This is a genomic window from Kitasatospora sp. NPDC022856, assembly GCF_055561235.1.
The window spans coordinates 1-56,774 of record NZ_JBVHHE010000024.1 but is presented as its reverse complement, the minus strand read 5'-3'; the positions used below and the strand labels follow the sequence as shown (position 1 = coordinate 56,774).

General features: G+C 74.5%; 45 protein-coding genes and 3 pseudogenes (1 of these 48 running past the window's edge). 28 read left to right on the top strand and 20 right to left on the bottom strand.

Annotated features, from left to right (window positions below; all coding sequences use genetic code 11):
* Nucleotides 1-1,252, top strand: partial view of a hypothetical protein gene (locus tag ACZ34W_RS27095; protein ID WP_465607766.1) — the 3' portion only. It extends 293 nt beyond the left edge of the window; 1,252 of the gene's 1,545 nt are visible here — the last part of the coding sequence; the start codon falls outside the window, past its left edge; it ends in the stop codon at nt 1,250-1,252.
* 184 nt (nt 1,253-1,436) lie between these two features.
* Here ACZ34W_RS27095 and ACZ34W_RS27090 read toward each other — a convergent pair whose 3' ends face one another.
* On the bottom strand, nt 1,437-1,823 hold the full coding sequence (locus ACZ34W_RS27090) for a VOC family protein (protein ID WP_465607764.1): 387 nt from the start codon (nt 1,821-1,823) through the stop codon (nt 1,437-1,439).
* Between the two features lie 477 nt (nt 1,824-2,300).
* Here ACZ34W_RS27090 and ACZ34W_RS27085 point away from each other — a divergent pair, with 477 nt between their 5' ends.
* From ACZ34W_RS27085 to ACZ34W_RS27075, 3 genes are all read left to right on the top strand, one after another.
* Entirely contained in the window at nt 2,301-3,521 is a 1,221-nt protein-coding gene (locus ACZ34W_RS27085) for an MFS transporter (RefSeq protein WP_465607762.1), read from the top strand.
* A 293-nt stretch (nt 3,522-3,814) separates the two neighbouring features.
* Entirely contained in the window at nt 3,815-4,918 is a 1,104-nt protein-coding gene (locus tag ACZ34W_RS27080) for an AI-2E family transporter (protein ID WP_465607760.1), read from the top strand.
* Nucleotides 4,919-5,307: 389 nt separating this feature from the next.
* Entirely contained in the window at nt 5,308-6,468 is a 1,161-nt protein-coding gene (locus tag ACZ34W_RS27075; protein ID WP_329491567.1) for a hypothetical protein, read from the top strand.
* 96 nt (nt 6,469-6,564) lie between these two features.
* Here the strand turns inward: ACZ34W_RS27075 and ACZ34W_RS27070 are convergent, their stop codons facing one another.
* Nucleotides 6,565-7,122, bottom strand: a complete 558-nt coding sequence (locus tag ACZ34W_RS27070; protein ID WP_329491568.1) for a pyridoxamine 5'-phosphate oxidase family protein — start codon at nt 7,120-7,122, stop codon at nt 6,565-6,567.
* Between the two features lie 105 nt (nt 7,123-7,227).
* On the opposite strand from ACZ34W_RS27070, the pseudogene ACZ34W_RS27065 reads away from it, so the two are divergent.
* Nucleotides 7,228-7,731 (top strand): annotated as a pseudogene (locus ACZ34W_RS27065) (zinc-binding dehydrogenase); the annotation flags it as partial.
* 300 nt (nt 7,732-8,031) lie between these two features.
* The gene (locus ACZ34W_RS27060) at nt 8,032-9,213 is read left to right on the top strand and encodes a macrolide family glycosyltransferase (protein ID WP_465607757.1); all 1,182 of its coding nucleotides are present in this window, start codon (nt 8,032-8,034) and stop codon (nt 9,211-9,213) included.
* A gap of 57 nt (nt 9,214-9,270) precedes the next feature.
* Here ACZ34W_RS27060 and ACZ34W_RS27055 read toward each other — a convergent pair whose 3' ends face one another.
* Both ACZ34W_RS27055 and ACZ34W_RS27050 read right to left on the bottom strand, forming a co-directional pair.
* Entirely contained in the window at nt 9,271-10,002 is a 732-nt protein-coding gene (locus tag ACZ34W_RS27055) for a hypothetical protein (protein WP_465607756.1), read from the bottom strand.
* A 16-nt stretch (nt 10,003-10,018) separates the two neighbouring features.
* Complete coding sequence (locus tag ACZ34W_RS27050; protein WP_465607754.1) at nt 10,019-12,169, bottom strand: bifunctional lysylphosphatidylglycerol flippase/synthetase MprF; 2,151 nt, start codon at nt 12,167-12,169, stop codon at nt 10,019-10,021.
* 242 nt (nt 12,170-12,411) lie between these two features.
* Between ACZ34W_RS27050 and ACZ34W_RS27045 the strand changes: the two genes are divergently transcribed.
* The gene (locus ACZ34W_RS27045; protein WP_329491572.1) at nt 12,412-13,233 is read left to right on the top strand and encodes a class I SAM-dependent methyltransferase; all 822 of its coding nucleotides are present in this window, start codon (nt 12,412-12,414) and stop codon (nt 13,231-13,233) included.
* On the opposite strand, the gene ACZ34W_RS27040 is transcribed toward ACZ34W_RS27045, so the two are convergent.
* Nucleotides 13,208-13,387 carry a hypothetical protein gene (locus ACZ34W_RS27040; protein WP_465607751.1) on the bottom strand — a complete coding sequence of 60 codons (180 nt, stop codon included), beginning with the start codon at nt 13,385-13,387 and terminating at the stop codon, nt 13,208-13,210. The two genes, ACZ34W_RS27045 and ACZ34W_RS27040, sit on opposite strands and share 26 nt — an antisense overlap.
* Nucleotides 13,388-13,942: 555 nt before the next feature.
* On the opposite strand from ACZ34W_RS27040, the gene ACZ34W_RS27035 reads away from it, so the two are divergent.
* Nucleotides 13,943-15,319 carry an MFS transporter gene (locus tag ACZ34W_RS27035; RefSeq protein ID WP_329491574.1) on the top strand — a complete coding sequence of 459 codons (1,377 nt, stop codon included), beginning with the start codon at nt 13,943-13,945 and terminating at the stop codon, nt 15,317-15,319.
* 62 nt (nt 15,320-15,381) lie between these two features.
* Here the strand turns inward: ACZ34W_RS27035 and ACZ34W_RS27030 are convergent, their stop codons facing one another.
* Nucleotides 15,382-16,326 carry an MBL fold metallo-hydrolase gene (locus ACZ34W_RS27030; protein ID WP_465607748.1) on the bottom strand — a complete coding sequence of 315 codons (945 nt, stop codon included), beginning with the start codon at nt 16,324-16,326 and terminating at the stop codon, nt 15,382-15,384.
* A 143-nt stretch (nt 16,327-16,469) separates the two neighbouring features.
* Nucleotides 16,470-17,948, bottom strand: a complete 1,479-nt coding sequence (locus ACZ34W_RS27025) for an FAD-dependent monooxygenase (RefSeq protein ID WP_465607746.1) — start codon at nt 17,946-17,948, stop codon at nt 16,470-16,472.
* 102 nt (nt 17,949-18,050) lie between these two features.
* Between ACZ34W_RS27025 and ACZ34W_RS27020 the strand changes: the two genes are divergently transcribed.
* On the top strand, nt 18,051-18,680 hold the full coding sequence (locus ACZ34W_RS27020) for a TetR/AcrR family transcriptional regulator (protein WP_465607744.1): 630 nt from the start codon (nt 18,051-18,053) through the stop codon (nt 18,678-18,680).
* A gap of 176 nt (nt 18,681-18,856) precedes the next feature.
* Here ACZ34W_RS27020 and ACZ34W_RS27015 read toward each other — a convergent pair whose 3' ends face one another.
* Nucleotides 18,857-19,300: an SRPBCC family protein gene (locus tag ACZ34W_RS27015; RefSeq protein WP_329491578.1), complete on the bottom strand. Its 444-nt coding sequence runs from the start codon at nt 19,298-19,300 to the stop codon at nt 18,857-18,859.
* Between the two features lie 361 nt (nt 19,301-19,661).
* On the bottom strand, nt 19,662-20,471 hold the full coding sequence (locus tag ACZ34W_RS27010; protein ID WP_465607742.1) for an alpha/beta fold hydrolase: 810 nt from the start codon (nt 20,469-20,471) through the stop codon (nt 19,662-19,664).
* A 419-nt stretch (nt 20,472-20,890) separates the two neighbouring features.
* Here ACZ34W_RS27010 and ACZ34W_RS27005 point away from each other — a divergent pair, with 419 nt between their 5' ends.
* Together ACZ34W_RS27005 and ACZ34W_RS27000 are read left to right on the top strand one after the other, a co-directional pair.
* Nucleotides 20,891-21,934 (top strand): serine protein kinase RIO, encoded by a 1,044-nt coding sequence (locus tag ACZ34W_RS27005; RefSeq protein WP_465607740.1) that lies wholly within the window; start codon nt 20,891-20,893, stop codon nt 21,932-21,934.
* 251 nt (nt 21,935-22,185) lie between these two features.
* Nucleotides 22,186-23,022, top strand: coding sequence for an NPP1 family protein (locus tag ACZ34W_RS27000; RefSeq protein WP_329491581.1), 837 nt, complete (start codon nt 22,186-22,188; stop codon nt 23,020-23,022).
* Between the two features lie 44 nt (nt 23,023-23,066).
* On the opposite strand, the pseudogene ACZ34W_RS26995 reads toward ACZ34W_RS27000, so the two are convergent.
* Nucleotides 23,067-23,273 (bottom strand): annotated as a pseudogene (locus ACZ34W_RS26995) (LLM class flavin-dependent oxidoreductase); the annotation flags it as partial.
* A gap of 175 nt (nt 23,274-23,448) precedes the next feature.
* On the opposite strand from ACZ34W_RS26995, the gene ACZ34W_RS26990 reads away from it, so the two are divergent.
* Genes ACZ34W_RS26990 through ACZ34W_RS26980 form a run of 3 tightly spaced genes read left to right on the top strand, consistent with a single transcriptional unit; the run spans nt 23,449 to nt 25,641 of the window.
* Nucleotides 23,449-23,658, top strand: coding sequence for a hypothetical protein (locus tag ACZ34W_RS26990; protein ID WP_465607737.1), 210 nt, complete (start codon nt 23,449-23,451; stop codon nt 23,656-23,658).
* The gene (locus ACZ34W_RS26985) at nt 23,645-25,054 is read left to right on the top strand and encodes an amidase (protein ID WP_465607735.1); all 1,410 of its coding nucleotides are present in this window, start codon (nt 23,645-23,647) and stop codon (nt 25,052-25,054) included. The genes ACZ34W_RS26990 and ACZ34W_RS26985 overlap by 14 nt, the downstream gene beginning before the upstream one ends.
* Before the next feature lie 29 nt (nt 25,055-25,083).
* On the top strand, nt 25,084-25,641 hold the full coding sequence (locus ACZ34W_RS26980; protein WP_465607733.1) for a TetR/AcrR family transcriptional regulator: 558 nt from the start codon (nt 25,084-25,086) through the stop codon (nt 25,639-25,641).
* Nucleotides 25,642-25,698: 57 nt separating this feature from the next.
* Here ACZ34W_RS26980 and ACZ34W_RS26975 read toward each other — a convergent pair whose 3' ends face one another.
* Together ACZ34W_RS26975 and ACZ34W_RS26970 are read right to left on the bottom strand one after the other, a co-directional pair.
* Nucleotides 25,699-26,580 (bottom strand): NAD(P)H-binding protein, encoded by an 882-nt coding sequence (locus tag ACZ34W_RS26975; protein ID WP_465607731.1) that lies wholly within the window; start codon nt 26,578-26,580, stop codon nt 25,699-25,701.
* A 323-nt stretch (nt 26,581-26,903) separates the two neighbouring features.
* A complete protein-coding gene (locus ACZ34W_RS26970; protein WP_329491587.1) occupies nt 26,904-27,326 on the bottom strand; it encodes a carboxymuconolactone decarboxylase family protein in 423 nt (140 codons plus the stop codon).
* 179 nt (nt 27,327-27,505) lie between these two features.
* Here ACZ34W_RS26970 and ACZ34W_RS26965 point away from each other — a divergent pair, with 179 nt between their 5' ends.
* The 3 genes from ACZ34W_RS26965 to ACZ34W_RS26955 all read left to right on the top strand — a co-directional run bounded on the left by ACZ34W_RS26965 (nt 27,506) and on the right by ACZ34W_RS26955 (nt 32,087).
* Complete coding sequence (locus ACZ34W_RS26965; protein WP_465607729.1) at nt 27,506-28,375, top strand: metalloregulator ArsR/SmtB family transcription factor; 870 nt, start codon at nt 27,506-27,508, stop codon at nt 28,373-28,375.
* Nucleotides 28,376-28,399: 24 nt separating this feature from the next.
* On the top strand, nt 28,400-29,014 hold the full coding sequence (locus tag ACZ34W_RS26960; RefSeq protein WP_465607727.1) for a dihydrofolate reductase family protein: 615 nt from the start codon (nt 28,400-28,402) through the stop codon (nt 29,012-29,014).
* A 181-nt stretch (nt 29,015-29,195) separates the two neighbouring features.
* Complete coding sequence (locus ACZ34W_RS26955; RefSeq protein WP_465607725.1) at nt 29,196-32,087, top strand: hypothetical protein; 2,892 nt, start codon at nt 29,196-29,198, stop codon at nt 32,085-32,087.
* An 825-nt stretch (nt 32,088-32,912) separates the two neighbouring features.
* On the opposite strand, the gene ACZ34W_RS26950 is transcribed toward ACZ34W_RS26955, so the two are convergent.
* On the bottom strand, nt 32,913-33,323 hold the full coding sequence (locus ACZ34W_RS26950) for a hypothetical protein (RefSeq protein WP_465607723.1): 411 nt from the start codon (nt 33,321-33,323) through the stop codon (nt 32,913-32,915).
* Between the two features lie 66 nt (nt 33,324-33,389).
* Complete coding sequence (locus tag ACZ34W_RS26945) at nt 33,390-33,893, bottom strand: RrF2 family transcriptional regulator (RefSeq protein ID WP_465607721.1); 504 nt, start codon at nt 33,891-33,893, stop codon at nt 33,390-33,392.
* A 106-nt stretch (nt 33,894-33,999) separates the two neighbouring features.
* Here ACZ34W_RS26945 and ACZ34W_RS26940 point away from each other — a divergent pair, with 106 nt between their 5' ends.
* From ACZ34W_RS26940 to ACZ34W_RS26930, 3 genes are all read left to right on the top strand, one after another.
* Nucleotides 34,000-34,743: an SDR family oxidoreductase gene (locus ACZ34W_RS26940; RefSeq protein WP_465607719.1), complete on the top strand. Its 744-nt coding sequence runs from the start codon at nt 34,000-34,002 to the stop codon at nt 34,741-34,743.
* 131 nt (nt 34,744-34,874) lie between these two features.
* On the top strand, nt 34,875-35,084 hold the full coding sequence (locus ACZ34W_RS26935) for a DUF6479 family protein (RefSeq protein WP_329491594.1): 210 nt from the start codon (nt 34,875-34,877) through the stop codon (nt 35,082-35,084).
* Nucleotides 35,085-35,675: 591 nt separating this feature from the next.
* Nucleotides 35,676-38,075 carry a M4 family metallopeptidase gene (locus ACZ34W_RS26930; protein WP_465607716.1) on the top strand — a complete coding sequence of 800 codons (2,400 nt, stop codon included), beginning with the start codon at nt 35,676-35,678 and terminating at the stop codon, nt 38,073-38,075.
* A gap of 114 nt (nt 38,076-38,189) precedes the next feature.
* On the opposite strand, the gene ACZ34W_RS26925 is transcribed toward ACZ34W_RS26930, so the two are convergent.
* Both ACZ34W_RS26925 and ACZ34W_RS26920 read right to left on the bottom strand, forming a co-directional pair.
* A complete protein-coding gene (locus ACZ34W_RS26925; protein ID WP_465607714.1) occupies nt 38,190-39,329 on the bottom strand; it encodes an ABC transporter substrate-binding protein in 1,140 nt (379 codons plus the stop codon).
* Nucleotides 39,330-39,683: 354 nt separating this feature from the next.
* The gene (locus tag ACZ34W_RS26920) at nt 39,684-42,521 is read right to left on the bottom strand and encodes a SpoIIE family protein phosphatase (RefSeq protein ID WP_465607712.1); all 2,838 of its coding nucleotides are present in this window, start codon (nt 42,519-42,521) and stop codon (nt 39,684-39,686) included.
* Nucleotides 42,522-42,615: 94 nt separating this feature from the next.
* On the opposite strand from ACZ34W_RS26920, the pseudogene ACZ34W_RS26915 reads away from it, so the two are divergent.
* The 8 genes and pseudogenes from ACZ34W_RS26915 to ACZ34W_RS26880 form a co-directional block, all read left to right on the top strand.
* Nucleotides 42,616-43,317: pseudogene (locus ACZ34W_RS26915) on the top strand (sigma-70 family RNA polymerase sigma factor); the annotation flags it as partial.
* A gap of 427 nt (nt 43,318-43,744) precedes the next feature.
* Nucleotides 43,745-43,963 (top strand): DUF6480 family protein, encoded by a 219-nt coding sequence (locus ACZ34W_RS26910; protein WP_329492387.1) that lies wholly within the window; start codon nt 43,745-43,747, stop codon nt 43,961-43,963.
* Nucleotides 43,957-45,006, top strand: a complete 1,050-nt coding sequence (locus tag ACZ34W_RS26905; RefSeq protein ID WP_465607837.1) for a MerR family transcriptional regulator — start codon at nt 43,957-43,959, stop codon at nt 45,004-45,006. The genes ACZ34W_RS26910 and ACZ34W_RS26905 overlap by 7 nt, the downstream gene beginning before the upstream one ends.
* A gap of 269 nt (nt 45,007-45,275) precedes the next feature.
* Nucleotides 45,276-46,604: an NAD(P)/FAD-dependent oxidoreductase gene (locus ACZ34W_RS26900; RefSeq protein ID WP_329492389.1), complete on the top strand. Its 1,329-nt coding sequence runs from the start codon at nt 45,276-45,278 to the stop codon at nt 46,602-46,604.
* Nucleotides 46,601-47,401, top strand: a complete 801-nt coding sequence (locus tag ACZ34W_RS26895) for a DUF1365 domain-containing protein (RefSeq protein ID WP_465607710.1) — start codon at nt 46,601-46,603, stop codon at nt 47,399-47,401. Before ACZ34W_RS26900 ends, ACZ34W_RS26895 begins: the two co-directional genes overlap by 4 nt.
* Nucleotides 47,398-48,684, top strand: a complete 1,287-nt coding sequence (locus ACZ34W_RS26890; protein WP_465607708.1) for a class I SAM-dependent methyltransferase — start codon at nt 47,398-47,400, stop codon at nt 48,682-48,684. The genes ACZ34W_RS26895 and ACZ34W_RS26890 overlap by 4 nt, the downstream gene beginning before the upstream one ends.
* Nucleotides 48,681-49,541 (top strand): DUF1295 domain-containing protein, encoded by an 861-nt coding sequence (locus tag ACZ34W_RS26885; protein WP_329491599.1) that lies wholly within the window; start codon nt 48,681-48,683, stop codon nt 49,539-49,541. The genes ACZ34W_RS26890 and ACZ34W_RS26885 overlap by 4 nt, the downstream gene beginning before the upstream one ends.
* Nucleotides 49,538-50,851: a cryptochrome/photolyase family protein gene (locus ACZ34W_RS26880; protein ID WP_465607706.1), complete on the top strand. Its 1,314-nt coding sequence runs from the start codon at nt 49,538-49,540 to the stop codon at nt 50,849-50,851. The genes ACZ34W_RS26885 and ACZ34W_RS26880 overlap by 4 nt, the downstream gene beginning before the upstream one ends.
* An 85-nt stretch (nt 50,852-50,936) precedes the next feature.
* Here the strand turns inward: ACZ34W_RS26880 and ACZ34W_RS26875 are convergent, their stop codons facing one another.
* The 4 genes from ACZ34W_RS26875 to ACZ34W_RS26860 form a co-directional block, all read right to left on the bottom strand.
* A complete protein-coding gene (locus ACZ34W_RS26875; protein WP_465607835.1) occupies nt 50,937-52,688 on the bottom strand; it encodes a glycoside hydrolase family 35 protein in 1,752 nt (583 codons plus the stop codon).
* 136 nt (nt 52,689-52,824) lie between these two features.
* Nucleotides 52,825-54,165, bottom strand: coding sequence for an ABC transporter substrate-binding protein (locus tag ACZ34W_RS26870; RefSeq protein WP_465607704.1), 1,341 nt, complete (start codon nt 54,163-54,165; stop codon nt 52,825-52,827).
* 56 nt (nt 54,166-54,221) lie between these two features.
* Nucleotides 54,222-55,118, bottom strand: a complete 897-nt coding sequence (locus ACZ34W_RS26865; RefSeq protein WP_329491603.1) for a carbohydrate ABC transporter permease — start codon at nt 55,116-55,118, stop codon at nt 54,222-54,224.
* Entirely contained in the window at nt 55,115-56,068 is a 954-nt protein-coding gene (locus ACZ34W_RS26860) for a carbohydrate ABC transporter permease (protein WP_396487148.1), read from the bottom strand. The genes ACZ34W_RS26865 and ACZ34W_RS26860 overlap by 4 nt, the downstream gene beginning before the upstream one ends.
* Between the last annotated feature and the right edge of the window lie 706 nt (nt 56,069-56,774).

Genomic DNA, 56,774 nt, shown 5'->3' with positions numbered 1-56,774 from the left:
CGAACTCGCCTCGACCGTCTGGTCGTGGAGCGGCGTACCGAGCCGGATCCAGGGGGACCGGAGCGACCTGCTGGCCCTGCCGGCGCTGGGCGTCTCCTGGTGGCTGTGGAAGCGGTCGCGGGCGACGCGGCGGCCCCGGCGGGGGGCGGCCCTGCTGGGCGTGCCGCTGGCCGTGGTCGCCATGGTGGCCACCTCCAAGATCGGGGAGCCGCCGCGGCCCGTCCTCTGGCACGCCGGGGCGCGGGCGATCCTGGACACCGAAGCCGGCCGGTGGGCGTCGCAGGACGGCGGCGCGACCTGGACCGAGGAGAAGCGGTCCGGTGGCGTCGAGAAGTCCCGGCGGAACAGCCGGCCGCAGGACGGCCACTGCCTGGAGGGCGAGCCGGGGCCGTGCTTCCGACTGCTCGACTCCACCTCGCCGATCGAGATCAGCGAGGACGGCGGCCGGACCTGGCGGGCCGCGTTCGACCCCGGTCCGCCGTGGCGCGACGAGCCGCTCCCGCCCCCGACTCCGTCACCCACCGGCGTGGACGGGGAACCGGTCGACCCCGCCGTGCCGTCCCCTGCCGTGCCGTCCCCCGGCGCGGAACCGACCGGGGGCCGCGCCGGGTACCCCGCCGACCTGTTCATCGTCCCCGCGCCGGAGGGCTGGGCGGTGCTGGCCCACTACCCGGGCGGCGGACTGGTGCGCGGCACCCCCGACGGCACCTGGTCGCGCCGGAGTTACCCCGTCCACCAGACGATCGTCGTCCCCGAGCAGCCCCGCCGTCCGGTGCTGGGCCTGCCCGTGGCGCTGACCGCCGGTTTCGCCGGCGTGCTGGCGGCCACGGGCGCCCGGCTGCTGGTCGCCGCCGGACCGGCGGGACGGTCGCGCGAGCTGCTGCTCCTGCTGCTCCGTCAGGGAATCTGCCTCCTCTGGGTCCGCCTCGCGGCGTACCTCTGCGGCGGCGCGCTGTTCTGGAAGGTGCCCGGGGTGCTGCCGGCGAGTGTGCTGACGGTGGGCCTGCTGCCGATGCTGTGGTTCCTGCGGCGCGGCCCCGCGCCGACCGGCCGCGCGGTTCCCGCCCTGGCCGTCCTCGGTTCCGGGGCCGCCGCGGTGGCGCTGATCCCCTACGTCCACTGGGCGGCCCACCGGCTGGCGGCCTGGTCGGACGCCTCGGACCAGGCCTTCCTCTGGGCCCTCGCCGCCACGGCCGCCGGCGCGGCGGTGGGCGCCCTCGGCCGCCCTGCGGGGCGGACGAGGCGGGTGTGACGCGACCGCTCGGGGTACGAGCGGCCGGTACCGGAGCGCCTCGCCGGTGATCGCCTCGATCCCACGAGCTCGCTCCCACCGGCGGGGGAGCGGTTCCGGTCGGTTCGGCGGGGCTCGTCACCGTCCGACGCACGGGCCCACCCCGCGGGCGGCTCCCGGGGGCCGCCCGCCGCCGTGACCGCTCCTACCCGCCGTGCACGAGCTGGATCAGGTTGCCGCAGGTGTCGTCCAGCACCGCCGTGGTCACCGGGCCCATCTCCTGCGGCTCCTGGGTGAAGCGGACCCCGAGCGCGCGCAGTCGCTCGTACTCGGCGGGCACGTCGTCCACGGCGAAGGACGCTGCCGGGATGCCGTCCTCGACCAGCGCCGTCCGGTACGGCCGCACCGCGGGGTGGCCGCTGGGCTCCAGCAGGAGCTCCGTGCCGCCCGGATCCTCCGCCGAGACGACGGTCAGCCACCGGTCCTGGCCGAGCGGGACGTCGTGCTTCGTCACGAAGCCCAGTACCTCGGTGTAGAAGCGCAGGGCCTCGGCCTGGTCGTCGACGAAGACGCTGGTCAGGTGGATCCTCATGGACTACTGCTCCCCGGGTCACGATGCGTTCGGTGGGCACGTGGGTGACGGCGGCCGGAGCCGGCCGGTCCGGCCCGGCGTGCGGACGGCTCTGACGCCCCGGGCCGGCCGTCCCGTTCTACCAGGCCGTCCGGAGCGGAGGCAGCCTCGGCCCCGCCGTGTCGCGACCGGGAACGCCCCCTGGGGGGCGCGCCGGGAGCCGGGTGGTTTGTCCGGCCGGATCCGGGTGAGAAGAGGACCGGGTGGGAAGAGCGTGACCCGGGCGGCGGGTACCCCCACTCCTCGCCGTCCGGGCCCGTCCCGCCACGGCTCAGAGCCCGGCCACCGTGACGACCGCTACCGGCGGCCGGGCGGCACGCCGAATCCGTGCCGCGTCCCGCCGTGACGCCCTGAGCCCGCACCCTCCTCCTGGGAGGGCCACGGCCATTCGGCGCAGCCCGGCCCGCGCGTTCCCGACCCGGTGCCTAGCGTGGGCGGATGACCGATCGTCGGATCGCGCGGCCGGCCGCCGGACGGCTGGGCTACCTGGGGGCTGCCGCCGCCTTCGCCGTCTGCATGGCGGGCACCACGCTGCCCACCCCGCTGTACGGGCGCTACCAGGCGGAGCTCGGCTTCTCCGAGCTGATGGTGACGGTCGTCTTCGCTGTCTACGCGTTCGGCGTGATCGGTGTCCTGCTGCTCGTCGGCAACGTCTCCGACTCCGTCGGCCGCCGGCCCGTGCTGCTCGCCGGGCTGGCGCTCGCGGCCTGCAGCGCCGTCGCCTTCCTGGCGGAGGGCGGTCTGCCGCTGCTCTGCCTGGGGCGGCTGCTGTCCGGCCTGTCGGCGGGTCTGTTCACCGGGACGGCCACCGCGTACGTGCTGGAACTCGCCCCGCCGGGGCGCGAGGCCAGGGCGGGGTTCGTGGCGACCGCCGCCAACATGGGCGGCCTGGGCTGCGGCCCCCTGCTGTCGGGGCTGCTCGCCGAGTACGCGCCCGGGCCGCTGGTGCTGCCGTTCGTCGTGCACCTGGTGCTGCTCGCCGCTTCGTTCGCGGTCCTCTGGTTCCTCCCGGAGACGGTCGACGGGGCCCGGCCGCTGCGCACCGCCCGGCCGCACCGGCCGTCGCTGCCACCGGAGGTCCGGGGGGTGTTCGTGCCGGCCGGGATCGCCGCCTTCGCGGGCTTCGCCCTGCTGGGCGTCTTCACCTCGGTCAGCCCCGCCTTCCTCGCCGAGAGTCTGGACGTCCACAACTCCGCGGTCGTCGGCCTGATCGTCTTCACGGCCTTCTTCGCCTCCACCCTCGGCCAGCTCCTGGTGCCCCGCCTGGGTACGGCACGGGCGATCCCGCTCGGCTGTCTGGTGCTCATCGCCGGGCTGGCCCTGCTGGCCGCCTCGCTCGCCCGGACCACCCTCCCGCCGCTGGTGCTCAGCGCCCTGGTGGGCGGCGCCGGCCAGGGCATGGGCCTGCGCGGCGCGGTGGGCGAGATCGCCGCCGCCGCTCCCGCCGAGCACCGCGGTGGCGCGCTCTCGGCGCTCTTCGTGGTCGCCTACTTCGGCATCTCGATCCCGGTCATCGGGGTCGGCCTGCTCGCCGAACCGCTCGGCCTGGCCGACGCCGGCCTGGTCTTCGCCGCCTGCATGGCCGTCCTCGCCGCCGCCTCCGCGCTCTACCTGCTGCGCCGGGCCCGCACCGCCCACCGGCCGCGCGCCGGCCACTGACCCCGCACCGCCCACCGGCCGCGCGCCGGCCACTGACCCCGCACCGCCCACCGACCGCGCGCCGGCCACTGACCCCGCACCGCCCACCGACCGCGCGCCGGCCACCCGCTTGCCGCCCGGCCTCCCGCTCCGTCGGCGCGGGAACCGCCCGTGCGGCGTCCCACCCGCTATCCATGATCCATGTCGCCTGCGCACCCCCGTAGCCCCCGGTCCCACCGCTGGCCCCCGACGCCGGGCGGCCGCCCACCCGCGCGTGGTGCCGGGCCGGCGGGCGCGGCGGCCGACGGTGCGGCATGCGGGTGAGACGGCCCGGGCCGCGCCGGCCGGCTCCCGCGGCGGCCGCCCCCGGCGCGGGCCCGGGGCTGCGCCGGCTCTCCGACTACGCCTGGCGACTGCTGGTCGTCGCGGTGGCCGCGTACCTGGTGCTGACGGTGCTGGGGCAGTTCCACCTGATCACGCTGGCCGCCTTCCTCGCCCTGGTGATCACCTCGGTGATCCGCCCGCTGGTCGACCTGGCGGCCCGCGCGGTACCCCGCCCGCTCGCCGTCCTGATCGGCCTGGCGGTGGCGCTGCTGCTGCCGGCCGGCCTGCTCGCGCTGATCGGCGAGAACGTGGCGGACGACGTGTCACGCCTCGCCAGGGAGTTCCAGGGCGGCCTGGACCGGTTGGAGAAGCTGCTGAAGGGACCGCCCCTCCACCTGGAGCCGACGTCCTTCGACGACCTCAAGCAGAAGGTCTCCGACTTCGCCGCCAAGCACCGCGCGACGCTGATCAGCACGGTCGTCAACGGCGCCCACCGGGCGGTCGAGATCGGGACGGGCGCGGCGCTCGCGCTCTTCATGTCGGTGTTCTTCCTGCACTCCGGCGAGCGGATGTGGCGCTGGACCGCCGCCCAGCTGCCGCCGGCCGCCGCCGACCACCTCGACCGGGGCGGGCGGGTGGCCTGGCGGACCTTCGCCGGCTACACCCGGGGCATCTTCGTCGTCGCGGCGAGCAACGCGATCATGGTCGGCATCTCGCTGTTCCTCCTCGACGTGCCGCTCGCCCTGCCCCTGACGGTGCTGGAGTTCCTCGCCTCGTTCGTCCCGCTGGTCGGCTCCCCGATCGCGATGCTGGTCGCCGCCCTGGTGGCGCTGGCCGCCCGCGGCCCGGTGATCGCGATCGTGGTGCTGCTGCTGATCGTGGTGATCGGTCAGATCGAGGGCCATCTGCTCCACCCGCTGGTGATGAGCCGGGCGGTCAGCCTGCACCCGGTGGTGGTCGCGGTCTCGGTGCTCGCGGGCAGCATCGCGGCCGGGGTGATCGGCGCGGTGGTCGCCGTCCCCGCCGTCTCGGTGCTCTGGTCGGTCTACGCCGAGCTGCGCCGCCCGCGACCGGCGCCGCCGTCGACGCCCTGACGGCGAGGAAGGACCCGCCGGGTACGAACGGAGGGCGCGCTCCGGCGGTGCGGGGCGAGGTCTTTCGGACGCGCCGTCGTTGCGCGACCGGCGGTGGCACGCAAGGCCGTTCACGACCGGGTGTCGGACAGGTGTTCAAGAGATGCCAAAATAATGGCGCGCCCCCTTGCGGATTGTGTGATCAGATGTGACGTCGCTGTGGCGCTTCCTGCCACAGGGGAGGGATCGGCCTGCCCCCGCACCAGGCCCCGTCACACAGGAGACGTACCATCAACACCGCTATCCGCCGGGCCGCGCGCGGCGCAGTTCCCGTCGTCGTCAGTGCCTCCGTCCTCGCCGCGGGCCTGACCGCCTGTGGGACGGTCGAGCAGCTCACCGCCGCCCAGAAGGTGACCAAGGCCTTCGACAAGCTCGGCGACAGCAAGGCCGCCGGCCTCACCTTCTCCGTGGACGCCTCGCCGGAGCAGATCGTCGCCTTCGGCAACGCCACCGGTGACAAGATCGAGCAGAAGACCGCCGAGGCGCTGTCCGGCCTGAGCATCTCGGTCGCGATGGCCGCCGACAAGCCGCTCAAGGACCTCGACACCTTCAAGAACACCCGGGGCGCCGGCAAGGAGGTGACGCCGGACAAGTCGCTGCGCGTCTCCTACCTGCTCGCCGACAAGAAGGGCACCGCGCTCCTGGAGTTCCGTCAGGTCGACGCCAAGGCGTACGTGCGCGCCGACGCCAAGGGCCTGGTGAAGCTGGTCGGCGAGGACCCGGCGGAGGTGGACGCGGTCGCCGAGGACCTGCCCACCGAGCTGAACCCGGTCAAGGACGTGCTGGCCGGCAAGTGGGTCGCCTTCGACCTGCAGGAGCTCGCGGACACGGCCAAGAAGCCCGCCGACGCCGGCACCCCCGCCCCGTCCGGCCGGCCCACGCTGGACCCGGAGACCGCCGAGCAGCTGGCCGTCTCGCTGAAGGACGTCTTCTCCCGGACCGTCACCTTCGACGACAAGGGCAAGAAGGACGGCGCCGAGCACCTCCTGGTGAGCGCCCCGGCCCGACAGCTGACCGACGAGCTGCTGAAGGCGCTCAAGCCGCTCTCCGCGAAGCTCCCCGAGCAGTTCGGCAAGCTCCCCACCAAGGTCCCGGACGACCTGGCCGACACCAGGATCGGCGTCGACCTGTACCTGAAGGGCGGCACCTTCTCCTCGGCCACCTTCGACCTCGCGCAGCTGGAGCCCAAGGCCGGCCCGGGCAGCACCTTCCCGGTCAAGCTCGCGTTCAACAGTTCCGCCCCGGCGGTCCAGGCGCCCGCCGACGCGGTGAAGATCACCGACAAGGACATCCAGAACGCGACGCTCGCCCTCGTGAGCGCCGCCGCCGGTGAGGCCGGTGGCCCCGGTGCCCCCGCCGGCGCCGGCCGGCCCGGCACCCCGGGCAAGCCGCTGACCGACGCCCAGGTCAAGGAGCTGGTCGGCCTCGGCATGCCCGAGCAGCAGATCCAGGTCTTCAGCCGGCTCGGCATGGACTACGAGGAGATCAAGAGCCTCGCCCAGGAGGGCTGAGAGCAGTCCGGTGGCGCCGGGGCGTGGTGAGTCGGTTCGGCCGGCCCGCCACGCCCCGGCGCTCGTCGGGGCCCGTCCGGCCGCGGCCGTCGTCGCTCAGAACGTCCACCGGGTGTGGCTGTAGACCCCGTCGTCCCGGCCGAAGCCGTACGCGGTGACCGGCGCCACCGCGAACACCGTCACGCTCCCGTTCCGGAACGCGTCCCCGATCCCGTGGAAGGTGCCCTCGGGCGAGGTGATGTGCGAGCCGTACTGCGACTCGTACGCCGTGATCACCGCTTCCAGCACCGCCGGATCGGTCACCGGCTCGGCCGTGCCCTCGATCACCAGGTCGAGGCCCTCGGTGAGCGAGTTCCCCCCGGTCGTCAGCGCGCAGTGCCCGTCGTGGGCGAGGTTCCTGGCCTTCTGCTCGTCCGGGCCGGTGGAGAAGTACAGCACCCCGTCGTGCCAGGCGGCGATCACCGGAGTGACGTGCAGCCGGCCGTCGGGCCGCACCGTCGACACCCAGAAGATCTCGGCGGCCTCCAAGCGGCGCCGGGCCTCGGCCCACGGCGTGGCCGTGACCTCCTCGGCGCCCGGACGGGGGCGGAGCGCGGAGCTGTAGCGGGCGTCGAGCTCGGTGGTGGGCTGCTGCGCGGATCCGTGGGCCTGCATGGCGGTCCTCCTCACCTGTGGCCACCCTCCGGGTCATTCTCCCCGCCGCCCGCCGGCCCTGCCACGCGTCCGTCCCCCGCCGGCGACCCGGGCGACCGGGGCCGGGTGGTCGGCCTCGGCGGCCTCGGCCACGTGGCCGTCAAGCTCGCGCACGCGCTCGGCGCCGAGGTCACCGTCCTGTCGCAGTCCCTGGGCAAGAAGGAGGACGGCCTGCGGCTGGGCGCCGACCACTACTACGCCACCGGCGACCCGAAGACCTTCGAGGAGGCGGCGGGCCGGTACGACCTCGTCCTCAACACCGTCTCCGCGCCGCTCGACTTCGCCGCCTACCTGTCGCTGCTGCGCACGGACGGCACCATGGTGAACCTGGGCCTCCCGGAGGAGCCGGTGCGGCTGACCCTCCAGGCGCTGTCGGGCAACCGCCGCATCCTCAGCAGCTCGGGCATCGGGGGCATCGCCGAGACCCAGGAGATGCTGGACTTCTGCGCGGCGCACGGCGTCGGCGCCGAGATCGAGCTGATCGGCGCGGACGAGATCAACGAGGCCTACGAGCGGGTCCTCGGGAGCGACGTCCGCTACCGCTTCGTGATCGACACCGCCACCCTGTGAGGCCCCGCGCGCTCGGCCGAGCGGACGCGGGATCAGGTCGAAGCTCGGCCCGGCGCCGACAGCCCGGGGCCCGGCCGCCCGCGGCCCGGGGCCGCCGTAAATGCCGTGCGCGGCGGCCGGGTTGCGGGTTAGGGTCCTGAACATGTGCTTCCACCAGATCTACGGCTGACCGGACGGGGCAGGCCCCCGTCCCGTCTCGCAGACCCGAGTGACGCTCCGCCGGCGGGCTCTCCCGCGCCGGGCCGGGCGCACGGGTCTGCCGTGTCCTCCCCGCCGCAGACCTGAAACGAGTGATCGCCCATGTCCCGTCGCCGTGCCCACATCGCGATGGTCGGTGTCCCCGCCGTCAGCCACGTCCTGCCCAGCCTTGAGGTCATCCGCGAACTGGTGGCCCGCGGCCACCGGGTGACCTACGCCAACGACCCGGCGGCCGCCGCGCTGATCGAGGCCACCGGCGCCGAACTGGTCCCCTGCGCCTCCGTGCTGCCGGTCGGTGACCAGAGCTGGCCCGATGACCCGATCGCCGGGATGGACCTCTTCCTCGACAACGCCGTCCAGGCCCTCCCGCAGCTGCGCACCGCCTACGACGACGACCCCGCGGACCTCTACCTGTACGACATCGGCGGCTACGCCGCGCGTGCCCTCGCCGAGTCCCAGGGCCGCCCCGTCGTGCAGCTGTCCCCGACCTTCGTGGCCTGGCAGGGCTACCACCAGGAGGAGGCGGTCCAGCTGCGGGAGCTGCCGGGGGCCGCCGCCCACCGGGCGAGGTTCGCCCGCTGGTTGGCCGAGAGCGGCGCCACCACCACCGACGTGGACGCCTTCGCCGGTCTCCCCGTCCGGGTCCTGGCCCTGATCACGCGGGCGATGCAGCCGAACGCCGACCGGGTCGACGCGGACGCGGTGACCTTCGTCGGCCCCTGCTACGACCTGAGCGCGGGCGCGGGCGCGGACGCCTGGACCCGCCCCGCCGGTGCCGAGAAGGTCCTGCTGATCTCGCTGGGTTCGGCGTTCACCCGCCGCCCGGAGTTCTACCGGCAGTGCCTGGCGGCCTTCGGCGACCTGCCGGGCTGGCACGTCGTCCTGCAGATCGGGAAGTACACCGACCCGCGGGACCTCGGCACCGTCCCGTCCAACGTCGAGGTGCACCCGTGGGTCCCCCAGCGGGCGATCCTGGCGCAGGCGGACGCCTTCGTCACCCATGCGGGGATGGGCGGCTGCGGCGAGGGGCTGCTGGCCGGGGTGCCGATGATCGCCGTCCCGCAGGCCGTCGACCAGTTCATGAACGCGGACCGTCTGGTGGAGCTGGGGGTGGGCCGCCGGATCGACACCGAGGACGCCACGGCGCAGACCCTGCGGACGGCGCTGGCCGAGCTCGTCGGCGACCCGGAGGTGGCCCGCCGCTCCGCGCGGCTGCGGGCCGGCGCCCGGGCCGAGGGCGGCACCCGGCACGCCGCCGACCTCATCGAGCGCATGCTGGACTGATCGCCGGGGCGACCCGGCCGGGGCGGTGGGCCCGACCCGGCCGGGGGCCGCGCGGGATCAGCGGTGCGGTGTGCCGCCGACGAAGTCCTTCAGGGCGTCGAGGCGGGTCCGGCGGTCGGGCGGGTAGCGCCGCAGCGCGCGCTCGGCCTTGCGCGAGCCGGAGCGGTAGCGCCAACGGGCCCAGGGGGAGGTCGGCTTGGCCAGCCGCAGGATGCCGACCAGCCCGACCACCAGGGGCACCAGCAGGCCGATCACCCCGAGCGCCGTCTTGCCCTTGAGGATCGTGCCGACGCACAGCGCCAGGTTGACGAGCATCAGCGCGGCGAAGACCAGGTGGTTGGCCGTGCCCTGACCCACATCGGAGAACGGGTTGAAGCCGGCGACCAGCAGCAGGCCGACCGCCACCGCGAGGAACGCCGCGTCGACCGACTTGCGGCCCTCCTTCGCCCAGTAGACGTCCTCCAGGTGCAGCCAGAGCGCGAACTCGTCCACGGCCAGGGCGGCGCCGGCGCCGAACAGCACGGCAAGGACCTGCGCCCCGGGACTGTCCGGCCGGTAGGAGAACTCGATGGCGCCCGCCACCAGCATCGCGAGGATGCCGTACACCTGGTGGTGCACGTGGGTGCCGCCGACCGCGACGTCGCGGAACGGTCCGCGGCCCGCCCTGATCAGCCGGGTGACCACCCTGGTCCCGGCGAAGGTCAGCACGAACGCGCCGAGCATCCAGAGCCCGACGCCGTGGTTGGGGACGGTGATGACCACCTCGACCTGGACCGATGCGCTCCGCACGGCGGTTCCGTTCCCGTCAGCCGTGGTGCGCGGGGACCTTGAGCAGGTCGCGCATCGTGGCGGAGGGCAGGTAGCAGCGCAGCAGGGCCAGCCCGATCCGGGGCAGGTCGGCCTCGTCGCGGTAGAGCAGGAACATCGGCTCGTAGCGCGGCTGGAACTTCGCCTTGAAGGAGTGCAGCGAGCGGAAGCCGTAGTACGGCTCCATGGCCGCGCCCAACTGGTCGAGGATCCGGTCCAGCACGGTCGGTGCGTGGGCGGGGCCGGTGCGTGCCAGCGGCGCGCCGGAGAGCGAGAGGTAGTGTGCGCCGTCGTCGCGCAGGGCGAGGCAGCTGGAGGCGATCATGAACTCGACGACCGGCCGGAACCCCTCGCGGCGGCGGCGCATCATGTCCAGGGTCCAGCCCTGCGGCACCCCGTCCGGGCCGTACACCGGCATCCACGAGGTCACCCCGTGGAGGTGTTCGTCGCCCTCCAGCGCCAGGCCGACCCGCATCCGCGGATCCATCGCCTCCTCCACGCCGCCGAGCGTGAAGCCCATCTCCGGCAGCCCCATGTCACCGACCCACTCCTCGGAGATGCCGCGGACCTGGGACAGCACCGGTCGCGGCTGTTCGGCGAGGGCGCCGAGCCGGTACTCGACGCCGTCCTTCCTGGCGCGGTTCAGGGCGGTGCGCACGTCCTGCCAGGCCTTGCCGCGGAACTCCAGGTCCGGCAGGTCGATCACGGTGTCCTCGGCGACCTGGACGGACCGCCAGCCCAGCGCGTCGGTGGTCCCGGCGGCCCGGGCGGTGGCGGAGAACAGGCACGGGACCAGCCCCGCGCGGTCGCACATCTCGGCGAAGCGGGTGATCGTCCGGCCTCGGTCGTCCGGTGCTCCCACCGGATCGCCCAGCGCGACCGCGACGCCGGCGTGGGCCCGGTAGGCGATGTAGCTCCCGTCGTCGCCCTCGGGGAAGAAGTAGGAGTTGTCCGGCCAGGTGGTCATCCAGGAGAGGTTCGCCCCGCCGCGGTGGACCAGCAGGTCCGCGGCCCGGGTGCGCGGGTCCCCGTCGGACGCCGGCGCGGCTGCGGGCGCCGACTCGGCACCGGGCACCTGGGCCCGGCCGCGCGGCCGCCTGGCCCGGAACGCCTCCCGGCCGGCGATCAGCACCACCAGCTCGGCCGTCCACACCACCGAGGTGGGGACGAACACCGCCGCGCCGGTGACCGTGACCTGCTCGTCGAGCGCCTTGCCGATCACGTACGCGACCGCCACGAACAGGCCCAGCAGCGCGTTCAGCGCGCAGAGCAGCACCGTCCAGCGCCAGGCGGTGCGGCGCCCCCGGCGCAGCCCGTTGACCAGCAGGGCGATCAGCGCCACCGAGAGCAGCACCTGCCAGCCCGGTCCGCCCAGCCCTCTGGTCTCCCCGACCGGACCGCTGCCCGGTACCAGCCAGACGACCAGCAGGATCGCCGCGATCAGGACCAGGCCCGCCACCGCGAGCAGCCGCCACTCCCGGCGGCTGAGCCGGCCGGAGGTCCGGGCCGCGCCCGGGACCCGCAGCCAGTGGGTCGCCACGAGGCCGCCGGCGACCGCCAGCGCGTGCTCCAGGTCGTCGAGCCCTCCGACGTACAGCAGCGAGACGCCGGCGTAGGCGGCCAGGGCCAGCCGCAGCCGCTGCCGCCACGGCGAGGCGAGGGCCGCCGAGGCCACCGCGCCCGCGCAGAGCGCGCCCGCCGAGATGCCGACGTCGACGGTGCCGGCCAGGTCCTTCGCCCAGGTCCACGCGGTGTGCCGGAGGGCGAACAGCAGCAGGGCGGCCAGCAGGACGGCGCCGAGCTGGCCGGCCACCGTCACCGCGGCGGTCCAGCGCGTGCCGAGCCTCGCCTCGGCGAGGCCGCAGAGCAGCACGACGGCGACGAGCACCGGGAGGTAGTCGATCGGTGTCGAGCAGAACAGCGGACCGGTGGCCAGGGTCCACCAGCGGCCCTTCTCGAACGAGGGCAGGCCGTACGCGACGTTCGCGTACCACGACCGGTCGGACGTCGCGTCCCACAGGCCGCCCACGGCCAGCCCGACCACCAGCACCACCACGGCGGTGGCGACGGTGAAGGGGAAGCGCCGCAGCGCGGCGGTGACCGCGGGCAGGACGTCACGCCGCCACCGCGGCTCTGATTCTCCCGGCACCTCGCACCTCCGCACGGTGTGGCCGACACCCCCGCCTCGGGCCCGGAGCCTCCTTGCTCAGCGTAGCCGGATTCGGCGGACGGGGCCGGGCGGGGAGACCGGACCGGGGCGGGCCCGTCCGGGCGACGGGACGGCCGCCCTTCGCTAGGCTCGGCGGTATCCGCGGCCCCGGTCACGGCCGGTCGGCCGGCGGTGTGCCAGGGCGCCCCCGGCGCCGCGACGGCATGACGGGAGGACACCGGATGTCCACCGACCCGGTCGCGCCGGGCCCGGCCGGAGCCGACGGCGGGTACGGCGAATCCCTCTTCGAACCCTGGCAGCCCGGCGAGGGCGAACGCATCGATCTCGGCTCCCTCGCCTACGACCACGTCACCCGCGCCCGGCTGCGCGCCCTCGGGGTCGGCGCGGGAGTGCGTTGCTGCGAGGTGGGAGCCGGTACCGGCACGATCGCGCGCTGGCTGGCGACCGCGGGCGGGGCCGGCGAGGTCCTCGCCGTCGACCGGGACACCCGCTTCGTCGAACCGTTCGCGGGCGGGGCGCTGCGGACGCTCACGGCGGACGTCTCCTCGCCCGACTTCGACCCCGGCGGCCGGTTCGACCTGGTGCACGCGCGCTTCGTGCTGATGCACCTGCCGGAACGGCACCGCGTCCTGGCCCGCCTGCGGGACCTCCTCGTCCCGGGCGGGTACCTCGTCCTCGGGGACCCGGTCGACCTCACCACGGCCGCGCCGCCGGACACCCCGTACCGGCTCGCGATGCGGGCGATGTGGCGGGCGCTGCGGACGTCCATCGGCACGGACATCAGCTGGACCCCCGACTGTCCGCGGCTGCTGCGCGACCTCGGGCTGTCCGAGGTCGGCGCGGAGGTGTTCGTGCCCGCCCTGGTCGCGGACGCCCCGATCACCGCGTTCTGGCTGGACACCTGGGACCGCACCCGCGAGGCCATGCTCGCCACCGGCCTCGTCGACGCCGGGCTCCTCGACGAGGCGCGGGAGTCCCTCGCCACGGGCACCGTCGCGGACCTCTCGCCCGGCCTGGTCACCAGCTGGGGGCGGCTGCCCTGAGCGGCGCCCGCCCGGGGGCCGCCATCAGGAACGGCACGGCCAGCGCCGTCCGGTGACGGACCGCCGTGTGCGGCCGCCGCAGCGCGACGGCCAGGTCGTACCCGTGGCCGAGCATACGGGTGATCAGGTACGAGGCCGGCGTGGCCAGGTCCATCGGTCCGAGCGGGTTCAGCGCCTCGGTCGACGCGGGCCCCTCGTCGGACTGTCCGTCAGAGCGTTCGCCCCGAGGGCGTGGCGAATGCTCGCCCGAGGTCCGGTCGCCACCATCGGCCGACCGCTACCGGCGGGTTGGGTGCCCGGCGTGCGGTGGCGGGGGCCGGTCGGGCCGGACCCGCTGTCCGGGGCCCCGTTGACGATCCGTGGAAGCTGCCCGCCGCCATCACATATCAGGTAATTAAGACATTTGCCGTGTTGGGGTGAGAAGTGTCACCCGGTCCGCCCGGCCGGAGCGCGCGGAGCGGTGCTTCCCGGGCCTGGCAGGCCGAAGCCCCCGCCGCACGGGTCCCAGGGCCCGTCCGGTTCGGGACCAAGGGCCCGGAACCGGCGGACCTTCGTCCCCGTCGGGACCGGTTCGGAGCGGGCAACCGTGGACGGTCGCCCGGTGGGTCCGGGTGACGGGGTCGTCCGACCGGGCGGCCCCGACTTCTGCCGTCTACCAGGCGCACGGAGTGCGGGAGCACTGCCGTACGCCCCGGAGGACCCGAATTCCATGTCCCGAACCATCGACAACGCCCCGTATACCGCCTTCCACCGGAGACTGGCCCTGGCCTGTTCCGGTGGGCCCCTGCTGGACGGTTACATCCTGAGCATCGTCGGCGTGGCCCTGATCGGGATGCGTCCCGAGCTCGGCCTCTCCACCGCCGAGGTCAGCCTGATCGGCGCCGCCGCCCTGGTCGGCATGTTCGTCGGAGGCGCGCTGTTCGGCGTGCTGACCGACAAGATCGGCCGGGAGGTGATGTACACCGCCGACCTGCTGGTGATGGTCGTCTGCTCGGTGCTCTCCTTCTGGGTCGACCAGGTGTGGGCGATCGCCGTGCTGCGCTTCGTGCTCGGCCTGGCCGTGGCCGCCGACTACCCGATCGCGACCTCGCTGCTCGCCGAGTGGCTGCCGGCCCGCCACCGCGGGCGGCTGCTCGGCCAGCAGATCATCGCCTGGTACGCCGGTTCCGTCCTCGCCTACCTGACGGGCTACCTGTTCCTTCGGATCGGCGGGAACGGCAGCTGGCGCTGGATGCTGGCCAGCTCCGCGGTGCTCTGCGTGGTGTTCCTGGTGATCCGGCGCGGGTCTCCCGAGTCGCCGCGCTGGCTGGCCGCCCACGGGCGGGTAGGGGACGCGGTGCGCGTGGTCGAAAAGCACCTGGGCGTCCGGGTCGACGGGCGGGAACTGATGCCCGACCCGGCCGAGGCGGGCCGTCCCAGCGGCCTGCGGCTGCTGATGACCGAGCCCTACCGGCGCCGCACGCTCTTCTGCGGGCTGTTCTTCCTCTGCCAGGTCGGCCCGCTCTTCGCGATGCTGACCTTCGGCCCGCAGATCCTGGCCTCCTTCGGCATGCCGGGCGGCACCGTGCTGGACACCCTCGGTACGGCCCTGGTGAGCCTGGTCTTCCTGCTGGGCTGCTTCCCGGCGCTCCGGCTGATCGACACCTGGGGCCGTCGTCCGGTGATCATCTGGTCGTTCGCCCTGATGATCGTGCCGCTCGCCCTGCTGGGTGTCTGGCCGGCCGCCCCCGCGGCCGTCGCCGTCATCGCGCTGTGTGCCTACGCGTTCCTGTGCGGCGGCCCGAACGTGCTCGACTGGACCTACCCGAACGAACTCTTCCCGACCGAGATCCGGGCGACGGCGGTCGGCGTCGCGACCTCGGTGAGCCGGATCGGCGCGGCCGTGGGCACGTACCTGCTGCCGCTGTCGCTCAGCGGCCTCGGGACCGGGCCGACCATGCTGATCGCGGCCGGTACCACGGCGGTCGGCCTGCTGGTGTGCGTCCTGTGGGCCGAGGAGACGCGCGGCACCGGCCTGGGGGCGGCCTCGGCCGCCGGCCCCGCGTCGGCCGCGCCGGCCCGGCCGACCCCTGAGCCGGTCGGCTGACGGCCGGGCGTCGTGGTCCTGCCGGAGTGGGACGTCGGCCCGTCCGACGCCCCACTCCGGCGTCAGCGCGTCGTACGGGGGGTGCCGGGGACGGACTCCAGCCGGTAGGCGTCGCCGTGGGCGACCACCCGGCCGGCGGTGGGCGGGGGGAAGTGGGTGCCGAGGACCAGCGTGCCGGTGCCGGCGAGCGACTCCAGCAGGGACCGCCGGGTCGCCCGCGACCGGGCGGGGTCGATGTCGACGCAGCTGCCGATGGCCGGGTGGGCGAACTGGACCGGGTGGTGGACGCAGTCCCCGGTGACGAGGGCCGCGCCGCCGTCGCCGGACAGCTCGACGGCCAGGTGGCCCGGGGTGTGGCCGGGCGTGGGGAGCAGCCGCAGGCCGGGGGCGACCTCGGCGCCGCCCGCCGGGACGTTGACCAGGTCGAGCAGCCCGGCCTCCGCCACCGGGTCCACCGAGTCGCGGAACATCCGGCGGCGCGGCTCGTCCATCTCCCGGCCGGCCCAGAACTCGCGCTCGGTGCGCGAGGTGAGGTAGCGGGCGTGGGGGAAGGTGGGGACCCACGCCCCGTTCCCGTCGGCGCGGGTGTTCCAGCCGACGTGGTCGGTGTGCAGGTGGGTGAGGATCACGAGGTCGACGTCGGCGGGCGGGTACCCGGCGGCGGTCAGCCGGTCGAGGTAGTCGGTGTCGAGGTCGTGCCAGGCCGGGTTGGCGCGGTCCTTGCCGTTGCCGATCCCGGTGTCCACCAGGACCTTCAGACCGCCGACGGTGAACGCGAAGGTGTGGCTGTCGATCAGCAGCCGGCCGGCCGGGTCGGCGAAGTCGGGGCGCAGCCAGTCCTGCCCGCGCACGACCTCGGGCGTGGCGTCCGGCAGGAGCCACTGCCCGGTGTCGGGCGGCAGGGGGATCTCGTCGATCCGGTGCACGGTGAGGTCGCCGACGGTCCAGGCCGGGATGGTGCCGATGGCGGGTGAAGCACCGCGCGGGTCGTCGGACGTCGTGTGCATGGACCGGGGTTCCCTTCGTACGGGTGGCGTCGTCGCGGCGGCGGGAGCCGTTAAAGCTCCGCCTTTGCGTTAGTCGATCGTAGATCACGCCGGGTCGCTAACGCAACGTCTTCGCTTTTAGGGCCACGGCGCCGGCCGGGTGGCTACCGCAGGGCCGCCAGGTGGTCGAGCACCTCCTGGCGGGCCGTCGCGGGGGCGAGGAGGGCGAGGTGGTTGTCCGGTCGGACGAGGGCGAGGGTGTCGGTGGCGATCCCGTAGGTCCGGTGGGCGTCGCCGGAAGGGTCGTCGAGCAGGACGGGCCGGATGTGGGCCGGTAGTCCGGCGAGTGCGGGGCGGGTTCCGGGACCGAAACCGAGCAGGGTGTAGTGGTCGCCGGCGAAGTGCTCGAAGAGTCGGGCCGGCCTGCCGTCGGGGCCGGTGAAGACCGCGTCCGGGGCCCGGTCGCCGGCCCGGAGCGGGCCGTCGGGACCGGGGGCCGCGAGCCGGCTCCATCGGTAGCCGAGCGAGAGGCCGGTGAGGTCGCCCACCCGGCCGGCCTCGACGCCCACGCCCGGAGTGCCGATGCCCGCCATGACGTTGGTCATGCCGGCCGTGGTGACGTCGAGGGTCCAGGCGGCGACCGGCCGGCGTTCCTCCTGGTAGGTGTCCAGCAGGGCCGGTGCGGCGAGGCCGCGCAGGACGTGCCCGAGCTTCCAGGCGAGGTTCCAGGCGTCCTGGATGCCGGTGTTCATGCCGAGCCCGCCGGCGGCGGGGTGGACGTGCGCGCAGTCGCCGGCCAGCAGGACCCGCCCCCTGCGGTACTCCTCGGCGATCCGGACGTTGACCCGCCAGGTGGAGAGCCAGGTGGCGTTGGTCAGCACGAGGTCCGTCCGACCGGTGTGCAGGGCGGCCAGCCGCCGGAAGCTCTCCAGGGAGGGGGCGACCGCCCGGCCGTCGGCGTCCGTCTCCGGGCTCGCCTGGAGCTGCCAGCGGCGGGTGCCCTCGAAGGGGCAGAGCATGAACACGCCCTGCGGGCCGAACCACTGGTGCCAGGCGCCGCGGTGGAGGCCCTCGACCTCGACGTCGCCGCAGACCATGAGCGGCTCCGGGTCGCCCTCGCCGACGAACGGTATCCCCAGCAGCTTGCGCACGGTGGAGCGGCCGCCGTCGCAGGCGACCAGGTACTCGGCGGAGATCCGTCCGCCGTCCGCGAGGTGGACCTCCACGCCCTCGTCGTCCTGGGTGAAGTCCACGAGCTCGGTGGCGAGTTCGACCGTCACGCCGTACTCGGCCAGCTTCTCGCGCAGCAGTCGCTCGACCCGCGTCTGCGGCAGCCACAGGCTCGCCGGGTAGGGGGTGGCCGTGCTGCGGCGGGCGCCGGCGAACGGTTCGGTCTCGTTGACGAACTCGCCGCCGAAGTACTTGCGGAACGGGAGGTGCGTGCGGCCGGCGGCCGCCAGTCGCTCGCCGAGCCCCAGGTCGGCGAGGACCTCCAGGCTCCGCGGGTTGAGCGTCTTGCCGCGTGAGCCGGTGTGGAACGCGGCCGCCTTCTCGACGACCCGCACGGCGACCCCCTGCCGTGCCAGCCCGCAGGCCAGTGTCAGTCCGGTCGGTCCCGCCCCCACGATCACCACGGTTGTCATGGTGTGTCCGCCCTTCCGTCTCGTCGGTGATGCGCACCAGCAAACTGCAACTCGGTAAGAAAAAGAACCGAGTAACAAACATTTCCTGGTTATGATCGAGCCATGAGCGAGTCGGACACGGGTCTGCGGACCCTCAAGAAGCAGCGCACCCGGCAGGCCATCGCGGAGGCGGCGATCGCCCTGTTCCTGGCCCGCGGGTTCGACCAGGTCTCGGTGGCCGAGATCGCCGCCGCCGCCGAGGTCTCCAAGCCCACCCTCTTCCGCTACTTCGGCAGCAAGGAGGAGCTGGTCCTGCACCGTTTCGCCGACCACCTCGGCGAGGCCGGACGGGTGGTGCGCGCCCGCCCGACCGGGACCACCCCGCTGGACGCGCTGGAGCGCCACCACCTGCAGCGGCTGGCCGCGCGCGACCCCAGCAGCGGGCTGACGGACAGCCCCGAGGTGCTGGCCTTCCTCCGGCTGGTCTACGAGACCCCCAGCCTCTCCGCCCACCTCTTCGACTACCTCGACGCCGACACCCGCGCGCTCGCCGAGGCGCTGGGCCCGGACGGGAACGTCACCGCCCGGCTGCTCGCGGCCCAGTACACGGCGGTGCGCCAGGTCCTCGCCCACGCCACCTGGGCGAGGCTCGCCGAGGGGCAGGACGTCGGCGAGGTGGCCGTGCTGGCCGCCGCGGAGACGGCCGAGGCGTTCGCCCTGCTGCGCGACGGCGCCGCCGCCCGCGGATTCTGAGCCCGGCGTGCGGGCGGCGGCCCCACCCGGGGCCGGTCGGCCGCCCGGCTCGCGGCGGTGGTGAGGTCCGGGTCGTGCTCCTGGGCGTCGCGGTCGCTACCCCGCCTGCGCGCTGCTCACGGCCGCCGCGGAGTCGCCGGCCGGGCGTGGCCGGGGAATCCGGCCCCGCGCCGCGGTCAGGAGCCGGCGCTCCCGGGGGCGGCCCCGCGGTTCTCGACGAAGTGCTTGAAGCGCCGCAGGTCACCGCTGACCATCCGGTCGAGCACGCCCAGCTTGTCCGCGGCCTTCTCGGCGAATCCGGTGGGCTCGAAGTCCATGGTCATCCTGACCCGGGTGTGGGTCGCGTCGATCGGGTGCAGGGAGACCGTGCCGGTGTGCTTCACATTGCTGCTGCTGGTGCGCCAGGACACCCGTTCGTCGGGGACCCGTTCGACGATCTCGGTCTCGAACTCGCGGGACAGCCCGGCGATCCTGGTCTTCCAGTGGGCGTGCAGGTCGTCCAGCTGCCGGACCTCCTCCACCCCTTCCATGAACTCCGGGAAACGCTCGAAGCTCGTCCACTGGTCGTAGACGACGCGGACCGGCACGTCCACGTCGATCGACTCCTCCACCTTGCTCATCGCCACACCCACCTCGACCTCGTCGGGCGGCCTGCCGGTGGACGGACTCCCCGGGGCGGGTTCCCGCCGACAGCGCCACCACGAATGTCCGTCCTCCGGCGGTCGTCGGCAAGCCGCCCCGCCGGTCCGCCGCGTGTCGGTCGGACGCCCGGACCGTGCGCTGACCGGTGGCTCCCGGCGGCCGGGCGGAAGAGGCCCGCGGGCGTGGGGTTTGGCCCGGCGGAGGGGGGTGAGAAGAGGGCGCGGTGGGTGCGCCCGCCGCGCCCGGACGGTGGCCGTCCCCCCTCGCCCGCCGTCCGGGCCGGGCGGCCCCCGACCACGACCGGCGGGCCCGCGTCCCTGACGCCCGGCGGTGGCGGGCTCAGGAGGTGGGGCCGAGCACGGCGCCGGCGATCAGGCGGGCCACCGCGTCGGGCTGTTCGAGCAGCACCAGGTGCCCGCTGTCGGGGACCACTTCCAGGGTCACCGTGGGGCAGGCCGTCAGTGCGGCCCGTTCGGCGTCGGTGAGCCCCACCTCGTCCCGGTCGCCGCGGACCACCAGGGCCCGGGCGCCGGAGCGGCACAGCCGGGGTACCAGATGGCCGTGCCGGTCCAGGTACGCGAAGTACTCGATCATGGCCCGGCGGCAGAACGACGCGGAGTTCTTGCCGAGGTCGGCGAGCAGGGCCTCCCGCCGCGACTCCGGAATGCTGTCGGCCAGCGCCTTCGGCGTCAGCCACAGCATCGCCGGCCAGGCCAGCGAGCCGAGCCCGGGGACCCGGCCGATCGCGGCGGCGATCGCCAGCGCTCTGGACTCGTCCGGTCGTGAGAACGTCGGGGAGAGCAGCACCACCGGCCCGGAGAAGTGCCCGCCGGCGACCATCTCCAGCGCGATGTTGGCGCCGATGCTGTGGCCGACCACGGTGGTGCAGCCGTGGTCGGCCGCGAAGGCACCGGTGATCGCCGCGTAGTTCTCCATCGACACGTCCGCGGGTGCGACCGTCCCGGCGTGGCCCGGGACGGTCGCCGCCACCAGCCGGACCGGCGCGCCGGCGAGCGGCGGGGCGGCCATCACGTCCTCGTAGAACGCCGCGCCGCACAGCCCGCCGGGCAGCAGCAGGACCCGGTGCGGGGCGTCGGCCGGACCCGACTCGCGGACGTCCCAGGCGCCGAACTGCGCGGTGCTGTCCATGATTTGACCTCCAGTCTCGTACGACCTCCGGCATTGTTCCGCGCCGTCGGCCGCCCGTCGGCGACCTTGGGCCGTGCGCGGCATGTCGGGCGGCGAGGGGGTGCGTGGTGCGGCACCGGGATGAGGACCGTGACCGGGACCGGACCGGGCCGAAAGGAATTCGGTTGCGCCGATCTTGGAAGTCGCTAAGCTTTCACCGTTCCCGCCGCGGTGTCGCCCGTGGCGTCGCCGCGGCGCTCTCGTGCCGTGGCACTAGGACCGACGTGGAGAAACAGAGGAGGTGCGTACCCATGGTTGCCGCCGTGATGCGGCGCGCCCTCGTGTGCGCGCCAGACGCCTCTTCCCCTCGTCTTTCGCCCACCGGCTGACGACGCCTCACGACTGGCGCATCGGTGGGCCGTTCCTCAGGAGCCACCGCAGTGCGTGAGCGCTTTGCCGACAACGATCCCTTCTCCCGTATCCGCCCCAAGGGCGCACCCCGTCGCGGCCGCCGGTCCGAGCGGGACGGAGACTTCGAGCCCGAGGTGGCCTACCACTTCGAGGCCTTCGAGCCCGCGGGCCACCCGCACGACACCCACGGCGCGGACAGCGCCGACGACTTCGCCGACGCGTACGTCACCGACGATGACACCCCCGACGGCAGCTACGACGACGGCTCGACGCCGGTCGCCGACGGTCCCGCCGACGGCGATCGCTGGTCCACCTGGGACCAGTCCACCCCCACCGAGAAGGGCCCCGCGCCGCGCCCTGCCTGGGTGGTGACCGAACTCGCGGCCGTGGACACCGAACTCGGGCTGGTCAAGACCGGCAAGGAGGCCGACGTCTTCCTCCTGGAGCGCGGCGTGCCCGGGACCGACCGGCGCACGCTGATGGCGGCCAAGCGCTACCGCGACGCCCAGCACCGGATGTTCCACCGCGACTCCGGCTACCTGGAGGGCCGCCAGCACAAGGAGTCCCGGATCGCCCGGGCCATGGCCAAGCGCACCGCGTTCGGCAAGGAGGCCATCGCCGGCCAGTGGGCGGCCGCCGAGTTCACGGCGCTGTGCCGGCTCTGGTCGGCCGGCGTGGCCGTCCCGTACCCCGTGCAGATCCTGGGCACGGAGATCCTGATGGAGTTCGTCGGCGACGCCGGCGGCACCGCCGCGCCCCGGCTCGCGCAGCTGCGCGCCGAGGAGGTGGACGTCGAGGACCTGTGGGAGCAGCTCGGCCGCAACCTGTCGCTGCTCGCCGTCGACGGCTACGCGCACGGCGACCTCTCGGCGTACAACATCCTGGTCCACGACGGGCGGTTGGTGATCATCGATGTGCCGCAGATCGTGGACGTCGTCGCCAATCCGCGCGGCCGTTCGTTCCTGGAGCGCGACGTGCGCAACGTCGGCGCCTGGTTCGTCTCGCGGGGCCTGCCGGAGCGCCGGGTCGGCGAGCTCGTCGAGGCGCTGACCTTCGACGCGCGCCTGCGGTGAGCGGGCCCGCCCGCCCCTTCCCGGAGTGTCGGGCCGCGCGCCGGCACCCAGGGCGGGGGCCCTCCCGGGGTGCACCCGACTACGTCATTTGACCGAAGGTCAGGCCGCGCCCCGCGCGCACGGGGGCACCGGCTTCCGAATCCCGTCAGTCATTGGACGGATCCGCCCCGGGCGGATCACGGCCATGCTCGATGTGCGCCGCCCCGCAGCTGCCGGGCGGCCCCCATCAACTCCTGACGAAACAGGGAGACATGAACAGTTCCTCGCTGACCGGCCCGGCCACCACGGCCCAGGGCTCCGCGACCGGGCGCGCGACCCGCACCCGGGGCCGGATCGGGACGGTCCTCGGCGCCGGTGTCCTCCTGCTCACCTTCTCCGGGCCGGCCGCCCAGGCCGACTCGCTGCCCAATCTGCCGCAGCGCGCCGGCGGCTACGAGGCTTCGTTCTCGCCCGCCTACGACTACGACGTGGACGGCTGCTACGCCGTCTCGGCCATCGGCCCCGACGGCACCCTCAACCCGGGTCTGAAGACTTCCGGCGCCATCAACGGCAACTGCCACGACCAGTCCGACCTGGACCGGTCCCAGACCTACGCCCGGTCCAAGTGCAACAACGGCTGGTGCGCGATCGTGTACGCCAGCTACTTCGAGAAGGACCAGACGGTCAACGGCTCGGGCGGCCACCGCCACGACTGGGAGCACGTCATCTCCTGGGTCAAGCAGTCGTCCAACCAGGTCGAGTTCCTGACCGTGACCCAGCACGGCGGCCAGGCCACCTACCCGCGCTCGTCGGTGCGCTTCAGCGGCAGCCATCCCAAGGTCGTCTACCACAAGGACGGCCTGCCGGCGCTCACCCACCTGTTCCGGCTGGCCAACAGCAACGACGAGCCGCCGGAGAACCACTACCACAGCTGGCGCCAGCCGCCCATCGTCGACTGGAACGGCTGGCCGAGCACCTGGCTGCGCGACCGGCTCAACAACGCCGACTTCGGCTCGGCGACCATCAAGACCACCGACAAGGACGACCGCTTCCGCAACCTGCTCAACGCCTCCAAGCCCGGCGGCATCCCCTTCAACCCCTGGGCGTGACGCCACCGGTCCCGGGCACCGCACGGTGCCCGGGCCCGGCCGCGTCAGCCCCCGCGCTTCCAGAGCCCCCGGTCGGCGAGGAGCGGCGGGACGTTCTCGCCGACCCAGTACGCCTCCTCCAGGTGCGGCGCCCCGGAGAGGACGAACTCGTCGATGCCCAGCCGGTGGTACTCCTCGATCCGGGCGGCCACCTCGTGATGGCCGCCGACCAGGGCGGTGCCCGCGCCGCCGCGCACCAGGCCGATCCCGGCGGGGGAGGCGGGCGGGTGCGTCGGAGGGGGCGCCGGGCGTGGAAGGGGCCCCTTCGGTGTAAAAGCAATTGATTTGCTTTAGCTGGCCGTAGAACCTACGTTCGGCTAAAGCAAACTGTTAGCTTTTGGGTCGGGAGCGCTTCGCGGCTCCCGACCCGACGAGGAGAGGACACCCATGTCTGCCGCCGAACTGACGCCGCAGGAGGCGGCCCGCTGGGCCGCCCGGGCGGGCCTTCCGTTGCCCGACGACCGGCACCGGCCGGTCGCGGCCACCGCCGACCAGCTCCACGCCGTCGTCGCGGTCCTGCGGGAGCTGGACTTCGGGGACACCCCGCCCGCGATCGCCTACCGGGCGGGAACGGAGCTGTCCGATGCGGCCGTATGAGCTCACCGTCGCCGCCGCGGCCGACGAGATCCGGGCCCGGCGGCTGTCTCCCGTGGAGCTGGTCGGCTCGGTGCTCGGCCGCATCGAACAGGTGGAACCGCGGCTCAACGCCTATGTCTCGGTCCTCGCGGAGCAGGCGCGCGGTGCGGCGCGCGAGGCCGAGCACGAAGCGGCGCACGGCCGCTTCCGGGGGGCGCTGCACGGCATTCCGATGGGTCTCAAGGACCTGATCGACGTCGCGGGCACCGCGACCACGGCCAGCTCCCGGGTCCGCGAGGGCCACCGCGCGCAGGCCGACAGCACGGTCGCCGCGCGGCTGACGGCGGCCGGCGCGATCCTGCTCGGCAAGACGCACACCCACGAGTTCGCCTACGGCCTGACCACCCCGCAGACCCACAACGCCCGGGACCGCGGCCGGGTCGCCGGCGGGTCCAGCGGCGGCTCCGCGGTCGCCGTCGCCTCGGGTGCGGCGGCCTTCGCGCTGGGCACCGACACCGGCGGCTCGATCCGGGTGCCGGCCGCGCTCAACGGCGTCGTCGGCCTCAAGCCGACCTACGGCCTCGTCCCCCGGCACGGCGTCACCTCGCTGTCCTGGTCGCTGGACCACGTCGGTCCGATCACCCGCACCGTCGAGGACGCGGCCGTCGTCCTGACGGCGATGGCCGGTCACGACCCGCGCGACCCCGCCTCGCTGGCCGCCGCCGCCGTGGACCACCGGCCCGGCCCGGGCACCGACCTGACGGGGCTGCGGGTCGGCGTGCCGCGCGACTACTTCTTCGACCACCTCGACGCGGAGGTCGATACCGCCGTCCGGCGCGCCATCGGGCACCTGGCGGACCTCGGTGCGGAGCTCGTCGACGTCGGGATCCCGATGGCCCGCTACATCCGGGCGACCCTCTGGGGGCTGGTGGCACCGGAGGCCAGCGCGTACCACGAGCGCACCCTGCGGACGGTGCCCGAGCTGTACCAGGCGGACGTCCGGGTCCTCCTGGAGGCCGGCGAGCTGATGACCGCCGGGGACTACCTGCGGGCGCAGCGCTCCCGGACCCTGATGCGGGAGGAGTGGGCCCGCGTGCTGGCCGGGGTCGACGTGATCGCCGCCCCGACGGTCCCGACGACCGCGGTGCGGGCCGGTCAGACGACGGTGACCTGGTCGGACGGCACGTCCGAGGGTGTCGCCGACGCCCTGGTGCGCCTCAGTGCCCCCGCCAACATCACCGGGGTGCCGGCGCTGACCGTCCCGGTCGGCCACGACGCGTCGGGCCTGCCGATCGGGATGCAGCTGCTCGGCCGGCCCCTCGGGGAGCGCCTCCTCCTGCGGGTCGGTCACGCCTACGAGCGGTCGCGGCCGGCCCCCGTGCCGGCGCCGGTCGGTACCGGGGTGGGCGCCCCCTAAACGCAAGGACTGTGCTTTAAGCTGGTCCCATGAGTCGCAAGCAGATGGTGCGCCCCGGCGGTCGCAGCGCCCGGGTCCAGGCGTCGGTGCACACCGCTGTGCGTGAACTCCTCGCCGAGGTGGGCCGCGACGGGCTGACGGTTCCGCTGGTCGCCCAGCGGGCGGGCGTCACCCCGTCGACGGTGTACCGCCGCTGGGGCGATCTGCAGGAGCTGCTGTCGGACGTCGCGGTGGAGCGGCTGCGGCCCGACGCGGAGCCGGCGGACCACGGCGACCTGCGGTCCGACCTGACGGCCTGGGCCGAGCAGTTCCTCGACGAGATGGCGTCCCCGTCGGGGCGTGCCTACATCCGCGACGCCCTGCTCGGCGACCCGGACGGCAGCAACGCCGGCCAGTGCTCGGCCTACGCGGCCGAACAGGTCGACGTCGTGCTGGCCCGGGCGGGCGACCGCGGGGAGGCCGCCCCCGAGGTGGAGACGGTGATGGACCGCGTGGTGGCCCCGATGATGTACCGCATCCTCTTCCGCCCGGCCGGCCTCGATGCCGGGTACGCACGCCGGCTCGTCGGGGAGCTCCTCGCCGGGTGACGTGCCGGCTCCGGAGCGGCCCGCCGTTCCTCCGCCCGCTCCCCGCGCGGGCCGCGCTCAGGAGCCGTCGGCGAGCCGGTGCCGGAGGTGGTCGTAGGCCCAGGCGGCGAGCGTGGTCGGCGTGGTGGTCCGGACGCTGCGGCGCTGTTCGGGCGTGAAGTCCGCACGGAGGCCGGTCGACATGCCGAGCACGGCCTCCACCAGCCCCTCGGTCATCCCGGACCGCCTGAGCCCGGCGCGCATGGCGTCGTCGGTGATCCGCTCGACGCCGATCCGCCGGCCGGTCGCGGCGGTGAGGATTCCGGCCACCTGCCGCCAGGTCAGGTCCGCCGGTCCGTGCACCGCCCGCACGCACCGCCCGGACCAGGCGGGGGAGAGCAGACGGGTGGCGGCCACCTCGGCGATGTCGCGCGGTGCCACCCAGGCCATGGGCTGATCGAGGGGGAGGACCACCTGGAGCGTGCCCGCCCGGAGGGCGTCGAGCTGGAGTTCGAGATTGGTGAAGAAGTAGCCGCACCTCAGATGGGTGACGTCGACCCCGAGGCCGTCCAGGGCGGTCTCGGTCCCCGCCAGGCCGTCGATCTCGCCGGCGCCGTGCCGCTTCTCGGCGCCGACACTGCTCTGGAAGACCACCCGGCCGATCCGGTTGACGGTGACGGCACGGACCACGGCGGCGGTGGCGCGGGCGTAGTCGGCGAGCGGGTCCTCGCCGCCCGTGGTCGGGTCCACCCAGTACAGCGCGTCGACGCCCTCGGTGGCGGCCGCCACCGCCTCGGGGTCGAACTGGTCGACCCGCACGGCGTCCACCTCGCCCCTGACCTCGGGAGCCAGCCGGCCGGGTTCGCGCAGCAGGACGCGCGGCCGGACGCCGGCCCGGATCAGCGTGGCGACGACGTGGCGGCCGACGTTGCCGGTCGGGGTGGTGACGGCGATCTGCATGGGCTTCCTCTCGTCCGGGGGCGGCTCGGCCTCGGGCCGGGCACCTGGGGCGGCCCGAAGCTCCCATCCTTCCTCCGGTACGGCCGGGGACGCGTTCGACGGGCGCCGCGTGTCGCCGCCTTCCCCGGAGACCCCGGCCGACACCGGGCAGGCCGGGCACCGTCGGCGACCGTGTCACCAGCCCCGGACGAACGCACGGCCGGGTGCGGGTGGTGTTCCCGGCCCTCGCGCTCTGCTCATGGGGACGCAGGCTGTCGGCGGTGCGGGCCAGGCGGGTCGGGCTCCTGCGCCGGGGCCGGTCCGCCGCCCGCCGCGGCCCGGCCTCAGTCGCCCGTGACCGGCAGGAGGCCGCGTTCGGCGAAGACCTTCTTGGCGACGAAGGTGGCGTTGAGGGCCCTGGGGAAGCCGCAGTAGCCGGCGGAGTGCAGCAGGGCCTCGACGATCTCCTCGGGGGTGAGGCCGACGTTGAGGGAGGCGTTGACGTGGACGTCGAGCTGGGACTCGCAGCCGCCGAGCGCGGTGAGCATCCCCAGGGTCACCAACTGCCGGTCGCGCGGCGCCAGCCCGGGGCGCCGGTAGATCTCGCCGAACCCCCAGGCCACGATCTGGTGGGCGAGTTCGGGGCTGATGTCGGCCAGCGCGTCGACCACCCGCCGGCCGGCCTCGCCGTCGATCCGGGTGAGCGTCTCCAGGCCGCGGTCGTAGCGGTCCTGGCGGGTTTCGGCGGCGTTCGGGGGGATGTCCATGGGGTCACACTCCGTTCCCGGCGGCGCCTCGGCGCCCGCCCGTGGTGTCCGGTCCTCGCCCGACCGTAGGACCTGGAGCGTGCCCGCTCCCGGCTCCGACATGCGGCCGGCCGTCGCGCAGAGGTGCGTCCGGAGATATTCCTTGACATGAATATTCTTTGTGGCGAATACTTCTCCTCATGGAAGCACTCCTCGCCGCACTGGCCGATCCGGCGCGCTGGCGCCTCGTGAGCCTGCTGGCCGAGCGGCCCCGCCCGGTCGGGGTGCTCGCCCGGCTCGCCGAGGCGCGCCAGCCGCAGACGACCAAGCACCTGCAAGCCCTTGAGCGTGCCGGTGTCGTCACCTCCGAGCGCATCGGCCAGCGGCGTGTCTACGCGCTCCGTTCCGCCCCCCTACGGGAGCTGGCGGCCGAGCTCGCCCGGCTCGCGGACAGCGCGGACCGGCCCGGCGGCCCGGGCGAGACCCACGGGCGCTACGGGCTCGGCGTCCACGCGGAGCGGCGCGCGGCGGGAGAGGCAGGGTGGGCCGACGGCCGCTCGTTCCGGTTCCACCGCGAGCTGCCGGGGCGCCCGGACCTGGTCTGGCGCCACCTGGTCGAAGCCACCCTGCTCGCCCGCTGGTGGACGCCCGACGACCTCCGGGTCTCCGAGCTCGTCTTCGAGGCCCGGCCGGGCGGCCGGATCGTCCAGGAGTACCGCGACATCGAGGACACCGACGGCTCCGGCCCGGTCGCCGGCCGAGCGGAGGGAGTCGTCGAGGACGTCCGCCCGGGCGAGCGCCTCGCCTACCGGCTCTCCCCGCTACTCCCCGGCGGCGGCACCGCCTTCACCGCCCACGTCGACCTCGGCCTCCGGCCGGCCGGCACGGACCGGGGCACCGGGCTCGACGTCCACTGGCGGATCACCGACAGCACCGTCGACTCGGCGGACTTCGTCGCCGGGATCGAGACCGGCTTCGGCCAGAGCCTCGACAAGCTCGCGGCGGCCCTCACGGCCGCCGACGACGACCGGCGACGGCGACAGCCACCGACGACAGCCACCGACCACTGACGACAACGACACGAGGAGTACGCAATGACCGAGCAGACCGCAAGCCGCCGGGTCGTCACCAACATGAGCCTCTCCCTCGACGGCCGCTACGCCCGGCGAGACCCCCGGGACATGAGCTGGGTGATGCCCTACGCCCACACCGACGTCGCCCGCGACCACCTGACCGGCCTCTGGGAGCCCGCGACGACCGCCCTGCTCGGGCGGGTCAACGCCGAGGGCTTCCTCGGCTTCTGGCCCACCGTCATCGGCATGCCGGGCGTCGACCCGCGCGACGAGGGCTTCGCGAAGTGGCTCGTCGACGCCGACAAGGTGGTCCTCTCCGGCACCCTCGGCGAGTCCGCCCCCGGCGGGGCGCCGTGGGAGCGGACGACGGTCGTCGACCGGCCGACCACCGAGGTGGTCGCCGGCCTCAGGGCCACCGGGGGCGGCGACATCCTGGTGCTCTCCAGCGCGAGCGTCATCAAAGCACTGCTGGCGGCCGACGAGGTCGACCGGCTGGCACTCACCGTCTTCCCGGTCTTCCTCGGCGACGGACCGCGCCTGTTCGACGACGGCCTGCCCGCCGCCGAGTGGGCGCTCGTCAGCCAGACCGCGGGGGAGCACGGCACGCTGGCCCTCGTCTACGACCGGATCCGCTGAGCCGGGCGCGTCGCTCCTCCGGGGCGGCCGGCCGGAGTGCCCGTTCGGCCGTGCCGGAGGTGCCTCTTCGGTCCATGCTTCGCCCGGGAACCTTCCGGTCCCGGGCGCTGTTCTGGCACCATCGGCCGCTACTGCGTGACGGACCGTCGGTGGCCGCCGTCCTGCCCCGACGGAGGTTCCCGTGACCAGCTCCGACCCCACCCGGCCGGCGAGCCCGGCCCGTCCCGCCCGCCCGGTGACCGCCGGTGCCCACCGGCCCGCCCGGTGGGTGCGGACGAGGCTGCGCACCGGCCCCTGGGCGGCGCTGCTCACCGCCGGACTGGCCTTCGTGCTGGTGTTCCTGGCGGCGGCGATCCCGAGGGTGCTGGACCGCGGAGCGGACGCGGCGCTGCGGGACTTCCTGCACGACCGGGGCCCGCTGGAGACGAGCCTGCTCAGCACCGCTCGCTCCCCGGAGGGCGGCGGGACGGAGGCGGAGCTGGAGGCCGTGGCGGCTCAGCTGGTCGCCCGGGCCGGGGCCGGCCTCCCGGTGGCGCCGTCGGGACCGGTGTTCGGCGCCGAGGGCCTGCTGCGCCACGCGCTGACCACCCCCGGCCTGGACCGCCCGGACGGGCACTCCCCGCCGACCCTGCACCTGCGCTACCTCCACGGCTTCACCGAGCACACCACCCTGGTCGCCGGCACCTGGCCGTCCGGCGGGAGCAAGGGCGAGCCGATCCCGATCGCGGTGGCCCGCGGTGCGGCGGAGACGATCGGGATCCGGCTCGGTGCGGTCCTCGACGACGACTCGGTGCCCCCGCAGCGGGTGCGGGTGACCGGCCTCTACACCGTCACCGACCCGGCCGAGCCGTACTGGGCCGACCTGCCGTGCACGGGCCGGGCCTGTCTGGAACGCTCGCTCAGCGACCCCGACATCAGGAGCTGGCACACCGCCGCGGTGATCGGGGGCGACGACCTGGGCGCCCTCGGGCGCTGGGGGCGCAACACGCGTGACTTCTGGCGGCTCCCGGTGGACACCGGCGTGCTGCGGGCCGACCGGCTGGCCGGGGTCAGGCACGATGTCGCCGCGTTCCTCACCGGGCCGACGGCCACCGCACTGCTCGCCGCCACCGGCCGCTCCGACCTCTCTACGACGTCCCGGCTGCCCGGCCACCTCGACCGGGCGGCGGCGCGGCAGGCCGCGGTCGCGCCGACGGCCCTGATCGGGCCGGCCGCCGTGGCGGGGGTCGCGGGGGTGGTGCTGGCCCTGGCCACCGCGCTCACCACCGACCGGCGCGGCGCGGAACTGCGGCTGCTGAGGGCCCGGGGCGGATCCGGCACCGGGCTCCTGCTGCGGCTCTGCGGGGAGGGCGCGGTCACCGTCCTGCCGGCGGCCGTCGCGGCCACCGCGTCGGCGCTCTGGCTGTGGCCCACGCCGCGCTGGGCGGCGGCGGTGGCCGCCGCGCTGGTCACCACCGCCCTCGCCCTGCTCGCCGTTCCGGTCCGGGCCGCGCTGCCGCCGGCCGACGGCTCCGGCAGGGCCGCGCGCCGGGGCCGGCTGATCGCCGAACTCGTCGTCCTCGCCCTGACGGTGGCGGCGGTGTCGGGTGTCCGGCGCCGCGGCGTCGCCCCACCGGACGCGGGCCCCGACCTGCTGCTGGTGGCGGCCCCGCTGCTGATCGCCCTCACCGCGGCGCTACTGCTGGCACGCCTGCTGCCCGTCCTCGCGGGCGGCCTGGCCCGGGCGGCCGCCCGTTCCTCCGGCACGGTGGCGTTCCTGGGCCTGGCCCGCGCCGCCCGGGGCTCCGGTGGCCGGGGCGGCCGGCGGTCGCGGCCCTCCGTCCTGCCGCTCCTGGCCCTCGTGCTCGCGGTCACCACCGCCGGCTTCGGCGCGAGCGTGCTGGCGGGCGTCGGGCTCGCCCGGGAGCAGGCCGCGAAGCTCGTGGTCGGGGCGGACGCCTCGGTGGCGGCGCCGGCCGGGATGACCCTGCCGCCCGGGTTCGCCGCGGCCGCCGCAGCGCTGCCGGGGGTCACGGCCGCCACCGCCGTGCGGCTGGAGAGCGAGGCGTTCCTGCTGGAGGGGGTCCCGGGCGTGCGCGCGGGTGTCGACCCGGAGGCCACCCAGGTCACCCTGGTGGTCGCCGAACCCCGGGCCTACGCGCGGATCGCCAGGACTGTCGGGGCGGGCACCTTCGACCCGGCGGCGCTCGATGCGCCGGCCGCGGCGGATCCGGGGGCGCCGCCCGTCCCCGCCCTGTTCAGCGCCGACCTCGCCCGCCACCTCGGCCCCGGCGGCCACCGGCTGCGACTGCCCAGCGGCGGCGAAGTCCTCACAGCCCACGCCGGCACGGTCGACGCGACCCCCGCCCTGCCCGGCGCCACCCGCCCCTTCATCGTCCTGCCCACCCCCGCCGCCAGCGCCGTGCTGCCGGAACTCGCCCGCATCACCGACTGGTTCGCGCTCGGCCGGATCGACGAGCCGGCCCTGGCCGGCCTGGTCCGCGCGCTGCCGGCCTCCTCCCTCGCCGACCCCGCCGCCCCGCCGCCGCCCGGGCCGACCGCCGCCACCGCCGTGGTCGGCAACGACCCCGACGCCCTGCGCAGCGGCTACGTCACCCGGACCAGCGCCGCCGTCGCCGCCGACCTCGCCCAGGACCCCCTCCAGCACGCGGCGGGCCGCCTGTTCGGCCAGGCCCAGGCCGCAGCGGGCGCCTTCACCCTGCTCGCCGTCCTGCTCACACTGCTGCGCGCCGCCCCCGACCGGGCCGCCCTGCTGGCCCGGCTGCGCACCATGGGCCTGCGCTCCCGGCAGGGCCTCGCGCTCGTCCTCGCCGAGACGCTGCCGCAGACCCTGCTGGCCGCGGCCGGCGGCGCCCTGGCCGCGCTCACCGCCGTCGCCCTGCTCGGGCCGGCCGTCGGCCTGTCCACCCTGGTCGGCGCCCCGGTGCCGACCGGGCTGCGCCCCACGGCGGCGCCCCTGCTCCTCCCGGCCGCTGCGCTCGCCGCGATGACCGCCCTCGCGGTCGTCGCCGAGGCCCTGACCGGCGGCCGCCGCCACCTCACCACCCACCTACGACTCGGCGACCGGCCCTGAGCCGTCCGGCCCCGGGGCGACCGGCCTTGAGCCGACCCGCCCCGAGCCGACCGGCCCTGAGCAGACCCGCCCCGAGCCGACCGGCCCTGCCGGGGCGCCGACCGGTCGCCGGCACCGGTCGGGCCCGCCGCGCGCCCTCCGGGGCTCGGCCGAAGAGGAGGCCGAGCCGCGATCCGGGGAGCCGCTGTCGGGCGACGACCAGGGGAATCCCCCTGCGAAGGGCGGTACGCCGAGGCGGCCAGCGGCTCCCCCGATCGAGGCCGGACCGCCGGCCCGGCCTCACGGCACCGCCCGAGAAGTGACGAGCCCACAGCACCGTCGGCCCGGGCCGTGAGCGCGAGCGGCCGCGCCGGTGGTCTCCTGTGCCCTGGGCACGGCACCGTTCCCGACCTGATCGTCTCCATCGCGGCCCCCGGCGAGACCGCCGGGATCAGGCCCGGCATGACCGGTGGAGAGGCCGATCGGCTGTTGGGCGGCGGGACCGGCCTGGACCTGGCCGGGGCCCACCACCGGGCGAGGGGCCGGTCACAGGGGCGGCAGCCTGGAGGTCCGGGGCGGTCCCCAGGGGAGCTCTCGGACTCGACCCGGTCGACACCGGAGGCGGTTCCGCGTTCCCTCGCACCTGGCCATCGGCGAGCGCGACTCCGCCGGCCCCGTGACGTACGAGACGGTTCTCGGCCGTCTCGCGGCACGCGGCCGCGCCTGGCGCCAGGACGAGGCTCCGACCTTCGACGACCAGCTCCGCGTCCGCACGGAGGCCGGCGTCCCTCGGCTTCGTGCGCGCGCCCGACGGGTGGCTGCCGCCGATCCCCTACATGTCGGCTCTCACGAAGGCCGGCCGAGCTCCCCGGTGCGGGCGGCGGCGGCCTCCTCCAGCAGCGACCAGCCGTCGAGCTCCACCGCTCGCCGGTCTCCCGGCTGCCATCCACGGGCCGCGGCCGCGCCCAGCAGGGCCCGGACGGCGCCCGGTTCGTGCAGGTTCAGTGAGCCACCCCGGACGAACCCGACGTCCCCGGAGCCCAGGGGGAACCCGCCGGGGACGTACCGGTCGGGTCCGCCGGCGAAGACGATGCGCAGCGTCCCGCCGGAGCCGGCCGGCTGCGGGTGCAGGGTGAGGGTCTCGCGGCAGTCGGTGAAGGCCTCGCCGGCCGGTCCGGGGTGGCTGTGGCGGAGCGACCACAGGTACGTCCGGCCGTCGGCGACCAGTCGGCGGGGCTTTCTCGGGTGGCGTGGCACAGAGCCGAGCGTACGCGGCGCGGTCCGCCGGGTCCGGCGGGGCCGGGGGCAGGAGAGGGCGCGGACCTACGGTGCGGCCGGTCCGCGCGGGTCGGCGCCCGAGGTCAGCCAGGCCCCGATCCCGGGGAGGGCGTCCGGCCCGTTGTCGGCCTCCACCGTGGCGGCCAGGTCGGCGATCGTGACCCCGGCCAGCGAGGCCCGCCAGGCGGCGTCCGCGGACCCCATCGCGCGGGCGATGGGGCACGGCTCGGTGCACTGCTCAGCTGGTGTCGCGAACGGCCCGCGCCGGCGTATCTCGGTGCACACGAACGCCGGGGTTGCGCCGTCGACGGCCTGGACGACGTCCAGCAGCGTGATCTCGTGGGCCGCCCTGGTGATCACGTAGCCGCCGGTCTTGCCCTGGACCGAGCGCACCAGGCCGGCCCGCGAGAGGGCCTGCAACTGCTTGGCCAGGTAGCTGGGCGACACCTCGTGCAGCTCGGCCAGCCGGGCCGCCGGTACCGGCTCCCCGGCGGCGGTCAGGACCACACAGCAGTGCAGCGCCCATTCGACGCCGCCGGACAGCTTCATGTCGCCTCCACATTGACTCGGACATAGACTATCCGAGTATTGTCCCGGACATCTGATATCCGGGTTTGCCCCCAGGGGAAGCCCCCGTCACGAAGGAAGGCACACCATGAGGATCACCGTCATCGGCACCGGCCTGATCGGCTCCCGGCTCGCCGACGTGCTTGAGCGGCAGGGTCACGACGTGACGGCGGTGTCCCGGTCGTCCGGCCTCGACCTGCTCACCGGCGAGGGTCTCGACCAGGCGGTCGCCGGCGCCCACACGGTCGTCAACGTGACCAACTCCCCGACCTTCGACGAGCAGTCCCTCGACTTCTTCCGCACCACCGTCGGCAACCTGCTCGACGCCGGCGACAAGGCGGGCGTGCGCCACCAGGTCGCCCTGTCGATCGTCGGCGTGGACCAGGTGCCCCAGCTCGACTACTACCGGGCGAAGACCCTCCAGGAGGACCTGCTGTGCGGCGGCCCCACCCCCTACTCGATCGTCCGCGCCACGCAGTTCTTCGAGTTCGTGGAGCCCACGATGTCGTGGACCTCGGACGACAGCGCCGTCCGGCTGCCCGCGACTCCCCTCCAGCCGATCGCCGCCGACGACGTGGTCGACGTCCTCGCGGAGGTGGCCACGGCGGCCCCGCTGACCGGCACCCTCGACATCGCGGGCCCCGACCGGTTCACGCTGGACGAGCTCGGCCGGATCACCTTGGCCGCCAAGGGCGACGGGCGTCCCGTCGTCACCGACGACCAGGCGGGCCTGTTCGCCGCCGTCCGCGGCGACGTCCTCACCCCCGGCCCCGAGGCCCGCCTCGCGCCCACCCACTACCGCGACTGGCTGGCGGCCGCCATCGCCGGCTGAGGGCCGCGCCGGGCGCGAGCCCGGGCGCCCGGCGTGTGGTGCGGGTGTCGCGCCCCTGGGTCGGACGCCCGGCCCCGTCGGTACTCGGACGCGCACCGTTTGCGCGGGCCCGTAGCGGAAAGGCGCGGCGCATGGCAGTCATCGATCTCACCCGGACCACTCCACTCGCCGCGGACGGGGCGGGCGCACACCTCTGGCTGATCGCCGTGGGCGTCCTCCTGGTCGTCGCCCTCATGCTCGCCTTCGTCCTGGGGCAGCGCCGCAAGGACCGCGAGCCGCCGCCCGTCGACCTGTCGGGGGCACGGGAGTCCGACCCGCGGCGCCAGCCGCCGCCGGGGTGACCCCGCTCGCCGGACCGCCCCGAAGGGCCCCGGGCCGGTCTGCCGACCCGTGAGCACCCGGCCTCCGCCGCACCTGCCCCAGCACGACCTCCGCCCCGGTACCGGACCCCGGTACCGGGGCGGACGTGCGGGGTGGTGGTGCCCGCGGGGCCCGTGAGCGGTGGTGGCGGAGTCCGGGTGGACGGTGGCGACGGCCGGATCGAGCCTGTCGCCGATGGTCCGTACCACGCGGTGCGGACCATCGGCGGTTGGGCGGGGGTGCAATGAGGCTTCGGGCCGGTGGGGGAGCCGACAGTGCCCGATGGGCCGTCAGGCATCCGGGGGGTCAAGCGACGGACGGGTGGGCCGGGTTTCGGCCAACCCGGCGGGCGGGTGCTGACATGTCCGCGCAAACATGGCACGCTGCCGCTAGCCGTTCGCGTCCAAGATGGCCGTACAACTTCAGTAGTTGACGTTGAGTCAGCACTTTGGTTCCCGCCCCCTGCTCCGTCGGACGAACACGGTTCCGCTCCACCCGGACGGCCAGGGTCCTGCCCGTCCGGGCCTGCACCGGCTGAGGTCGTACATCGGCCGCCTCCACGAGGAGTTCCGTTGAGACGTTCCCCCCGCAAGGCCGTCGCCGCAGGTGCGTTGATCGCCGCATCCGCGATGATCGCCGTCACCTTCCCGGCACACGCCGCCCCCGCCCCCGTGTCGGAAGCCCCCGCCCCCGCGTCCGAAGCTCCCGCCCCCAGGGCCGGTGCCCTCGCGGCGCCGCTGGGCGAGGAGGAGCGGACGGCGCTGCTGGCCGACGCCCAGGAGCGCCGCGCCGCCACCGCGAAAGCCCTCGGCCTGGGTGCCCAGGAGGAGTTGGTGCCGAAGGCGGTCGCCAGGGACGCGGACGGCACGGTGCACACCCGGTACGACCGCACCTTCGCCGGACTGCCCGTCCTCGGTGGTGACCTGGTGGTGCACACGGCCGCGAACGGCGCCACCACCGGCGTCGACAAGGCCACCGGCGCGGCCATCGCGATCGCGCCCGCCCTCGCGGCGGTCACCGCCGAGTCCGCCGACTCCGCCGCCCTGGAGCGCGCCAGGGCCGAGGGGGCGAAGGACGCGAAGTCCGAGTCCGTCCGCAAGGTGGTCTGGGCGGCCTCCGGCAGCCCGGCGCTCGCCTGGGAGAGCGTCGTCGGCGGCCTGCAGCACGACGGCACCCCCTCCGAGCTGCACGTGATCACCGACGCGGTGACCGGCGGCAGGCTGTTCGAGTACCAGGACGTGAAGAACGGGGTCGGCAACAGCCAGTACTCCGGTCAGGTCACCATCGGCACCGCCGGGTCGGCCGGCGCGTACAGCCTGACCGACAACGCCCGTGGCGGGCACCGGACGTACGACCTGCAGCACCAGGAGACCGACGACACGCCGGGCACGCTGTTCACCGACGCGGACGACGTGTGGGGCGACGGCGCCACCGGCAACGCGCAGACCGCCGGTGTGGACGCGCAGTACGGTGCCCAACTGACCTGGGACTTCTACCGGAACGTGCTGGGCCGCAACGGCATCAGGAACGACGGAGTCGCCGCCCACAGCCGCGTGCACTACGGCACCTCGTACGTCAACGCGTACTGGTGGGACGGCTGCTTCTGCATGACGTACGGCGACGGCGAGGGCGATGCCAACCCGCTCACGTCGATCGACGTCGCCGCCCACGAGATGACGCACGGCGTCACCTCCGCCACCGCCGACCTCGTCTACGGCAACGAGTCCGGCGGCCTGAACGAGGCCACTTCCGACATCATGGGCACCGCCGTGGAGTTCTGGGCGAACAACGCCGCCGACCCGGGGGACTACCTGATCGGCGAGAAGATCAACATCGACGGCGACGGCAAGCCGCTGCGCTACCAGGACCAGCCCTCCAAGGACGGCTACTCCAAGGACTACTGGTACTCCGGCGTGGGGTCCGAGGACGTCCACTTCTCCTCGGGCGTGGCCAACCACTGGTTCTACCTGGCCTCCGAGGGCAGCGGCGCCAAGCGGGTCAACGGCGTGAACTACGACTCGCCGACCCACGACGGCCTGCCGGTCAACCCGGTCGGCCGCGACGCCGCCACCAGGATCTGGTACCGGGCGCTGAGCACCTACATGACCTCCACCACCGACTACGCCGCCGCCCGTACGGCCACCCTCAAGGCGGCCGCCGACCTCTACGGCGCCACGAGTCCGACCTACAAGAACGCCGCCAACGCGTGGGCCGCGGTCAACGTCGGCGCGCGCCTCACCCAGGGCGTGACGGTCACCAACCCCGGCGACCAGGTCACCATGACCGGTACGGCGGTGAGCCTGCAGACCAAGGCCGTCAGCAGCAATCCCGGCGCCCTGGCCTACTCGGCCACCGGGCTGCCCGCCGGCCTGACGATCAACGCCGTTACCGGCCGGATCACCGGCACCCCCACCGCCCAGGCCGAGAGCACCGTGACGCTCACCGTCAAGGACTCCACCGGCGCGCTGGACGTCGTGTCGTTCCTCTGGACCACCTACACCCTCGGTCAGTGCGCGACGTCCCAGCGACTCGCCAACCCCGGCTTCGAGTCGGGCCCGACGGCCTGGTTCGCCTCCGGCGCCCGGGTGATCGACTCCACCAATCCCTACACCGCGCCGCGCAGCGGCAGCTGGAAGGCGTTCCTGGACGGCTACGGGAGCACCCACACCGACACGCTGTCCCAGACGGTGTACATCCCCTGGGGGTGCCGGGCCACCCTCGGCTTCTGGGTGGACATCACCACCGACGAGGGCACCAGGAGCATCCCCTACGACAAGCTCACCGTGCAGGCCGGGGACACCGTGCTGGCCACCTACTCCAACCTGGACGCCACCACCGGCTACGTCCGCAAGAGCGTCGACCTCTCCGCATACGCCGGTCAGTACGTCAACCTGCGGTTCGTGGGGTCGGAGGACCTCGCCGCCCGGACCACGTTCCTGATCGACGACACCTCGGTCGACCTCGGTAACTGAACCGTCCGCCCGGACGGTTCCGCCGGCCAGTGACGGGCCGGTGCACCGGGGTGCACGGCGAGGCCCGGCCCGGCGGGGCCGGGCCTCGCTCCGCGCACCGGTCGGTGCGGCCGGTCATTTCGGTACGGCGGTGGGCCAGTTGTTCTTGACGACGGTCTGCGCCTTCGCCACCTGGGACTCCTTCGGGAAGGCGGGGGTGCCCTCCACCGTCGGCAGTTTCGCGGCGAGCGCGGTGTCGAGGGTGCCGTTCTTGGCCATGGCGTCCATCAGGACCGGGCGGGCGAAGTCCACCAGCCGCAGGTTCTGGCCCTCGGGGGAGGCGAGGTACTCCTCCCAGAGGCGGGCGGCGGCCGGGTGCGGGGCGTCCTTGTTGACGGCCTGCGCGTAGTACTGGGAGAAGCTGCCGTCGAACGGGATGGACACCCTCCAGTCCACTCCCGCCGGGCGCAGCTGGTCGACGTGCTGGAGGTTGAGGAAGTCCCACTCGATGCTGATCGGCGTCTTCCCGGTGGTGATCGCGGTCAGGTCGGAGTTGGCGTGGCTGAAGTTGCCGGCCTCGTTCAGCCGGGCGAAGAAGTCGATGCCGGGCTGGATGTCGTCGAACGACCCGCCGTTCGCCAGGGCCACGGCGTACACGGCGGCGAAGGCCGACCCGGCGCTGGTGGGTTCGCCGGTGAACGCGATCATGCCCTTGTACTGCGGGTCGAACAGCTCGGCGAAGGAGTTCGGGCAGGTCTTCACCCGGTGGGCGTCGCAGCCGATGGAGACGTAACCGCCGTAGCTGTTGTACCAGCGGGCCCGGTGGTCCTTCTGGGCGGCGGGTATCTGGTCGTACCCGGCCGTGCGGTACGGGGCCAGCAGGCCCTCTGCGGCCGCGGACTGGGCGAAGGAGTCGCCGAGGTCGAGCACGTCGGGCGCGCCGGGCTGCCCCTTGAGCCGCTTGATGTCGTCGATCTCCTGCTGGCTGGAGCCCTCCGGGTTGTCGTTGACGACCCTGATCCCGTACTTCTTCGAGAACCCGTCCATCAGGCCGCCGTAGTTCGCCCAGTGGGGGAGCAGCGTGGTGGTGTTGAGCTGGCCCTCCGCCTGCGCCTGCCGGACCAGCTCGTCCATGCCGCCGATGTCCTGGGCGGAGGCGGAGCGGGCCGCCACCGGCGTGCCGGCGCTCTGGCCGCCGCAGCCGGCGAGTCCGACGGTCACCAGGGTCAGGCAGGCGGCGAGAGCGGCCAGGTGGCTTCGACGAGGTGTGACCACGACGCCTCCAGAAGGAGTGCAGGGAAGTTCGGGGGCCGGGCCGCCGCCGGAAGGGCGGGGGCGGCGAGGTCTCGGCGGGGGCCCGGTGCCGGGCGGCGGGGTGTCCGGCGACCGGTGGACCCACGGGTTACGCGTCCGGCCCGTGGGCCGGGCGTCGCCGACCGGAGGACTGCCGACCGCGGGGTCGCCCGGCCGGGCCACGGAGCCTGCGGCCGGTTCCGATGTGGTGACGATGAGTTACGGATCCCGGGTCGCGGTGACGCTGAGTACCAGACTACCGGTCCGGTGGGCGGTTCCGCCGGAAATGGCCGGCCGGCCTCACGAATCCCCGCCCGACCCGCCCCGTGACCGGCCTCAGAGCTCGATGTCGTCCCAGGAGCCCAGCAGCATGGCGCCCAGCGCCTCCTCGTCCTGCGCCCCGCCGCTGTCGAGCGTCTGGGAGGCCCAGATGGTCTTGCCCCGCGGGGAGTACCGGGTGCCCCAGTGCTGGGCGTACTGGGCGACGAGGAACAGGCCGCGGCCGCCCTCGTCGGTGTCCTTGGCCCGGCGGATGTGCGGGGCGGTGCTGCTGCCGTCGGAGACCTCGCAGACCAGCGTCTGGGTGAGGAGCAGCCGCACCCGGACCGGGTCCTTGCCGTAGCGGACGGCGTTGGTGATCAGTTCGCTGAGGATGAGCTCGGTGCCGAAGGAGATGTGCTCCAGGCCCCACTCCGCCAGCTTGCGGGCACAGGCGTTGCGCACCGGGCCGACCGCGGCCGGGTCCCGGGCCACCTCCCACTCGGCGACGTGGTCGCGCTCCAGCAGCCGGGTCCGCGCCACCAGCAGCGCGACGTCGTCGTCCGGTCGGCCGGGCGGCAGCGTCGCCATCACGGCGGCGCAGACGGCCTCCGGCGAGGAGTCCGCCCCGCCGACGGTCGTCCGCAGCTCCTCCAGTGCCGCGTCCACGTCGCGGGTGCGGTCGCCGAGCAGCCCGTCGGTGTAGAGGACCAGCCGGGAGCCCTCGGGCACGGTCAGCTCGGCGGTCTCCACGGGCAGGCCGGCGCCGAGGCCCAGCGGCGGGGAGACCGGTGGGCGCAGGAACGTCACCGTCCCGTCGGCGTGGGCCACGGCGGGCGGCAGGTGACCGGCGGTGGCCGCGGTGACCTGCCCGGACACGGAGTCGTAGACCACGTAGAGGCAGGTGGCGCCGGTGATCGCCTGGACGCTGGTCTCGCTGTCCTCGTCCTGGACGTCGATCCGGGAGACGAGCTCGTCCAGGTGGCCGAGCAACTCGTCGGGGGGCAGGTCCAGCGCCGAGAAGTTGTGGATGGCGATGCGCAGCCGGCCCATGGTGGCCGCGGCGTGCAGTCCGTGCCCCACCACGTCGCCGACCACCAGTGCGACCCGGGCGCCGGGCAGCGGGATCACGTCGAACCAGTCGCCGCCGGCCCCGGCCTGCGCGGGCAGGTAGCGGTGGGCCACCTCCAGGGCCTGCTGCTCCGGCATGCCGCGGGGCATCAGGCTGCGCTGCAGGCTCACCGCCATGGCGTGTTCGCGGGTGTAGCGCCGCGCGTTGTCGATGCACACCGCGGCGCGGCCGGCGACCTCCTCGGCGAAGGAGAGGTCCTCCTGGTCGAACGGCAGTGAGGCCCCGGCGCGCCAGAAGTTCACCAGACCGAGCACCACCCCGCGGGCCTGCAGGGGCACCACCGCGAGCGAGTGGATCCCGTAGTCGAGGATCTGCTGGGCGCGTTCGGGGTCCTGGGTGCGCCAGCCGCTGGAGCCGGCCAGGTCCGGCTCCACGACGGATCGCCCGTCGTGCACGCTGGCCGCCATGGGCGTGTCGGGCGCGAACCGGATCAGCTTGCCGACCGGGTAGAGCGGGTGGTCCTCGGCCAGCCCGGCGACCGCGCTGCGGCGCAGCCGGACGCTGGCCCCGTCCGGCTCCTCGCCGCGCAGCACGGCGTCGCGCAACTCGACGGTGACGACGTCGGCGAACCCGGGGACGGCGACCTGGGCGAGCTCCTCGGCGGTGCGCACCACGTCCAGCGTGGAGCCGATCCGCATCCCGGCGTCGTAGAGCAGCCGCAGTCGCCCCCGGGCCACCTCCGCCCGGCCGGACAGCGCGCGCAGCTCGGTGGTGTCGCGCAGGGTCACCACGTTGGTGCGGTGCACGCCGAAGGGGGTGGTGGAGCGCTTGTTGAGGGCCAGCAGGCGGTCCGCCGCCAGGTGGACCTCGTCGCTGGCGATCCGGTCCGAACTCAGCAGGTCGGCGGTGCGGGCGTCCAGCCCCAGGTCGCCGATCCGGCGTCCCTCCGCGTCGGGCGGGAGGTCCAGCAGCCGCCTGGCCTCGTCGTTGGCGAGCAGCAGCCGGTCGTCGTCGCCGGTGATGAGCACGCCCTCCCGCACGGCGTGCAGGACGGCGTCGTGGTGTTCGTACATCCGGGTCATCTCGGCCGGGCCCAGGCCTCGGGTCTGCCGGCGCAGCCGGTGGCTCACCAGGGCGGCGCCGCAGGCGGCCAGCGCGACGGCCATGCCGGCGCCGGCCAGGAAGAGGGGCAGCTGCCGGTTCACCGAGTGCTGCACCGATTCCACCGTGACCGGGACGGAGACGATCGCGACCACCTTGCCCGAGGGGTCCTTGACGGGGGCGGCCGAGATCACCGACGGGCCCAGTACTCCGTTGAAGGTCCGGGTGAAGGAGATGCCCTGCGCCGCCTGGGCGTACGGACCGATGACGTGCTTGCCGATCTGCGAGGTGTCGCTGTGGGTCAGGGTGATCCCGTCCAGCTTGTACACGATGATGGCGTCGACGCCGGCGGCCTCGCGGGCCTCCTCGGCGAGGGGCTGCAGCGTCGCGCTGGGATCGTCGCTGTCCAGGGCCTCCAGGAGGCCCGGGGCGTGCGCGAAGGACTGGGCGGCGGCGACGGTGCGGTCCCGGGCGTCGGCCAGGGTCTCGCGCCGGGTCTGCAGGACGAGGGCCACCAGCGCCCCGGCGATGAGCAGGATCACCAGGAGCAGTTGGAGGAAGAAGACCTCCTGGGCGAAGCTGCGGGTGGCCGGCCCGGTCCGGCCGGCGAACGGGCGCGACCCGGCTGCCGACTCGCCCGTCGACTCCGGGGCGGTGGCCTCGGTCCGGGGCGGTGCGGTGGCGCCGGGCTTTCCGGAGCGACGGGTGAACCATCGCCGGAAAATGCCCGAATTTACGCTCATACCCCCTTTTATCCTGGTTTCCGCAGAACTGGCAAGGAAATCGTGACCGCCCGGTCCCTCCTGGGGGGCGGCTGCGGTTGCGCGGGCTGCCGACGTGCTCCCGGTGTCCTCTCGGTGTCCTCCCGGGCACGGTCGGCGACGCGGCGCCGACCCCGGGCGGCGCGCGCACAAAACGCTGCACAAACGATTCGACTGGGCCGATGGAGCGGAATCGCTGCAGCGTGGAGACGTGACCCCACCCACGCGGACCCGTGTCGGCGTCCCCCTCCAGCGGGCGGCGCCGGCCGGCGCCGACCTGCCACGGCTCCTGGCCCGCTCGGCGCGCGGCGACGAGGCGGCGTTCGAGCAGCTGTACCGCGCGGTCGCCGGGCCGGTGTACGGAACCGCGCTGCGGACGCTGCGCGATCCGGCCCACGCCGAGGAGGTCGCCCAGGAGGTCCTGTTCGAAGTGTGGCGCACGGCCGCGGCCTACCGGCCCGAGCGCGGGTCGGTGCTGACGTGGGTGCTGACCATCGCGCACCACCGGGCCGTGGACCGCGCCCGCGCCGCCCGGGCGGCCACCGAGCGCGACCGGAGCCTCGCCCGCCGGGAGCCCACGGAGGCCGACCCGCCGGACGAACAGGCCGTCCGCTCGCTTGACCGGCTGCGGGTCCGGTCGGCACTCGCGGGTCTGAGCGGCGTCCAGCGCGAGGCGGTGGTGCTGGCCTACTTCGGCGGGTACTCGCAGCGCGAGATCGCGCACCGGCTGGAGGTGCCGCTGGGCACCGTCAAGACCCGGATCCGCGACGGTCTGACCCGGCTCCGGGCCGCGTTCGCACGGCCGGACCGGGGCGGAGCGCGCCCGGCGGGAGTGCCGGCCCAGCCGTCCCCCGGCACCGGCCGCCCGGGCCGGTCACCGGCCGGGAGCGGCCCGCGATCGCCGGAAGCGGGCCGCGGCGCCGCGCCGGCAGGGATCCGCCCGCGCCCGCCGGCGGGCCCGCCGGCTCCGGCCGCGCACAACGGTGCGGGAACGCTGCGCCGGGCGGCGGGGTGCCGTGCGGGAGAGCATGGAAGCGTCACTTCTGACGACGGGCCACCGTCGGTGGCCGTCGCCACCGGGCGTCCGCGGCCGCGTATACGGTTGACCACGCGAGCCCCTACGCGCACGCGAGCACCTACCCGATGCCCGGGGCGGCAGCGCTCCGACGCAGGCCCACGCACCGTCCCACCAGCGGGAGGACATCATGACTCTCGACCACCGCACCCCCGCGCACGAACGCCCCGTGCCCGCGAGCCCGCCCACCGAGACGCCCGAGTGCGAGTCGTCGACCTGCGCGGGCATCTCCACCCCGGAGTCGACCGAGCTGCACACGGCCTGGCCCGGCTGGATCCCCCTCCTGGTGATCACCGTGCTGGTGGTCTGCTGCGTCGGCTTCGCGGTGGGGAGGATCGGGGGATGGTGACCCTGCCCGTCGAGCACGGCGCCGGCCCGTGGGGCGGTGGCCGGGCGGGCCCACCGGACGCCCCCGAGGACGCGGGGCTGCCCACCGGCGGAGTCGCCCGCCGCCTCGGCGTGTCGCCGACCACGGTCCGCTCGTGGGAACGCCGCTACGGCATCGGCCCGGCCGACCGCGCGGCCGGGCGCCATCGCCGCTGGAGCCGGCAGGACATCGCGGTCCTGGAGGCCATGTGCCGCCTCACGGCCCGCGGAGTTCCGCCGGGCGAGGCGGCCCGGGCCGCCCTGGCCGAGCGCCGCGCCGAGCTCCACGACGCACCGCCACCCGCCGGCCGGCCGCCCGGAACGGAGCGGCCGGATGACATCCCGGCCCGCCGCGACCCGGGCGGCAGCCGTGCCCTGCGGGTCGGGACGGTACGCCCCGAGTGCCGCGGCCTGGCCCGGGCGGCGGTCCGGCTGGACGCACCCGAGGTCGCCGGGATCCTGCGCGACGCGGTCGTCGCACTGGGGGTGGTCGAGGCGTGGACGGAGGTCATGATGCCCGCCCTGCGGGCCGCGGGCCGCAAGTGGGCGGCCGACGGCGAGCAGTACGTCGAGGTCGAGCACCTGCTCTCCTGGCACGTCTCCAGCGTCCTGCGCGGCGTGGCCGTGGAGACCGGCCCGACCCGGCCGGTGCCGCCCGTCGTCCTCGCGGCGGTGCCCGGCGAGCAGCACACCCTCCCGCTGGAGGCGACGGCCGCGGCGCTCACCGAGCGCGGCCTGCCCTTCCGGATGCTGGGGGCGGCCGTCCCCTTCCGGGCCCTGCTCGACGCCGTCCACCGGATCGGCCCGGGCGCCGTGATGATCTGGTCCCAGGACCGGCACACCGCCGACCCCGAGCTGCTGCGCCGGGTGAGCGGCAGCATGTGGGGCCCGCGCGGCTCCCGCACCCGGGCCCTGGTGGTGGCCGCCGGCCCCGGCTGGGCCCGCGCCCTGCCCCCGGCCGGAGCCGCCTGCCCCCGCACCCTCGCGAGCGCCGTGGACCTCCTCGAACAGGCGCTCACGGGCTGACCTCCGCCGCCCGGCGGGCCGGTTCCCGGCCGCGCCGGGCCCCCGCCGGATCCGCGCCGGTCCCGCCCGGTGTGCCGGACGCCCGTCGGCCACGGTGTGCGGTGCGTACGAGCCCCGCCGCCCGACGCCGGGCCGCTCCACGAGCCGGGATCCACGAGCCGGGCCAATCCACGAGCCGGGCCAATCCGAGGACCGGGTCGGCTCCGAAGATCCGGTGCAACGACAAAGCGGGCCGCGCCGCGGCCCCGTCGGGAGGGGCTCTCGTGACCATGTTCGGCATCGTCTCCACCTCGCGGGCCCCCGCCCGCGGCGACGGCGGCGCGCGTCCGCGCCGGGTGGCCGTGGTGGGGTCCGGCGTGGCCGGACTCACCGCGGCGTACGAGCTGTCCCGCGCCGGGACGGAGGTCGAGCTGTTCGAGGCCGACGGGCGCCTCGGCGGCCACGCCCACACCCAGCGGGCGACCGCGCGGGACGGGCGGGTGCTGGCCCTGGACACCGGCTTCCTGGTCCACAACACCCGGACCTACCCCCACCTGCTGCGGCTCTTCGCCGAACTCGGGGTGCGCACCCAGGACACCGAGATGAGCATGTCCGTGCGCTGCGACGGGTGCGGTCTGGAGTACGCGGGCGCGCGCGGACCGGCCGGCCTGCTGGCCAGGCCCGACGCCCTGACGCGCGGCCGGTACCTGCGGATGCTCACCGAGGTGCCGCGCTTCCACCGGCGGGCCCGCCGCCTGCTCGCCGACCCGGCCGCCGGCGACCCCAGCCTGCGTGACTTCCTCACCGCCGAGGCCTTCTCCCCGTACTTCGTGAGCCACTTCATGACCCCGGTGGTCTCCGCGGTGTGGTCCTGCGCCCCCGACCTGGCGGGCGACTACCCGGCGCGGTACCTGTTCACGTTCCTCGACAACCACGGCCTGCTCGGGGTGACCGGCGCGCCGGCCTGGCGGACCGTCGTCGGCGGCTCCCGCACGTACGTGGAGAGGATCGCCGAGCGGCTCACCACCGTCCGCCGGTCCGCCCCGGTCCGGGCGGTGCGCCGGCACCCGGACGGGGTCAGCGTCGTCACCGCGGACGGACACCGGACCGAGGCCGACGCCGTCGTCGTCGCCACCCACGCCGACCAGGCGCTGCACCTGCTCGCCGATCCGACCGACGCGGAGCTGGAGATCCTCAGCGCCTTCACCTACTCGCGCAACCCGACCGTGCTGCACCGCGACCCCTCCGTGCTGCCCACCGCCCGGTGGGCCCGCGCCTCGTGGAACTACCGGATGCCCCACTGCACCGCCCCCTCGGACCGGGTACGGGTCAGCTACCACCTCAACCGGCTGCTGCGGCTGGACGCCGACGACGACTACCTGGTCACCCTCAACGAGGACCGGGACCAGCCCGTCCCGGAGCACCTGGTGGTCTCCCGCACCGTCTACGAGCACCCGGTCTACACCGCGGGCACCCTCGCCGCGCAGCGCCGGCTGCCCGAACTCGCCACGGCCCGCACCGCGTTCGCCGGCGCCTACCACGGCTGGGGCTTCCACGAGGACGGCTGCCGCTCCGGGGTCGAGGCGGCCCGGTCGCTGCTGGGGGTGGGCGCGCCGTGACCACCCCGCCCGGGCCCTGGGGCGCGGTCCTCTACGACACCCTCACCACCCATGTGCGCACAGATCCGCCCAGGCCGCCGTTCCGCCACCGCGGCTACCTGTGGCTGGTCGACCCGGACCGCCTCCCCCGGGTGCCGTGGCCGCTGCGTCCGCTGGCCTCCTTCCGCTCGCGGGACCATCGGATCGACCGGGGTACACGAGAGTTGACGATCCGTCAGGACATCGACCGGTACCTGGCCGAGCACGGCGTACGGCTCGGCGAGGGCCGGATCCTGATGCTCACCCAGGCGCGGTCGCTCGGGCACGTGTTCAACCCGCTGACCGTGTACTGGTGCCGCGACGGTGCGGGCCACCCGCTCTGCACGGTCGTCGAGGTCCACAACACCTACGGCGGCCGCCACCGCTACCTGCTGCCGCCCGATCCCGGCGGCCGTGCCGAGACCCCCAAGGACTTCTACGTCTCACCGTTCTTCCCGGTCGACGGACGCTACCGGATGGTGCTGCCGGAGCCGGGGGAGCGGCTGGCCCTGACCGTCCACCTGGACCGCGGCGGCGGCCGCGCCTTCACGGCCACCGTCCGCGGCACCGGCCGCCCGGCCGGCCCCGCCGCCCTGCTGCGTGCCGCGCTCGCCCACCCGCTCGCCACCTGGGCCGTCAGCCTCCACATCCGCTACCGGGGCGTCCGCCTCTGGCTGAGCGGCCTGCCCGTCCACCCCCGCCCGACCGCCGGCCCGGACCGGTGCGCAGAGCGGTCCACGCCCACGGAAGAGCCCACGGAAGAGGTGCCCGCCCCATGACGACCACGGTTCCCCCGACGGCGAGGCCGACGCCCGTCGTCGATCCCGCCCGCTGGCCGGACGTCGCCAGGGTGCCGCACGTGCCGCTGCGCGCGGCCGTCGCCGGACGCCTGCTGCGCCGGGTCGCCGCGCGGCGCGGCCTGCTCGTCGAACTCCCCGGCGGCCGGGCCCTGCGCCCCGCCCCGCCCGGCGCGCCGGTGCTGCGCCTGCACCACCCGCGGGCCTTCCTCCACCGCCTCGGCGAGAGCGGCCTGATCGGCTTCGGCGAGTCCTACCAGGCCGGCGACTGGGACAGCCCCGACCTGGTCGCCCTGCTCACCGCACTGGCCAGCGCCCCCGAGACCCTCGTCCCGGCCGGCGCGCGCTGGCTGCGCCGCTTCTACGTCCGGCGCCCGCCGGCGGCGGAACTGCCCACCGCGGCGAACGCCCGGAGCAACGTCCGCCGGCACTACGACCTGTCCAACGACCTGTTCGCCCTGTTCCTCGACCCGACGATGACCTACTCCTCGGCGCTCTTCGCCGCCGGACCGGACCGTCGGCCGACCGCCACCCGGGAGGAACTGTCCGCCGCCCAGCACCGCAAGATCGACCGGCTGCTCGACCTCGCGGACGTCGGCCCCGGTACCCGGCTGCTGGAGATCGGCACCGGCTGGGGCGAACTCGCCCTGCGTGCCGCCGCCCGGGGCGCCCGCGTCGTCAGCCTGACCCTCTCCGAGGAGCAACTCGCCCTCGCCCGGCGGCGGATCGCCGAGGCCGGACAGCAGGACCGGGCCGAGGTCCGGCTCTGCGACTACCGCACCGCGGAGGGCGAGTACGACGCCGTCGTCAGCGTCGAGATGATCGAGGCCGTCGGACGCCCGTTCTGGCCGGACTACTTCACCGTGCTCGACCGGGTCCTCGCCCCCGGCGGCCGGGTCGCCCTCCAGGCGATCACCATGCCGCACGACCGCATGCTCGCCGGCAGCCGCAGCCACACCTGGATCCTCAAGTACGTGTTCCCCGGCGGCCGGATCCCGTCCGTGCGGGCGATGACCGAGACCGCCGCCCGCCACACCCGGCTGCGGGTGACCGGCACCGACGCGTTCGGGCCGCACTACGCCGAGACCCTGCGGCTGTGGCGCGAGCGCTTCTGCGAACGGCCCGAGGAGGTCGAGTCCCTCGGCTTCGACGAGGTGTTCCGGCGGATGTGGGAGCTGTACCTCGCCTACTCCGAAGCCGGGTTCCGCACCGGGTACCTCGATGTCCACCAGCTGCTGCTGACCCGTGCGGAGGGGGCGACGTGAACACCGGAGCCTTCGTCCTCGGCCTCGCGGCGACCGCCGCCGCGGCCCTCGTCGTCCTGCTCGTCGCGTTCGCGGTGGGCGTGCGGACCGGCCGCCACCGGGGTGTGGACGTCGCCTGGGGCCTGGCGTTCGCCGCGGTGGCGCTCACCGGGTACGCGCTGTCGGCCGGGCACGGGGACGACGGCCGCCGGCTGCTCGCGACCGCGCTCGTCCTGGTGTGGGGCCTGCGCCTGTCCGCCCACCTCTGGTGGCGCGCCCGGGGAGCGCCCGAGGACCCCCGCTACGCCGCGATGCTCTCCCGCGCCCCCGAGGGCCCGGCCCGCACGCGGTACGCGCTGCGGATCGTCTACCTGCTCCAGGCCGCCCTGGTGTGGTTCGTCGCGCTACCGGTCCTGGCCGCCCAGTACACCGACCGGCCACCGGGCGCGCTCGCCTGGGCGGGCACCGCGCTCTGGGCGGTCGGCGTGTTCTTCGAGGCGGTCGGCGACCGGCAGCTCGCCCGGTTCAAGGCCGACCCCGGCAACCGGGGCGCGGTCATGGACCGCGGGCTCTGGCGCTACACCCGCCACCCGAACTACTTCGGCGACGCCTGCGTGTGGTGGGGCCTGTTCCTGCTCGCCGCCGACACGCCGGCCGGCGCGGCGTTCGTCCTCAGTCCGCTCCTGATGACCTACCTGCTGGCCTTCGGCAGCGGCAAGCCGATGCTGGAACGCCGGATGGGCGCGCACCGCCCCGGCTGGGCCGAGTACGCGGCCCGCACCAGCGGCTTCCTGCCCCTGCCGCCCCGCCGGACCCCGCGGGAACCCCGAACTCCCCGCACCCCCCAGCCCCCGTCGTCCCCGAGGTCCCCCCGATGACCGTCTCGATCGCCCTGTTCACCCAGGACCTGCGCCTGCACGACAACCCCGTGCTGCACGCCGCGCACACCGCGGCCGACCAGGTCGTCCCGCTGTTCGTGCTCGACCCCGCCGTCGCGGCCGCGCGGTTCGCCGCCCCCAACCGGCAGGCGTTCCTCGCCGACTGCCTCGCCGACCTCGACGCCTCCCTGCGCGCCGCCGGCTCCCGGCTCGTCCTGCGCACGGGCGACCCGGCCGAGCAGGCGGCCCGCGTGGCCGCCGAGACCGGGGCCGCCACCGTGCACGTCGCCGCGGGCGTGAGCGGCTTCGCGCACCGGCGCGAGGCACGGCTGCGCAAGCTCCTCGACGACCGCCTGCACGTCCACGACGCGTCCCTGACCGTCGTCCCGCCCGGCCGCGTCACCCCGGCCGGGCGCGACCACTACACGGTCTTCACCCCGTACCACCGCGCCTGGCTGGAGGCACCCCGGCGGACCGTGCTGGCCGCACCCCGCCGGCTCGCCACCCCGGAGCACGTCCGCGGCGAGGACCTCCCCGCCGCCCGTCCGAGCTCACCCGCCCTGCCGCCCGGCGGCGAGACGGCGGCCCGCCGGCGCCGGCGGGACTGGGACGTCGACGGCTACGCCGACCTGCACGACGACCTCGCCGCCGACGACACCTCCCGGCTCTCCCCGTACCTGCACTTCGGCTGCCTGTCCCCGACCGAACTCGCCACCGACGCCCTGCGGCACGACGGCCCCGGCGCACGGGCGTTCGTCCGGCAGCTCGCCTGGCGCGACTTCCACCACCAGGTGCTCGCCGCCCGCCCCGAGGCCGCGCACCGCGACTACCGCACCCGGGACGACCACTGGCACCACGACGAGCGCGAGGCCGAGGCGTGGCGCCGGGGCCGCACCGGCTACCCGATCATCGACGCCGGAATGCGCCAACTCGCCCACGAGGGCTGGATGCACAACCGCGCCCGCCTCCTGACGGCGAGCTTCCTCACCAAGAGCCTCTACCTCGACTGGCGCATCGGCGCCGCCCACTTCCTGTCCCTGCTCGTCGACGGCGACGTCGCCAACAACCAGCTCAACTGGCAGTGGGTCGCGGGCACCGGTACCGACACCCGCCCCAACCGGGTCCTCAACCCGCTGCGCCAGGCCGACCGTTACGACCCCGACGGCGACTACGTCCGCCGGTGGGTGCCCGAACTCGCCCACCTCCCCGGCCCGCTGGTCCACCGGCCTTGGCTCCTGGACGACGGATACCCGCCGCCGATCATCGAGCCGGAGGCCCTGACCGCGCGGTTCCGGCACGGGCGCTCCTGACCCCGGGCGCACGTGCCGGCCACGCCAACGGCGGTGGGTGGTGGGCCCGCCGGCCCACCACCCACCGCCGCGGTCCGGTCGCGCCCTACTCCTCGGTCGGCCCGAGGTCGGCGTGCTCGCGCAGCTCCACGGTGCGCGCGCGGTGGGCGGCGTGCAGTTCCAGCACGGTGATCTCGTTCGCCCCCGGGCGCAGGACGGGGCCGGGCACGAACAGCGAGCGCTGCGGCCCGCGCGACCAGTAACGGCCGAGGTGGAAGCCGTTGACCCAGACGTTGCCCTTCGTCCAGCCCGGCAGGTGGACGAAGGTGTCGCCGGCCTCGGCCAGCCGCACGGTGCCGCGGTGGAAGGCCGGACCGACCTGGGTGCCCGCGTCCTCGGTGAAGGGCAGCGCGTCGAGGCTGCTCAGCGGCAGCGGCCGGCTGGTCCAGCCGGCCGCCTCGGCGCCGTCCAGCAGCACCCGGCCCAGCAGGCCCTTGCGGTCGTGGATGCCCGGGCCGTAGTTGACCCGGCCCTGGTTCTCCACCAGCAGGCTCAGCACGGCGCCCGCGCGCGGCGCGGTGAACGCGATCGCCCGCTCGTGCCGCTCGCGCTCCAGCACCCCGACCGGCTGGCCGTCCACGAACACCTGGGCCCGGTCCCGCACCGTCTCCGCCTCCAGCAGGACCGGCCCCGCGGCGGGCAGGACGGTCTCGTAGAGGACGAAACCGAAGTCCTGGCCGAGCTGCTCCATGGTGAGCGGCCGTTCGGCCCGCACCGCCTCGCCCAGCGCCGGCAGGTTGGCGAACAGCGGTGCGCAGGAGGTCAGTTCGACGGTGAGGGGACCGATCTTCGGTGCCCGCGCGGGCACCGGCTCGGCCGGCACGGGGGCGTACTTGGCGATGACCTGGCGGAAGGCCTCGTACTTCTCGGTGGGGTCACCGGCCTCGTCCAGCGGGGCGTCGTAGTCGTAGGAGGTGACGGTGGGCCGGTAGGTGTGCTTGTCGTTGGCGCCGTTGGTGAACCCGAAGCTGGTGCCGCCGTGGAACATGTACAGGTTGACGGAGGCGCCGGTGGCCAGCACGGTGTCCAGCTCCTCGGCGGCCTGGGCGGGGTCGCGGACCACGTGGTGGCCGCCCCAGCGGTCGAACCAGCCGATCCAGAACTCGGTGCTCATCAACGGGCCGGTGCTCTGGTGGGCGCGCAGGGTGGCCAGGCCCTGCGCGGAGCGGCTGCCGAAGTTGGCCGTGGCCAGGGTCCCGGGCAGGGCGCCGCGGACGACGTCGCCGGGCTGGTCGCAGGTGAACAGCGGCACGTCGACGCCGCAGCGGCGCAGCGTGGCGGCGAGGTGCGCCAGGTGGGCGGTGTCGCCGTCGTAGGCGCCGAACTCGTTCTCGACCTGCACGGCCAGCACCGGGCCGCCGTTGGTCGACAGGTGCCGGCGCAGCGGCGTCAGCAGCCGCTCGAAGAAGTCCTCCACCGCGGCGAGGTAGCGCGGGTCCTGGCTGCGCAGCAGGATGTCGGGGTCGGCGAGGAGCCAGGACGGCAGCCCGCCGCCCTCCCACTCCGCGCAGATGTAGGGGCCGGGGCGGAGCAGGACGTGCAGCCCCTCGGCGGCGGCCAGGTCGAGGAAGGCCGGCAGGTCCAGCCCGGCGTCGAGGCGGAACTCGTCCGGGCGCGGCTGGTGGAGGTTCCAGGGGACGTAGGTCTCCACCGTGTTGAGGCCCATCAGGCGGGCCTTGCGCAGGCGGTCGGCCCAGTGGCCCGGGTGGACGCGGAAGTAGTGGAGGCCGCCGGAGATGATCCGCAGCGGCTGGCCGTCGAGGGTGAACCCCTCGTCGTGGATCTGCAGGACGGGCATGGTGTGCTGCTGCTCCTGGGAGAGGTGGGTGCGCGGACCGGTCGGCGAGGTCCGGTCGGCCGGTCCGGGCGGGTTCGTCACCGGCCGGCGCGGGCGCGGGCGGTGGACCGCCCGGGACGCCCGCGCCGGCGGCGGGTCACGGCGCGGTGACCTTGAAGCCCTGCTGGTTGCCGTAGTCGGTGATGCGCTTCTGCCAGGCGCTCAGGCCGGTGTTGATGTCGGTCGAGATGTTCGGGCCGACGGTGTCCTTGAAGACCGAGTTGGCGTACAGCTGGTAGGGCAGGTACTGCCAGCCCTTGGCGACGGCGGCGGAGGAGTCGGCGAAGACCTGGTTGGCCTTCTGGCCGCCGAGGCCCTGCACCGGCTGGTCGAGGAAGGCCGGGTCCTTGAGCAGCTCGTTGGTCGCCGGGAAGAGGCCGTTGGCGGAGAGCGAACGGACGGCCTGCGGATCGGAGTTCAGCCAGATCGCGAAGGCCGCGGCGGCGGCCTTGTTCTTGCTGCTGCTGGTCACCGCGACGGAGGAGCCGCCGTTCTCGGAGGAGACGTTCTCGCTCGCGCTCCACTGCGGGATGGGCGCGGCGCGCCAGTCGGCCGCGGTGTCCGGGATGGTGGAGGCGATGTTGCCGGGGGCCCAGGCGCCGATGATCCACATGGCGTACTGGCCGCTGCCCATCGACTGCCACCACTCGTTGGTCCACCCCGGGGCGGTGTCGACGAGCTTGCGGTTGATCAGGGAGGTCCACAGGTCGGCGGTCTTCTTGGCGCCGGCGTCCTGGAGCTTGACGGTGACCGAGGTGGAGTCGGTCTGCTGGAACGGGCGGCCGCCGGCCTGCCAGATCAGGCTGTCCACGCCGCCGGCGTCGCCGGGGTCGATTGAGGTGATGAACCGCTTCGGGTCGGACGCCTTGATCTTGACGGCCGCGGCCTCGAACTCGGCCCAGGTCTTGGGGGGGTCGATCTTCAGCTCGTCGAGGATCTTCTTGTTGTAGAACATCGCCATCGGGCCGGTGTCCTGCGGGATGGCGTAGACGCCGTCGGCGATGGCCACCTGAGACCAGGCGGAGGCCGCGAACTTGCTCTCCAGGGCGGCGGCGCCGTAGTCCTTGAGGTTCACCAGCCGCTTGGACAGGGCGAGTTCGGGCAGCGCGAAGTACTCGACCTGGGCGACGTCGGGGCCGCCGCTGCCGGCCTTCACGGCGGTCTGGAGCTTGGTGTACTCGGTCGCCGACTGGCCGGCGTTGACGATGTCGACCTTGATCTTCGGGTACTTCTGCTCGAAGAGCGCGACCGTCTTGTCCATGTTGGGGGCCCACGTCCAGAAAGTGAGCGTGGTGGGCGTGTCCAGGGCCTTCGCCGGGTCGGCGGGCGTGGCCTCGCCGCCGCCCGAGGAGCTGCAGGCGGTCAGGGTCAGGGCCAGCGCGGCGGCGGGCACGAGCGCGAGCAGTCTGCGGCGCGGGGTGGAGTGCGCAGGGGTCATGGCGGGTTTCCTTGCCGGGAGGTGGGGTGGGGTGGGCGGGGTGGGAGCGGGGGGCGTCATTCCTTGACGCTGCCGGCGGCCAGGCCGGACTGCCAGAACCGCTGGAGGAACAGGAAGGCGACGACGAGCGGGACGATCGCCAGCACGCTGCCGGTGATGACGAGCGGGTAGAAGCCGGTGGTGGTGGCACCGCTGCCGGCCGCGCCGGTCGCCAGCGAGTTCCACTGGTTGAGGCCGACGGTGAGGGGGAACCACTGCGGGTCGCTGAGCACGATCAGGGGCAGGAAGTAGTTGTTCCAGGTCGCCACGAGGGAGAACAGCAGCACCGTGACGAATCCGGGCGCGAGCAGGCGCAGCGAGATGGTGAAGAAGGTGCGCAGCTCGCCGGACCCGTCGATGCGGGCGGCCTCCAGCATCGAGTCCGGGACGGCGCCGAGGGCGTAGACCCGCATCAGGTAGACGCCGAACGGGCTGGCCAGGGAGGGCAGCAGGACGGCCCAGGGGGTGTCCACGATGCCGACCTTGCTGAACAGCAGGTAGGTCGGCACGGCCAGCGCGGTCCCGGGGATCGCGACGGCGCCCAGGACGATCGCGGCCAGCGCGGTGCGGCCCCGGAAGCGGTACTTGGCCAGGGCGTAGCCGGCCGCGGTGGAGATGAAGGCGGCTCCGCCCGCGCCCACGACGGCGTACAGCAGGGTGTTGGCGAACCAGCGCAGGTAGATGCCGTGGTCGTAGGTCAGGACGGCGTGGATGTTGTCGAAGAAGTGGAAGTCGCGGCCGAACCAGAGCCCGAACCCGGTGGTCAGCGAGCCGGTGTCCTTCGTGCTGGACATCAGCAGCCACAGCAGCGGCAGCAGGGCGTAGACCAGCATCAGGCCCATGGCCACGGTGAGCGCCGTGCTGGAACGCCTGCGCCCCCGCCCCGCCCGGCCGCTGGTGGTGTTCGCGCTCACAGGCTCTGTTCCTTTCGCATCGACCGGGCCTGCACGGCGTAGGCGACCACTGCGGTCACTCCGCCCAGGAGCACGGCGACGGCCGCCGAGTAGTTGAACTGCTGGCCGTTGAAGGCCAGGTTGTAGGCGTACATGTTGGGCGTGTAGCTGGTGGAGATGACGTCCGGGGCGAGGGACTGCAGGACGTTCGGCTCGTTGAAGAGCTGGAAGGTCCCGATGATCGAGAAGACGGTGGCCAGGGCCAGCGCGGGCCGCAGCGCGGGGAGTTTGATGCTCCAGGCCGTACGGATCGCGCCCGCGCCGTCGACCTCGGCGGCCTCGTAGAGCTCCTGCGGCACGGTCCGCAGGGCCGCGTACAGGATGAGCATGTTGTAGCCCACGTACTCCCAGGTCACGACGTTGCCGATGGAGGCGAGCATCCACGTGCCGCCGAGCAGGCGGGGCACGTCGGTGTGCAGGGCGTCGCCGATCTGGTGGATCAGCCCGAAGCGGTCGCCGTACAGGTAGCCCCACATCAGCGAGGCCACGACGGCCGGGACGGCGTACGGGACGAAGATGCCGATCCGGAACAGCCCTGGCCAGCGCAGCCGTCCGCTGTCGATGGCCAGCGCCGCCAGCAGGGCGAGCAGCAGCATTAGCGGGACCTGGACGACCAGGAAGAGGGTGACCCGCCACAGCCCGGTCCGGAAGAGCTCGTCCCCCAGGGCGCGGGTGTAGTTGTCGAACCCGACGAAGACGTTGCCGCCGACCAGCCGGTCCTGGAAGAAGCTCAGGTAGGCGGCGTAGCCCAGGGGGGCCGCGATGCCGATCACGAACACGATCAGGAACGGGGCGAAGAAGACATAGCCGAAGGACCCGTGACCGCGCCGGCTCGAACGCAGCTGTGGACGGGGCCGGCCCGGGGGCCGGACGACGGGGGCGGGTGGGGCGGGGAGTTGCGACGTGCTCACGGGGTGCCCTTCACGGCCGATGTTTACGCCAACATGAAGCTGGCGTTGAGTCTTGACCGCTGATGGCGGGGGAGTCAAGGGCCTGTCCCGGCGTGATGCGGCTTCGTGATGAACCGCCACCGGGCCTGCGGCGGCTGGTGCGTGCGGTCGGCCCGGGGGAGTCGACACCTGCCCGGTGGGCGGATGTCCACCCTGGTCAGGAGGGGTGCCGGTGGCCAGGGTGGCCGGTTCGCCGCCCCCTTCGGGGGTGCCTGTCGGAGGGCTGTCGGCCCACCGGATTCCGCCCCGGGGAGGTGTCGGCGCGGGGTGAAGAAGATTACGACCGCGTATCAGTCGGTTTACCAGCTTGACGCCCGCACGGGCGGCGAGTGTCATTGTTCCAACACGTTTGAACATGTTGAGTTCTGAGCGTTATTGCTGATATCGCCTCGCCGTCTTTGCCTGCTTTCCCGGTGGCGCCCCGTCGCGCCACCGCCGCTGCACCCGCTGGGCCGTTCGCGGCCCCGCCCCCTCCCCCCCCACACCACCGTGCGGGCACCGACCCGGTACCCGCGCTAAGGAGCGTCCCCATGTTCCGTCCCACCAGCCGGGCCGCCGGCGCCGCCGGTCTCCTCCTCACCCTGGGCCTGGCCACCGCCTGTTCGACCGGTCAGGAGTCCGTGAAGTCGGGCGACGCCTCGGTGGCGCCGGTCTCCGGGAAGATCTC

Excerpts from the sequence above, each read along its gene's own strand:
- ACZ34W_RS27090 (WP_465607764.1), bottom strand. The coding sequence starts at position 1,823 with ATGAGGATCCACCTGACCAGCGTCTTCGTCGACGACCAGGCCGAGGCC.
- ACZ34W_RS27085 (WP_465607762.1), top strand. The coding sequence starts at position 2,301 with ATGACCGATCGTCGGATCGCGCGGCCGGCCGCCGGACGGCTGGGCTAC.
- ACZ34W_RS27080 (WP_465607760.1), top strand. The coding sequence starts at position 3,815 with ATGCGGGTGAGACGGCCCGGGCCGCGCCGGCCGGCTCCCGCGGCGGCC.
- ACZ34W_RS27070 (WP_329491568.1), bottom strand. The coding sequence starts at position 7,122 with ATGCAGGCCCACGGATCCGCGCAGCAGCCCACCACCGAGCTCGACGCC.
- ACZ34W_RS27060 (WP_465607757.1), top strand. The coding sequence starts at position 8,032 with ATGTCCCGTCGCCGTGCCCACATCGCGATGGTCGGTGTCCCCGCCGTC.
- ACZ34W_RS27045 (WP_329491572.1), top strand. The coding sequence starts at position 12,412 with ATGTCCACCGACCCGGTCGCGCCGGGCCCGGCCGGAGCCGACGGCGGG.
- ACZ34W_RS27040 (WP_465607751.1), bottom strand. The coding sequence starts at position 13,387 with ATGGACCTGGCCACGCCGGCCTCGTACCTGATCACCCGTATGCTCGGC.
- ACZ34W_RS27035 (WP_329491574.1), top strand. The coding sequence starts at position 13,943 with ATGTCCCGAACCATCGACAACGCCCCGTATACCGCCTTCCACCGGAGA.
- ACZ34W_RS27030 (WP_465607748.1), bottom strand. The coding sequence starts at position 16,326 with ATGCACACGACGTCCGACGACCCGCGCGGTGCTTCACCCGCCATCGGC.
- ACZ34W_RS27025 (WP_465607746.1), bottom strand. The coding sequence starts at position 17,948 with ATGACAACCGTGGTGATCGTGGGGGCGGGACCGACCGGACTGACACTG.
- ACZ34W_RS27020 (WP_465607744.1), top strand. The coding sequence starts at position 18,051 with ATGAGCGAGTCGGACACGGGTCTGCGGACCCTCAAGAAGCAGCGCACC.
- ACZ34W_RS27015 (WP_329491578.1), bottom strand. The coding sequence starts at position 19,300 with ATGAGCAAGGTGGAGGAGTCGATCGACGTGGACGTGCCGGTCCGCGTC.
- ACZ34W_RS27010 (WP_465607742.1), bottom strand. The coding sequence starts at position 20,471 with ATGGACAGCACCGCGCAGTTCGGCGCCTGGGACGTCCGCGAGTCGGGT.
- ACZ34W_RS27000 (WP_329491581.1), top strand. The coding sequence starts at position 22,186 with ATGAACAGTTCCTCGCTGACCGGCCCGGCCACCACGGCCCAGGGCTCC.
- ACZ34W_RS26990 (WP_465607737.1), top strand. The coding sequence starts at position 23,449 with ATGTCTGCCGCCGAACTGACGCCGCAGGAGGCGGCCCGCTGGGCCGCC.
- ACZ34W_RS26985 (WP_465607735.1), top strand. The coding sequence starts at position 23,645 with ATGCGGCCGTATGAGCTCACCGTCGCCGCCGCGGCCGACGAGATCCGG.
- ACZ34W_RS26980 (WP_465607733.1), top strand. The coding sequence starts at position 25,084 with ATGAGTCGCAAGCAGATGGTGCGCCCCGGCGGTCGCAGCGCCCGGGTC.
- ACZ34W_RS26975 (WP_465607731.1), bottom strand. The coding sequence starts at position 26,580 with ATGCAGATCGCCGTCACCACCCCGACCGGCAACGTCGGCCGCCACGTC.
- ACZ34W_RS26970 (WP_329491587.1), bottom strand. The coding sequence starts at position 27,326 with ATGGACATCCCCCCGAACGCCGCCGAAACCCGCCAGGACCGCTACGAC.
- ACZ34W_RS26965 (WP_465607729.1), top strand. The coding sequence starts at position 27,506 with ATGGAAGCACTCCTCGCCGCACTGGCCGATCCGGCGCGCTGGCGCCTC.
- ACZ34W_RS26960 (WP_465607727.1), top strand. The coding sequence starts at position 28,400 with ATGACCGAGCAGACCGCAAGCCGCCGGGTCGTCACCAACATGAGCCTC.
- ACZ34W_RS26945 (WP_465607721.1), bottom strand. The coding sequence starts at position 33,893 with ATGAAGCTGTCCGGCGGCGTCGAATGGGCGCTGCACTGCTGTGTGGTC.
- ACZ34W_RS26940 (WP_465607719.1), top strand. The coding sequence starts at position 34,000 with ATGAGGATCACCGTCATCGGCACCGGCCTGATCGGCTCCCGGCTCGCC.
- ACZ34W_RS26935 (WP_329491594.1), top strand. The coding sequence starts at position 34,875 with ATGGCAGTCATCGATCTCACCCGGACCACTCCACTCGCCGCGGACGGG.
- ACZ34W_RS26920 (WP_465607712.1), bottom strand. The coding sequence starts at position 42,521 with ATGAGCGTAAATTCGGGCATTTTCCGGCGATGGTTCACCCGTCGCTCC.
- ACZ34W_RS26910 (WP_329492387.1), top strand. The coding sequence starts at position 43,745 with ATGACTCTCGACCACCGCACCCCCGCGCACGAACGCCCCGTGCCCGCG.
- ACZ34W_RS26905 (WP_465607837.1), top strand. The coding sequence starts at position 43,957 with ATGGTGACCCTGCCCGTCGAGCACGGCGCCGGCCCGTGGGGCGGTGGC.
- ACZ34W_RS26900 (WP_329492389.1), top strand. The coding sequence starts at position 45,276 with ATGTTCGGCATCGTCTCCACCTCGCGGGCCCCCGCCCGCGGCGACGGC.
- ACZ34W_RS26890 (WP_465607708.1), top strand. The coding sequence starts at position 47,398 with ATGACGACCACGGTTCCCCCGACGGCGAGGCCGACGCCCGTCGTCGAT.
- ACZ34W_RS26880 (WP_465607706.1), top strand. The coding sequence starts at position 49,538 with ATGACCGTCTCGATCGCCCTGTTCACCCAGGACCTGCGCCTGCACGAC.
- ACZ34W_RS26875 (WP_465607835.1), bottom strand. The coding sequence starts at position 52,688 with ATGCCCGTCCTGCAGATCCACGACGAGGGGTTCACCCTCGACGGCCAG.
- ACZ34W_RS26870 (WP_465607704.1), bottom strand. The coding sequence starts at position 54,165 with ATGACCCCTGCGCACTCCACCCCGCGCCGCAGACTGCTCGCGCTCGTG.